The organism is Mesorhizobium sp. NFR06, assembly GCF_900115245.1.
In the GTDB taxonomy this organism is placed as follows: domain Bacteria; phylum Pseudomonadota; class Alphaproteobacteria; order Rhizobiales; family Rhizobiaceae; genus Mesorhizobium.
The window spans coordinates 122,251-177,654 of the sequence record NZ_FOVT01000002.1; the positions used below are offsets into that span (position 1 = coordinate 122,251).

Genomic DNA, 55,404 nt, shown 5'->3' on the forward strand with positions numbered 1-55,404 from the left:
CCCGCTTCTGAGATCACGGCCGGCCACGCAGTGTTAGAAACAGTGATCGGCTTCATGGGCATTGCCTGGAACGAGAAGGGCCTGATCCGGCTCTGCCTGCCCGAGCGCAGCCGCGAAGCGGTCGAACGTCGGCTGTTCCGCCACCCGGGTGTTTCGACCTCGACCGATCAGCCGCAATGGGTGGTCGAGTTGATTGCCTCGATCAAGGCCTATGCGGCCGGCGAGGATGTCGACTTCTCCAATGTGCCGGTCGACCTTGACGGCGTCGATGACTTCCGCCTCGCCGTCTACGACGCGGCGCGCAAGCTCGGCTTCGGGGAGACCACCACCTATGGCGAATTGGCCAAGCGCGCCGGCCATGCTGGCCTTGCCCGCGAGACGGGCGCAGCACTTGGCGCCAATCCGGTGCCGCTGGTCATTCCTTGCCACCGTGTCGTGGCCGCCGGCGGCAAGATCGGCGGCTTCTCCGCCCCGGGCGGCTCGACCACCAAGGAAAAGATGCTGGCCATGGAAGGCGTTCGCGTCGGCCCGCCGCCCGCCGCGCAGGCCTCGTTCGGGTTCTGAGGACACAAAGCACTTCCAGGAACAGTGCGGAGCGGTTTTCCGTTCGGGATGCGCCGGGAGGTGGAGCAATTCCAGGCAACCGCTCCATCGATGTCATATCAGTCTTGCAGGAACCGGCGGCGGAAGCGCCGCTCGAAATCCGGGCGCTTGCAGACATAGACCGCGCAGGATCTGGTGTCGGCGCTCGGCACGTAGGCGCGCGACCTCACCTCGCCCGCGTTGCAGAAGCGCTCGTCGCGCACGTAGCGATCGTAGAGCGGCAGCCCCGGCACGCGCGTCGACTGATAGCGCAGGATGACGGCGCCCTGGCCGGCGATCGTCGCCTGCACCCGGTCGCAGCTCATGCGTGTCGGATCGTAGCGCGAGACCGCCTGCGCCTCGGCGGCCACCAGCAGGAAGCAGGCGGCAAGCAGAATGGTCTTCATGGTTCCTCTCCTTGGAATCTCATCCCTCCACAACGCGTGGCCGCTGTCAAAACTTCCACGTGCCGTTTCCATGCGCAGACCTCCGGCGGCGCGCCGCCAGCGACCCGTCTTGTTTTCTCACGCAAACTATCCTATATCCACGACATTGAATTTGGCCGATCGATCGGGCCGCGATCTTCGCGTTTGCTGACGTCTATCTCCAAAATTTCGATACCGCCGGCCGGACGTTGGTCCGGTCAAACAAAAGCAAATGTGAAGGGCATTCTATATGGCAACTGGTACGGTCAAGTGGTTCAACGCCACCAAGGGCTACGGCTTCATCCAGCCTGACAATGGCGGCGCGGACGTTTTCGTCCACATCTCCGCTGTTGAGCGCGCTGGCATGACAAGCCTGGCTGAAGGCCAGAAGATCAACTTCGAGATCGAGCAGGACCGCCGCACCGGCAAGTCCGCCGCTGGGTCTCTGAGCAAGGCAGCCTGATTTGGCTTAAGCATTTTTGCAGCCGGGTGTACCGCCTGGCTCCGCAAAAATGCAATCAAGCAAAGGCGCGCGCCGGACGAAGGTTCGGGGCGCGCGGCAAGTCACGGATGTACTGACGGTCGCGCGATAAGCGCGCAGGAGCGAAAAGACCCGACAAGCTGGAACAGCAGATAGCTGCCAGCCCGGACCGGACGCTCCCGATCAGGCTACCGGCAGAGGAAGGCGGGCATTGCCCGCCTTTTTTGTTGCCTGGATTTGGGCGAAGCTGCTTCCTTCTCTCCGTTTACGGGGAGAAGGAAGCTGTCGCCGACGCTTTCGCCAATGTTGTGCCTTAAGGCACCCACCCAATCGGCACGTGCCCCTTGTCCGCCTCGACGCGTTTCAGCCATTCCACCACCGCCGGATAGGCGTGGAGTTGGAAACCGCCCATCTCGGCGGTGTGGGTATAGGCATATAAAGCGATGTCGGCGACGCTATACGAATCGCCGGCGAAAAAGACGTTCTGCTCCAGGTGCCTGTTCATCACGCCGAGCGCCTTGTTGCCGCGCTCCAGCGTTTGCGCCAACCGCTCCGGCGTCGCGTCCTTCGCCCGTTCCGGAAAGGTGAGCAGCGCCTTGCGCACCGCGATATAGGGCTCGTGGCTGTACTGCTCGAAGAACAGCCACTGATAGGCAAGCGCCCGCTCGTATTTGTCGGCCGGCAGGAAGCGCGTGCCTTCGGCAAGATAGAGCAGGATGGCGTTGCTCTCGGCGATGCGCCGGCCATCGTCGAGCTCCAGTAGCGGCACCATCGCGTTCGGGTTCTTGGCGATGTAGTCGGGTCTGCGCGTCTCGCCGGTGTGCGAGCTGACCTCGATCCGGGTGAAGGGAATGCCGAGCTTGGCCATCAACAGCCGGGGCTTGTAGCAATTGCCGCTGTCGCTCATGTCGTAAAGGATCATGCCTCTTACCTTCTCGCGTCTACTGAGAAGCTCCCTAACGCGCGCGGCCAGGCACCATCCAGTGATTTGTTTTTGGATAAAAACATCAATGCTGCTGATGCGTTTTTGGGATCGAGCCTCAGCGGCGCTGATGCAGGGGCACGACCTTGTTGTCGACGCCGAGCAGAGTGTCGATGGAAAGCGGCTCTTGCTTGAAGATCGTGCCGGCAAGCGCCGGGCGGGCAAGATGGAAACCCTGGAACAGGTCGACGCCGCCCTCGAGCGCGACGCGCAAATGCTGGGCGTGCTCTATGCCTTCGACCAGAACTTTGGCGCCGCGCTCGTGCAGCATCGCGACCAATGGCCGGAAGAAGCGCTCGGCGGCGGCATGGCGGCAGAGCTCGGCGAACCAGGCGCCGTCGATCTTGACGATGTCGGGCGCAAGCAGATCGATGCGCGCCTCGGTCGAATGTCCCGTGCCGAAATCGTCGATGGCGATGCGGATGCCATCGCGCCGCATTTCGCGCACCAGGGCGGCAAGAACGTGATCGTCGCCCGCCTGTTCGGTGATTTCGCAGACCAGCAGGCCGGGCTCCAATTCGAAATCGCCGAGATGCCTGGTCATCAGCCGGATCTCGGCCAGGGCTCGTCCGAGATGGTCATTGATCGTCGGATTGTAGTTGAAGAACAGCGTAAGTCCCTCGACGCCGATGTTGCGATAATTGCGGAGATGCAGCATCCGGCACATCGTCTCGACAAACAACCGGTCGGACGCGGGAACGCCGTCGAAGAAGATCGACGGGGCCACCGGCTGAGCGACGTGACGCGGTTCGATCAGGCCCTCGACCGCAACCGCCCTGAGTGCCCTGCCCTCCGGCGCGAAGATCGGCTGGTAGGCGCTCCACAGCCGGAATTCGCCGTAGATGCCGAATTGCAGCCCGATCTCGTCGGCGAAGATCGCCTTGGCGACGTCGCGCCGCCTTTCGGGCTTTCCGCTCATGGTGCGACCTTGCGCCCGAACGCCTTTGCCGACCGCGCCTGCGGGGCCGGGACCGCGGCCGATGCCGTGCTCATTTCGGCCGGAGGCTGCTGGACGCTCTTGCCGAACATGCGAAAGCTGGTGGGGGCAAGTTCGGGCCGGGCAAGCACATAGCCTTGCACCATGGAGGCACCGGATTTCTCGGCCAGCTCCAGCTGCCAGCCTTCCTCGATGCCTTCGAAGACGGTGCGGATGCCCTGGTTTTCGAAGCTCTGCACCATCGCCGTCAGCAACGCGAAGCCGGCGCCGGACTCCATCAGCTGGGTGATCCACTGGGCATCGAATTTGACGATGTCGGGCTTGAGTTCCTTGATCCGGTTGATGTCTGAATCGTCGGCGCCATAGTCGTCCACCGCGATGCGGAAGCCATTGGCCCTCAGCGCCTCGACGAAAGCGTAGAGCGTTTCCTGCGAAGCCGACCTCTGCTCGGTGACTTCGCAGACGATGCGGCGCGGATCGATGCCGGCTTCGTGCAGCACCAGCCGCATGTCGCGCAGCGCCTTGTCGGCGATGCTGCGATCGGTGAAGACCGACGGGTCGAAATTGACGAAGATGGACGCCTCTTCCGGCAGGCAGGCGCCGGCGTTCAAAAGATGCAGCGTGCGCGTCAGCGCCTCGATATGCAGCCGGTCGCCAGCCGGGCAAGTGCCGAAAAATGCCGCCGGCGACTGCGGCTCGCCATCGCGAAACGGCCGGATCAGCCCCTCGAACGCGGTGATCGAGAGCTTGCCTTCCTTGAAGGCGAAGATCGGCTGGAACGCGCTCTGCAGCGTATAGATGCCCCAGACACCCGTCGAGGTGCCGTCATCATGACGGATGATGTGGGCAAGCCCGATGCTGCGCGACAAGTTTCTCGCTCCGCGAATTTGGCGCAATCCGACCTGCGATCCTGCCAGCCAAGGGTTTACCGGTCGTTGATGAATTTAGCGTTGCCGCTCACGCCTCCTTGACCTCTGGCTCATGCGACAATGCTTGCGCTTCGCCCGATGTTGCGACATGAGATGCGCCGCGGCCGCTCCTGGCCGCTTCCTAGGAGACACTCTGTCATGGCCTTTCTTGCCGACGCCCTTTCCCGCGTTAAGCCTTCCGCGACCATCGCGGTGACGCAGAAAGCGCGCGAGCTGAAAAATGCCGGCCGTGACGTGATCGGCCTCGGCGCCGGCGAGCCGGACTTCGACACGCCCGACAACATCAAGAACGCGGCGATCGACGCGATCCGCCGGGGCGAGACCAAATATCCTCCGGTTTCCGGCATCGTGCCGCTGCGCGAGGCGATCGCCAGGAAGTTTAAGCGCGAGAACAATCTCGACTACCGGCCGGAGCAGACCATCGTCGGCACCGGCGGCAAGCAGATCCTGTTCAACGCTTTCATGGCGACGCTGAACCCCGGCGACGAGGTCATCATTCCGCGCCCCTACTGGGTGAGCTATCCCGAAATGGTGGCGATCTGCGGCGGCACGTCGGTGTTTACCGACACCTCGATCGACAACGGCTTCAAACTGACGGCCGAGGTGCTGGAAAAGGCGATCACGCCGAAGACGAAGTGGCTTCTCATGAACTCGCCGTCCAACCCGTCAGGCGCGGCCTACACGGAGGCCGAGCTTCGGGCGCTGGCCGACGTGCTGCTCGAGCATCCGCATGTCTGGACGCTGACCGACGACATGTATGAGCACCTGACCTATGGCGACTTCGTCTTCAAGACCATCGCCGAAGTCGAGCCGAGCCTTTACGAGCGGACGCTGACCATGAACGGCGTGTCGAAGGCCTATGCCATGACCGGCTGGCGAATCGGCTACGCTGCCGGCCCGGTGGCGCTCATCAAGGCGATGGACATGATCCAGGGCCAGCAGACCTCGGGCGCTTGCACCATCGCGCAATGGGCTTCCGTCGAGGCGCTCAACGGGCCCCAGGATTTCATCGCCAAGAACAAGGCGATCTTCCAGGGCAGGCGCGATCTCGTCGTGTCGATGCTCAACCAGGCGCGCGGCATCTCTTGCCCCTCGCCCGAAGGCGCCTTCTACGTCTACCCGTCCTGCGCGCAGCTGATCGGCAAGAAGACCAAGACGGGCAAGGTGATCGACAATGACGAGGCCTTCTGCTCGGAACTGCTGGAGGCGGAAGGTGTCGCGGTGGTGTTCGGCTCGGCCTTCGGTCTCGGACCCAACTTCCGCATCTCCTACGCCACGTCGGAGCCTTTGCTGGAGGAAGCCTGCACGCGCATCCAGCGCTTCACCGCGTCGCTGACCTGATCGGCACGCGGCGAGTGAAGGAGAAAAACCCGGCCTCAGGTCGGGTTTTTTGTTGGCTGGCGTTCAGCCGCCATATTGCCCGTCGGAAACTTGCTCCAGCCAGTCGGCGTGGACGCCGTCCAGCGCCTCCTGCATGGCGATATGGGTCATGGCGGTTTTCGATCCGGCGCCGTGCCAATGCTTCTCGCCCGGCGCGAAGGAAATGACGTCCCCTGCTCTGATCGTCCGGATCGGCTCGCCCCAGCTCTGGGCGAGTCCGGCGCCTGCGGTGACATAGAGCGTCTGTCCAAGCGGATGCGTGTGCCAATGGGTGCGCGCGCCGGGTTCGAAACTGACCAATGTCGCTCTGAGCCGCGCCGGCGCTTCCTTCTCGACGATCGGCGTTTGCAGCACTCGCCCTGTAAAATAAGTCTCCGGCGCGATGATCGTCGGCACGCTGCCGCACGCAATGATCTTCATCTTTCAATCCTCGAATTCGTTGGTCGAAAAAAAGGCCGCGCGCGGCGTCTGGTGGAGCAGTTTCATCCTGTGGAGCGGCCGTTGCAATCGACTTCAGAGCGCGTCGCCTGAAACGGATTGAGGCGACGCCTGTTAAGCCTTGTTTGATGCATTTCGTTGTCCCAGAGCCGCTCCACACGTCTGGGCGACACGCATTGTCGGCGAGCGACAGCGCCGCTTTGTGCTCGCGCGTCGAGCGGGCGGCTCCATTAGGCTGTCTAAATACTGTCATAAACCGTTGTTTTTTAACCATAAAAACGGAGCCTTCATGCGATCGTTCAAGAAAGGGATGAGGCAACAGCCGCACTCAGTGTTTCTTAACGGCTGAGGTCCTAGCCATGTCGCGTGCTGTGGGGGCGCGGACATGAGTATCTTGGCGACAATCAAGGATCACAGCGGCCGTGTCTATCGCGGCATTCAGGCCTTGCTGGTGATGAGCGTCGCCGCTATCGGGCTCGCGGCTTTCGCTCTGGGGCAGGACGCTTCCCGCACTGGTGCGCTGGCCGTGTCGGCGACTTCGACCTGCCTGGCGCTCCTGGTGTTGATGTACATGCGCTCGAGTATCGTCCAACGCCTGCAATCGGCGGCGGACGCCGAGGCCGAGAAGCACAGCTTTCTCACGGTCGATGCCATGACCGGCGCCATGACCCGGCGCTATTTCATCGAAGCGCTGCGCGACGGGCTTGGCGGCTTGCGCAGCCGTCGCCAGACGAGCCTGCTTTTGATCGACCTCGATCATTTCAAGCAGCTCAACGACACGTTCGGCCATCAGTTCGGCGATCTGGCGCTGGCGCATCTGGTCGCGGAAGCGCAGCGCATCTTCCAAGACGGTGTCATCGGCCGGCTCGGCGGCGACGAGTTCGGCATCATGGTTCCGCACGGAGACGTCGCCCTTATCAACAAGGAGGTGCGCCGGTTGCTGGACGCGATGCGGGCCGGCAAGAGACATGAAGGCAAGATCATTCCGCTGTCGATCTCGGTGGGTGTCGCGTTTGCGCCGCTGCACGCTTCGAACGGCACCGAACTGATGCTGCTGGCCGACCTCGCCCTCTACGAAAGCAAGGCAAGCGGCCGCGGCCGCGTCACCGTTTTCGACGAGGAGATGCTGTCTGACAAACGTTATCGCCGGCTGGTGGAACGCGAGTTGCGCGCCGCCATCTACCTCGGCGAGTTGGAACTGCACTACCAGCCGATCGTCGATGCCGACGGTTCGGTCGAGGCACTGGAGGGATTGATCCGCTGGCGCCATCCAGTGCGCAGTCTGATCTCGCCCGCTGAATTCATCCCGATCGCCGAGCGCTCGACCCTGATCGACATGATCGGCGAATGGGTTTTCAAGCGCGCCTGTGCCGATGTCGGCCATTTTTCTGGACGGCGCATCTCGATCAACGTCTCCGGCGAGCAGCTGAAGCGCGACGAAATCGTCACGATGTGCGACCGCGTCCTGCGCGAAACCGGCCGGTCCGCGTCGCAGTTCATCATCGAAATCACCGAGACGGTGGCGACGGCCGCGACGCCCGAGGTCCTGAGGCGCCTGGAGGCGCTGCGCGGCCTCGGCTTCCACATCGCGCTTGACGATTTCGGCACCGGCCATTGCGGTTTCAACTATCTGAAGTCGCTGCCCATCGACAGCGTCAAGATCGACCGCTCCTACATCCGCAGCCTGGCGCATGACCAGGTGGCGCAGATTTTCGTTTCGGCGCTTGCCCAGATCGCGCGCATCCAGGAGATCGCCATCGTCGCGGAAGGGGTAGAAACCGCGGAGGAATTCACCCTCGCCAGGGCAGCCGGCTGCAGCCGCTTCCAGGGCTATTTTTTCGGCAAACCGGCGCCCCGCGACAAGGCGAGCGCGTTGTGCGCCGCCGCTCGCGAAACCCTCGCCCTCACAGCCTGACAAACAAGAAATGGCGGCCTGACGAACCCAAGCCGGCGAATGTCCTATTTTTCTTGCCCTCCCGGCAAACCCGTGTGACGATGACCTTGGGCAGGGGTGGATAAACCCCGCCCGCGACGGCCGAGCAGGCCGGCCGCCGCTCTGCACAGGGTGCGATCGGACGCAAAACCGGTTTCCACTTTTGCTGATCGCTCTCTTGGGAAACGCCTGAGTGGAGGTCAGCCATGGGTACTCGCGCCGGAGGACGACGCACGGGACCGAAATGCATTGCCATAGTCGGTCCCTTTGCAAGCGGTAAGACGACACTTCTCGAAGCAATCCTCGCCCGCACGGGCGCCATCCCCCGCCAGAATCCCGTCTCATCGGGCAACACCGTTTCCGATTATTCGCCAGAAGCCCGCGCCCACGGCATGAGCGTCGAGGCGACCTTCGCCAGTACGGAATTCATGGGGGAGCAGCTCACCTTCGTCGATTGCCCCGGCTCCATCGAATTCGCTTTCGAGGCCGAACCGGTGCTTGCCGCTTGCGACCTCGCCGTCGTCGTCGCCGAAGCCGACGAGAAGAAGATCCCGGCGCTGCAGCTCATCATGCGCAAGCTCGACGATCTCGCCGTCCCCCGCATCCTGTTCCTCAACAAGGTCGACAAGTCGATTGCAGGGGTGCGCGAGACGCTGAAAATGCTGCAGCCGGCAAGTTCGGTACCGCTGCTGCTGCGCCAGATCCCGGTGCGCAAGGACGGTGTCGTCATCGGCTCGATCGATCTGGCCCTGGAACGCGCCTACATCTACCGCGAATATGCCGAAAGCCAGGTCGCCGACATTGCCGACGACGACAAGGCGCGTGAACTGGAGGCGCGTTTCTCCATGCTGGAGACGCTCGCCGACCATGACGACCAACTGATGGAACAGCTTCTGGAGGAGATCGAGCCGCCGAAGGATGCGATCTTCGACGATCTCTCGGCCGACCTGCGTGCCGGCGCAGTGACACCGGTGCTGATCGGCACAGCCGAGAAGGGCAACGGCGTGCTGCGTCTGTTGAAAGCCATTCGCCACGACGCACCGGATGTCGAGGCAACGAGGAAGCGCCTTGGCGCGCCGGACGGCCAGACGGTGGTGCAGGTGATGAAAACCATCCACACCGCGCATGGCGGCAAGCTTTCAGTGTCGCGCGTGCTTTCCGGCCAGTTGGCCGACGCGGCCGAGCTTTTCCTTTCCAACGGCGATACGGCGAAGGTTTCCGGCATCTACAGGATGCTCGGCAAGGATCAGGCAAAGCTGACATCCGCCAAGGCGGGCGACACTGTCGCGCTCGGCAAGCTCGACAACGTCAAGACCGGCCAGACACTGAGCTCGGCCAAGGGCGGCATCCGGCCGCTGGTCACGCTGGAGCCGCCGCAGCCGGTCTTTGCCTTCGCGCTTCGTCCCAAGGAGCGCAAGGACGAGGTCAAGATGTCGGCGGCGATCCAGCGGCTTGCCGAGGAAGATCCTTCTCTCAATCTGCGGCACAACCAGGACTCCGCCGAAACCGTCCTGTCCGGTCACGGCGAAATGCATCTGCGCGTGGTGCGCGAGCGCCTCGAGGGCAAGAACCAGATTCCGATCGAAGGCCATGCGCCTGCGGTGCCCTACCGGGAAACCATTCGCAAATCGGCGCAGCAGCGTGGCCGCCACAAGAAGCAATCCGGCGGCCACGGCCAGTTCGGCGACGTGGTGATCGAGATCAAGCCGCTGCCGCGCGGCTCGGGCTTCCAGTTCACCGACACCATCACCGGCGGCGTCGTGCCCAAGACCTACATCCAGTCGGTGGAAACCGGCATTCGCGACTATCTGAAGACGGGTCCGCTCGGCTTCCCGGTGGTCGATCTCGCCGTCAACCTGTCGGACGGCTCCTACCACGCGGTCGACTCCTCCGACATGGCCTTCCAGATGGCGGCGAAGCTTGCGATGAAGGAAGGCATGACCGCTTGTTCGCCGGTCCTGCTCGAGCCGATCATGAAGGTCGAGATCGTCACGCCCTCCGATGCCACCTCGAAGATCATCGCACTGATCCCGCAGCGGCGCGGTCAGATCCTCGGTTATGACGCAAGACCCGACTGGCCCGGCTGGGACGTGGTCGAGGCGACCATGCCGCAGGCGGAAATCGGCGACCTGATCATCGAGCTGCGCTCTGCGACAGCCGGCGTTGCCAGTTATCGGGCGGTTTTCGACCATATGGCCGAGCTCACTGGCCGACTCGCCGACGAGGCGATGAACGCTAACGGCAAGGCTGCCTGACCGAAGCGGCCAGGCTGCCTGACCGTTCTTGTGCCGACGATACGAAAACGGCGCCCGGATGATCCGGACGCCGTTCCTATTGCGGGCCGTTTTCCTGGGAGGCAACGGCAGGTCCGCCGCATCCGCAAAAAATGGTTCGGACGCGGCAGCTGCCTGAGCCCGGTCATTCGAGCGATGCCCCCATCTCCCGAACCGACCAACCGCGTCCTATCGTCTAGTTAATCCATAGAGTGCGTCCGCGACATGTTACCCGATGTTACATGTCACTGTTACGTGGTGGATTCAGTCGTTTTTTTGCCGGCTCGATGGCGCGCGGGCAACAAAAAAGCCGGATCAATAAAGATCCGGCTGAGTTTGATTGGAAGTGCCGATTAAGGCTAACCTCCAGAGGGGAACACTCGAGGGCGCTAATGGGAGGAGAACGCGCCCCGGAGATGACACTATATATGTGCTCATCATGCCCAAGAAACAAGCATCTATTTTGCAACACACGCATGCAAAAAGACGCAGGCTGTGGTCCAACCTATCCCTGAGAGCCATAGACCAGCAAAATCGCCGATTTCGGGGCGATTCCGGGCCTGAAGCGACTGCTAAAATGCAAAAACCGAGCCGATTTGCTCGGAAATATGGGAGTCGGCAAAATGATGCCGATTTCGGCAAGCCGAGTTTATTTTTACGGCAGGAGTCCAATCATGCGGACTTTTTCAGCAATTGCCGGCAGCACGCTGTTCTTGGTGGCCGCGCCGGGCGTTGTCGCCTGGCTGCTGCCCTGGTTGCTGACCGACCATTATCATAGGCCGCTGTCGGCCGTGCCGGGCTTCGTGCCCGCGGGCGCGGTTCTGATGGTCGGAGCGGCCGCCATCCTGCTTCATGCCTTCGCCCGTTTTGCCCTGGAGGGCCTGGGCACGCCCGCTCCCGTGGCGCCAACCGAGAAACTGGTTGTCGGCGGCGTCTACCGCCATGTGCGCAATCCAATGTATGTCGCTGTGCTGGCGATCATCCTTGGCCAGGCACTGCTCTTTTCCAGCTGGCTCGTCATCGTCTACGGCTTGATTGCCGCAGCGGCGATGATCTCCTTCGTCAAATTCTATGAAGAGCCGACGCTCGCGAGCCGCTATGGCGCGGAATACGAAACCTACCGCCGGTCCGTTCCCGGCTGGCTGCCGCGCCTCACGCCGTGGCGTGGATGATCCGACCCCAGCGTGCGCCGAATTTCAGGTCAGGCCGAGTGGAGAACGATGGCTTCGAGAGGCACACGGGGAAACGCAGGAAGCCGCCATTCGCACGCCGGCCTCACCTGAATATTTCGCGCACCTGACCTGGCCTAGAAGGACCAGCTACGCGCCTTGGCGATGATGAAATCGCGGAAAACGTGCAGCTTCGCCTGGTTCTTCATCGCGTCGGGATAGGCGAAATAGGTGTCGAAGGACGGCACCTCTGTCTCCGGCAGCAGCTGCACAAGGTTAGTGTCCTTGCTGATCACGTAGTCCGGCAGCATGGCGATACCGGCGCCGCCTTGGACCGCCCGCTTGATCGACAGGATGTCGTTGATCTGCAGCGTCGGCACGCGCTGACCGCCCTCGAAATCGCCGACCGTCTCCAGCCAATTCAGCTCCGAGAGGTGCGACGGCACCGGCACGCCGAAGGTGACGATGCGATGGTTCTTGAGCTCGGCGATCGAGGCCGGCCTGCCGAACTTCGCGATATAGGACGGCGCCGCGTAGAGATGGAAATGCACCGTGAACAGCCGGCGCTGGATAAGATCCGGCTGCTGAGGCTGGCGCAGCCGGATGGCGCAATCGGCCTGGCGCATGGTGAGATCTAGCTCCTCATTGGCCAGGATCAGCTGCAGGCTGATCTCGGGATAGAGCTCGATGAATTCCTGCACGCGTTCGGTCAGCCAACCGGCCCCCAGGCCCACCGTGGTCGTCACCCGCAGCACACCCGACGGCCGATCCTTGGTCTCGGTCAGCCGCGTCTTGATGGTCTCAAGCTTCATCAGCACGTCATGTGCCGTGCGGAACAGCATCTCGCCCTGCTCGGTCAACACCAGGCCGCGCGCATGGCGATGGAACAGCGCTACGCCGACGTCATGCTCCAGCGCGCTGACCTGCCGCGAAATGGCCGATTGCGACAGGTGCAGCGTCTCGGCGGCATGGGTGAACGACCCTGCCTCCGCCGCTGCGTGAAATACGCGTAGCTTGTCCCAGTCCAGCGCCATGATTCCCCTCGCATTGCCCTTGGCGTCTGAATGAAAAATCAGGCTTTTAAACGGCCTTGTTCAGCCGATTTGTTATTCCGCCGCTTCGCGGTGAACCTCGATGCCCGCCAGATATTTTTCCGCCTCGAGCGCCGCCATGCAGCCAAGCCCGGCTGCCGTCACCGCCTGGCGATAGACGTCGTCGGTGACATCGCCGGCGGCGAACACGCCGGGCACGTCGGTGCGGGTCGAATCCGGAGCCGTCCATAGATAGCCGTTCGGCTTCTGCTTCAGCTTGCCGGCGAAAAGTTCCACCGCCGGCGCATGGCCGATCGCGACGAACACGCCGTCGACCGGCAGCTTCGATTCCTGGCCGGTCACGACATTGCGCAGCGTCAGGCCTTCCACCGAAGGCGGCAGCGGCGCCTTGCCCGGCCGTCCGGTGATCTCGTCGACGACCGTGTCCCAGATGACGCGGACATTGTCCTTCTTGAATAGCCGCTCGCGCAGGATCCGCTCGGCGCGGAAATCACTGCGCCGGTGGATGACGGTGACGCTCTTGGCGAGGTTCGACAGATAGAGCGCTTCCTCGACCGCGGAATTGCCGCCGCCGACCACAGCGACGTCCTTGCCGCGATAGAAGAAGCCGTCGCAAGTGGCGCAGGCCGAGACGCCGAAGCCCATGAAGGTCTGCTCCGACGGGATGCCCAGCCACTTGGCCTGGGCGCCGGTGGCGATGATCAGCGCATCGGCCGTGTAGATCGTGCCGGAATCGCCGGTGGCGCGGAACGGCCGCACATTGAGATCGACCTCGGTGATGATGTCGTTGACGATGTCGGTGCCGACATGCTCGGCTTGCTTCAGCATTTGCTCCATCAGCCAGGGGCCTTGGATCGGATCGGCGAAGCCGGGATAGTTTTCGACGTCGGTGGTGATCATCAGCTGACCGCCCTGCTGCAGGCCGGCGACGAGCATCGGCTTCAGCATGGCGCGGGCGGCATAGATCGCCGCCGTATAGCCGGCAGGACCGGAACCGATGATGAGTACAGGTGCATGCTTGATGTTCATGAAAGTCCCCTGCGGCGCAAAGCCGTGGTTTGTCGCGCGTAATGTAAGTGTTGGCCGCCAAGCCAGCAAGGCAACTTGGCCTTCGTCCCCGGAAAGCTGCGGCTCGTGCGGTTATTCGCACAACGGCTGTTTTCGTTACCGGGAAAAATCGCGCCGCCGAGGGCTGGCGCGGATACAAAAGTCGTTTAATTACAAAATTGCGAAAGATTCTTGCGCAAGCTGAGAACGCCATGCCCCTGAAAGCCGACCTCGACGCCATCGACTGGAAGATCCTGCGCGAGCTGCAGGGTGACGGTCGCATGACCAATGTCGAATTGTCGAGCCGTGTCGGAATCTCGGCGCCGCCTTGCCTGCGCCGCGTCAGGCGACTGGAGGAAGCCGGCATCATCCGTGGCTACCGCGCGCTGCTCAATGCGCCGGCGCTCGGCATGGACGTCGTGGCATTCTGCCTCATCGGCCTGCACCATCAGGCCGATGCCGAGCTGAAGTCCTTCGCCGAGCGCACGCGCGGCTGGCCGATCGTCCGCGACGCCTGGATGGTTTCGGGCGAATCCGATTTCCTGCTGCATTGCGTGGCAAGCGATCTCGGCACCTTCCAGAGCTTCGTCATCGAGGAACTGGCCTCGGCGCCGAACGTGGACACCGTGCGCACGGCCCTGACCATCCGCCGCGTCAAGGACGAGGGGCTGGTGGCGTTTCCGGCTCAAGGCAATTCCAGGGAAGACGTGCAACGGTAGGCTTGGCGGCTTCGCCAAAGCCTTCCTTGCGGATACGCCGGCTTGCAAAGCACCGTTTAAACAACAGCGGGCTGGCGCGCCCGGTTTTGAATCAACCTGCGATCAGAGCGATCGTATTGCGGTGAGCAGGTCCTCAGCATCCACCGCGTCGCGCAACGGCGAGACCGAAAGCCCACCTATCGTCGCGCCTTCGCCGTCGACGAGCCAGCCGCGCGCAAGACCGGCGCGCCGGCCGGCTTCCATATCGGCCGGCTTGTCGCCGACGATCAGCGATCGCTCCAGGTCGAGGCCGAGCCGGCGGCCCGCCTCCAGCAGCATGCCTGGGTTGGGTTTGCGCATCGGATGGTCGGCAATCGCCAGCGCTCCAGCACCGGCCTCGTGGTAGCCGCAGGCAAAGACCATGTCCACGAAGGCATTCTGTTCGCCCAACAGATCGAGCACGCGTCCGTTGACCCTAGCGAACGCATCCCACCCAAAATAGCCGCGCGCGATGCCGGACTGGTTGGTGACGACAGCCACCGGAATGCCGCGTTGGTTGGCGGCCTCGATGACCGGCGCGATGCCGTCGCGCAGCACCATCGCCGCCGGATCGTCGGGATAGCCCGTATCGACATTGATCGTGCCGTCACGGTCGAGAAACAGCGCCGGCCGGCCCGCCGGAAACGTCCTGTCGCCGAGCCGCTCTATCCACAGGCCAGGCTCGGCAAGCGGAAAGCCTGCGCTCTCAGCCATCGCTGAGACGCGCTTCGACCGCCTCGCACAGGTAGTGGTAGAGGCACAAGTGCCCCTGCTGGATGATCGGCGTCGAGGTCGAAGGCACATTCAGCAGGATGTCGGTGAGCGGCTTGAGCTTGCCGCCGGTCTCGCCGGTCAGGCTGATCACCGTCATGCCCATCGCCCGCGCCTGTTCGGCGGCGGCAAGGATGCTCGGCGAATTGCCGCTGGTCGAAATCGCCAGCAGCACCGCGCCTTCCGATCCATGCGCCTCGACCTGGCGCGAGAACACCGTGTCGAAGCCGTAGTCGTTGCCCCAGGCCGTCAGCACAGCGGCGTTGGCCGGCAGCGCAATGACGTTGTAGGCCTTGCGTTCCTTCAGGAAGCGGCCGACCAGCTCGCCGGCGATGTGGATGGCGTCGCTCGCCGAGCCGCCATTGCCGCAGATCAGCAGCGCCTTGCCTTGCGAAAGCGCGGCCACAACGGTGCTCACGGCGCGCTCCATCTCGTTGGTGAGGTCGCGCTCGACCATCGCCGAGATCGCCGCCGCGGAGCGGACCAGGTAGTCGTTCAAATCGGACATGAAACCCTCAGTTTGCGGCACGCAGCTTGCCGATCGTGCTGGTAGTGCTCTTGCCGGCGACGAGGTCGACCAAGACCACGCGCCCGCCCGCCTTCTGCACCACATCGGCGCCGACCACGGTCTCGATCGTATAGTCCGCGCCCTTGACGAGAATGTCGGGCAACAACACCTCGATCAGCTTGAGCGGTGTGTCCTCCTCGAAGACGACGACGGCATCGACCGAGGCAAGCGCGGCCAGCACGCAGGCGCGGTCATGCTGGTTGTTGACCGGGCGCCCCGGCCCCTTCAGCCGGTGCACCGAGGCGTCGCTGTTGAGGCCGAGCACCAGCCGGTCGCACTGGCTGCGCGCGGCATGCAGCAGGCTGACGTGGCCGGCGTGCAGGATATCGAAGCAGCCATTGGTGAAGCCTACGGCCAGCCCCTCTTCCTTCCAGGCGGCTACCATCCTGGCCGCGGCATTGGCGTCGAGAATGGCGTCGGTATGAGCCGTCGGCCCATGAGAGCGGAACAGCGCGCCGGTCAGTTCCTCGACGTTCAGGCGCGCCGTGCCGCGCTTGCCGACGACGACGCCGCCGGCCGCGTTCGCGATGACGGCCGCATGCACGCGGTCGGCCCCGGCGGCGAGCGACAGCGCGAAACTCGCGATGACCGTGTCCCCGGCGCCCGAAACGTCGAACACTTCGCGCGCCTGGGTCGAGATGTGGCGGGCATCCTCGGCGGAGACCACGCTCATGCCCTTTTCGCTGCGCGTGGCGACGATGAATTCGAAATCATGCGCGGCGATCAGGTCGCGCGCCGCAGCCATGATCTCATCGTCGGCGAACACCTTGCGTCCGACTGCCTCGCCAAGCTCCTTGCGGTTCGGCGTCACCGCCGTGGCGCCGGCATAGCGCGCATAGTCGCGACCCTTCGGATCGACCAGCACCGGCTTGCCGGCATCGCGGCAGATCGCGATCAGCTCGCCGGCGATTCCGTCGAGCAAGATACCCTTGCCGTAATCGGAGAGGATGACGATGTCGGCGCGGCCAAGGGCTGCCTGGAAATGATCGATGAGCGTCGCCCGCTCGGCGGAAGCGAGCGGCTTGATCTCTTCCTCATCGAAACGCAGCACCTGCTGGTTGAGCGCGCTGAAGCGGCTTTTCGAGGAGGTCATGCGGTCCTGGCGCTGCACGAGCCCGTCCGTGTCGACGCCGATCTCGCCGAGCATACGCATCAGGCTGTGGCCCGCCTGGTCGGCGCCGATCACCGAAACGGGAATGGCGGCCGCGCCGAGCGAGACGATGTTGGAGACGACATTGCCGGCCCCACCCATATTCAACGTCTCGCCCCTTCCGTGCAGCACCGGGATCGGGGCTTCCGGCGAGATGCGCTCGATCACGCCGCTGACGAAGCGGTCGAGAATGAAATCGCCCACCACCAGCACGGTGACGTCGCCGAACCGGGCGATGGTGCGATGCAAAGGCTCGGGGGAAGGCAGATGGTGCTTGATCATCTCACTGGCGCACGCGTGATGGCGGATTTTGAAAGGTTTGAAGCTCGGAATTTCCGGTGCTCGTCATATTCGCGATGCCGATATACCGCAATTCGGGCAAGCGCAACGGCAGGCCGGGGCGCCGTGGAAGCCGGCTGAGCAATCAGCTCCTCTACAAGGCAACGTGGACGCCCAGGCCAACCAGCACCGCGCCGCCCGCGCGCTGCATCAGCCGCTGCGCGCGTCCCGAACGCCGCAGCCGCGCGATCAGTGCGCCAGCAAGCAACACGCAAACGATATCGGCCGAGGAGAACATCAGATTGACGATCGTGCCCAGGACGACGAACTGCAGCCAGACCGGGAACGCCGCCGAGGCATCGATGAATTGCGGCAGGAACGCCAAGAAGAAGATCGCCGTCTTGGGATTGAGCACCTCGACGGTGACGCTTTCGACAAAGGCGCGCCGGGCCGATTTCCGCTCGATGGCAGGCAACGCCATATCCCCATCCATCCGTCTGCGGAACAGGGAAACGCCGAGCCAGATCAGATAGAGCGCGCCGACGAGCTTGACAGCAAGATAGAGCGGCGGCACCGCGTGAAACAGAACGGAAAGGCCAGCGGCGGCGGCCAAGACATGCACATAGCCGCCAAGATGGATGCCAAGCGCCGCCGTCAACCCCGACCAGCGGCCCCGCGCCATCGTCTGCGCGGCGGCGTAAAGCATGGCGGGGCCCGGGATGTAGGCGAAGATCGCCGTGGTGGCGAAGAATGCAATGAGCAATTCGGTCGACGGCATTTGTCCCTCATGAGTTGGAGACGACTGAAGCGGGAGGTTTGCGGCCTCACTGTGGCGCGCAGGACCGCCTGCTTTATCGACACTTCCGCACACCTCCCCTATAAGGGCCGGAATCTGCAACGGAGCAAGGCTGAAAAGCATGATCATCGTCACGGGCGGCGCCGGCATGATCGGCTCCAACATCGTCGCCGCGCTCAATGCCGAGGGGCATGACGACATCATCGTCGTCGACGACCTCACCGACGGCCACAAGATCGCCAACCTCGCCGACTTTCGCATCGCCGACTATCTCGACAAGGACGATTTTCTCGCCCGGCTCGAGAACGGCGGGCTCGGCCGTATCGAGGCCGTCTTCCATCAAGGCGCCTGCTCGACCACCACGGAATGGAACGGCAAGTTCATGATGGAGGTGAACTATGCCTATTCGAAACGGCTGCTGCATGCCTGCCTGGCGCTGCGCGTGCCTTTCCTCTATGCCTCTTCGGCTTCGGTCTACGGCGGCGGCAACGACTTCCGCGAGGAGCCGGAGTTCGAGCGTCCGCTCAACGTCTATGCCTATTCGAAGAAACTCTTCGACGATTACGTCCGCCGCAACGTTTTCGACACCGATCATTCGCAGGTTGCCGGCCTGCGCTATTTCAACGTCTACGGGCCGCGCGAGACGCATAAGGGCGCCATGGCCTCGGTCGCCTTCCATTTGTTCAACCAGGTCGAGCAAGGCCAGAACCCGAAACTGTTCGGCGCCTATGGCGGCTTCGGCCCGGGCGAGCAGAGCCGCGACTTCATCCATGTCGGCGACGTCGCGGAGGTCAATTTGTGGCTGTGGAAGCGCGGCTTGAGCGGCATCTTCAACTGCGGCACCGGCCGCGCCCAGCCGTTCCGCGCCATCGCCGAAACGGTGATCGACACGCTCGGCAAGGGCGAGATCGAGTTCATCCCCTTCCCCGATCATCTCAAGGGCAGCTACCAGAGTTTTACGCAGGCTGATATGTCCCGCTTGCGCGCGGCCGGCTACAATGGCCAGTTCCGCACAGTCGAAACCGGCGTCAGGGACTATGTCGAATGGCTGAAGGCCCAACGATCCTCGTGATCGGCCCACGCTGGGTGGGCGACATGGTCATGGCGCAGTGCCTGTTTGCGGCGCTGAAGGAGAAGCATCCGAACGCGGCCATCGACGTGCTGGCGCCGGCCTGGGCGGCGCCGCTGGTCAAGCGCATGCCCGAGATACGCAGCCAGATCGACTTTCCGCTGATACCGGGAGCGCTCGAATTCCGCAGCCGCAGGCGCTTCGGCCGCCTGCTGCGCGGCCGCTACGACATGGCCTATGTGCTGCCGGGAAGCTGGAAATCGGCGTTGATCCCGTTCTTTGCCCGCATCCCGCATCGTGTCGGCAATTTGCGCGAAATGCGCTACGGCCTGCTGACGGATATCGTGCCGTTGCCCGAAGCTCTGAAACGCCGTACGGCGCGCGCCTATTTTGGCCTCGCGCGCGGCGGCACGTTTCGCGCGCCGAGGCTGGCCGTCGACAAGGCCAACCAGGCCGATTTGCTGGCCCACTTCGGGCTGGCCGGCCGGAAATTCGTCGCCTTGATGCCCGGCGCTGAATTTGGCCCGGCTAAACGCTGGCCGAGCGACCACTATGCCGGGCTTGCCCGGGAAATCATGGCCAAGGGTCTCGGCGTCGCTCTGCTCGGCTCCAGGAACGACGCCGACGTGACCGGCGAGATAGCCGCCCTGGCGCCGGGCGCCATCGACCTTGCCGGCAAGACACGCCTCGAGGACGCCATCGACCTGATCGCAGCGGCGAAACTCGCGGTATCGAACGACAGCGGGCTGATGCATGTCGCGGCCGCCGTCGGCACGCCGATCGTGGCCGTCTATGGTTCGACCTCTCCGGAAAACACGCCGCCGCTCAGCGAGCGCTCGGAACTGATCTGGCTTCATCTGTCCTGCTCGCCCTGCCACAAGAAGGTCTGCCCGCTCGGCCACCTTAATTGCCTGAACACGCTCGATGTCGCGCGCGTCGCCGCCGCGGCCGACCGCTTGCTCAAAGTTGCGGCAGCCGCATGAAAGTGCTGATCGTCAAGACATCGTCGATGGGCGATGTCATCCACACTTTTCCCGCCGTTGAGGACGCAATACGCAATTCCCCCGGCATAAGCTTCGACTGGTGCGTAGAGGAGCCGTTTGCCGGGATCGTAGCGCTGCATCCAGCGATTGGAACCGTCCACAAGGTGGCGATCCGGCGCTGGCGCAAGAGGCTTTTCGACGGCCGCACGTGGCACGAGATGACCGGACTGCGCCGAGCGCTCCGCGCCTCCCGTTACGATCTGGTCATCGACGCGCAAGGCTTGTTGAAGTCGGCCCTTGTCGCCATCCAGGCCGGCGCGCCGGTTGCCGGCTTCGATCGGACCAGCGCGCGCGAGCCTTCGGCAACGCTGTTTTATCAGCGCAAATACGCCGTGCCGCGCGACCTGCACGCCATCGAGCGCACCAGGCGGCTGTTCGGGCTGGCGGTCGGCTACCAGCCTGATCTGTCGGCGCTGGAGTCCGGCATCGTGCCGCCGGCCGGCGACCTTTCCGGCATTGAAGGCAGAGCCGCCTTCCTGCTGCATGGCACCAGCCGAGCGGACAAGAAATGGCCGGTCGAGGACTGGATCGAAACCGCGCGCCAGCTAGCCGACCGGCAATTCACGCCGCTGGTCACCTGGTCGAACGAGGCGGAAAAATCTGTGGCGGAAGCCGTTGCCGGAGCCGTGCCAGGGACGGTGCTGATTCCGAAATCGCCGCTCGCGGACGTCGCCGCGATCCTCGGTCGCTCGGCGCTCGTCATCGGCGCCGACACCGGCCTCACCCATCTTGCCAGCGCTTTCGGTCTGCCGACCGTCGCCATCTTCCTGGCGACCGAACCAGGCCTGACCGGTCCGCGCGGAGCGTTTGCATCGACCTTGCTGGCGCCCGCCGGCGGCAAGATCACGCCGACTGAAGTGGTGACGGAGGTTGAGCGGTTGCTGGAGCGCAGCACTAGTCGTCAGGCAAAGCGGTGATAGAAATCCGCCAAACGGCCAGCTAAGTCTGCACTGGACCGAAATGCCGCCAGGGCGAAATTTCCGCCCCTCAGGCGCCTAGATAAATTGCACCTGGACGATCTCATACCCCCTGGCGCCGCCTGGAGCATTGACTTCGATGGCGTCGCCGACTTCCTTGCCGATGAGCGCACGCGCGATCGGAGAGGAGATCGAGATGCGGCCGGACTTCACGTCCGCTTCCTGGTCACCGACGATCTGATAGGTCTTCTTTTCCTCGGTGTCCTCGTCGACGAGCACGACGGTGGCGCCGAACTTCACCTTGTCGCCGCTGAGCTTCGAGACGTCGATGACCTCGGCGCGCGCGATCAGATCCTCGAGCTCGTGGATACGGCCCTCATTATGGCTCTGCGACTCCTTCGCCGCGTGATATTCGGCATTTTCGGACAGGTCGCCATGCGAGCGCGCTTCGGAAATCGCCTCGATGATACGAGGACGTTCCTGCTGCTGACGCCAACGGAGTTCTTCCTTCAATGACGCGAACCCCTCGCCTGTCATCGGGACCTTGATCATATGCCTGACCTTTCCTGCCGCCGCCCCCGTTTTCGGGAGCGACCTTGTCAACGGGTACAAAAAGAAAACGGTCCGGCAGCCTCGGGCTAACGGAACCGTTTCACCACAATTTCCCCGAATATAGCGATCTTCGCGCGATTTTCACGCCCAAAAATGAAGTTCGGCAAAATGATCACCGCTTTCGCGGGCGCTCGCCTGGCGGCGGCCAACAAAAACCGGCTGTGATTGCTCGCCAGCCGGTTCGGGGAGGGTTGAGCCCTGTTCAGCTCCTCAGGAAATGATCGATCTGCTCTGACAGCATGCCGTATTCGCGCGAGCCCGTGCCGGTCCGCTTTTCGATTTCCTTGAGCTGCTCCTGGGCGCCGGCAAGGTCGCCGATCTGCAGATGCGCCTCGCCGAGATATTCGCGCACCAGCGTATAATTCGGGTCGATCCTCAGCGCTTCCTCGTAATAGCCGAGGCCGACGGTGACGCGGCCCGAATGGCGATGCGAATAGCCGAGATAGTTGAGGATGCGCGGATCCTGCTTGTTGGCGGCGAGCGTCAGCACCGAGATCGCTTCGTCATAGCGTCCGGCCATCGCCAGATCGTGGCCCGCCTCATAGATGCTGTCGTCATCCAGCATGCCGTATTGCGGCACGACGCATTTCTTCTTCTTCTTGTCCCAGACCTCGCCCTTCTTGCACGTGGTCGTCGTCTGGGTACCACCGCCGCCGCCGCCTTCACCGGCGGCAAAAGCCGGGACAACGAACAGCGGCAGCGCCGCGACAGCCATGACCTGAACAAGCAAACGTCTGCGCATCGAAGCCTCCTTGAGGGCGTGAGAATGCCAGACTAACGCCGCTCCGGCATTCTTTCATCCCGAAAATACCGGCGGCTGCCCAAACTATTTTGGACGGGCTTACCTCCAGACGTGACGCGCGCAGCAAATCCGCTATCATCCGGCCAAGCGCATCACTTGGAGAAAGGGCCGTGCAGCCGCGCCTTGAGAAGGAATGGGAACTTTCGATCGATCCGGACACCGTGCGCCTGTTCATCCTCAAGGCCAAGGCGCTGAGCGCCGCCGTCAACGAGGATTATGCCGACGGCGCCGAGCACGAGGTCGAGTTCGACGGTGACACGCGTGACAGCCACCACCATGACGGCCTTTTCGAGGAAGCCTCGGAAGACCTCACGGAGGAAGAATTTCGCGAATTGATCAACGACCTCAACATTGACGAAGCGGCCGAATTGATCGCGCTCGCCTGGGTCGGGCGCGGCGACTATGACGCATCAGAATGGGCGGATGCGGTGGCTGCCGCCAGGGAACGTCCGCGAAAGCGCACGGCCAAATATCTGCTCGGCCTGCCGATGCTCGCCGACTGGCTGGAGGAAGGGCTTGAAACCATCGGCGCGTAACGCGCCGGTAACCCAATGTGATCGTGGCGGCAGGCCATGCAAGCAACTTCGCCATGCGATTGCCGTTTCCGGGCGATGGCAACGCTGAGCGTTTCACGACTTTGGAGACTGGCGCTGCCGCTGGCGGCTGCAGCCCTTCTGGCTACGCCGGCCATCGCCAAGCATCATCACAGGCATAAAAGACAGGTGCCGCCGGCCAGCCAAAGCGCCGCTCCGGCACCGCAAACACCTGTGGCGACACAGCTTCCAGGGTCGCGTCCCCAGGATATGGAGAACGGCACCGAAAAGTCCGAGCAAGGCAAAAGGCGCGCGGACAGCAATGACGACTTCCTCAATCAGGAGAAGTCGCATCCGAAATGGGATACCCATCCGCCGCGCTCGACCGGTGCCGGAGGCGAGCCCCGGACGCCGGCAGTCGTTCCAACGCCACCGGAAAAACCCGCCGAACTCGAACCGGAACCGCCTGAGACCGCGCCGCAGCCGCCGGAAATACCCGCACCGCCGAGCGAGGAAAAGATGCTTCCCGATCCGCGCTCGGCCGATTTGCCGGCCGACAAGATGCCAGCGGAAGAAACCGCATGCCGCGAGCGGCTGAAGGCGCTTGGTGCCGAATTTGAGGAGCACAAGGCCGAGCACGATGCCGAAATCGGCTGCTCTATTCCTTATCCGATCACGTTGAAATCGTTCGGCAGATCCATCGGCATCAGTTCTGGAACGGAGCTCAATTGCCAGATGGCCGAGGCGGCCGCGCGCTTCGTGACCGAAATTGTCCAACCGATAGCGAGGGCCAAATTCGGCGCTGATCTAAAATCGATCGGCCAGGCTTCGGCCTTTGTCTGCCGTCCGCGCCACGGCGCATCAAAACTGTCGGAACATGCCTTCGGCAATGCGCTCGATATCGCCAGCTTCACCCTATCGGACGGCCGCAAGATCGAGGTCGGCCCGGCGCCGCCGGAGAACGACGCGAAGTTCCTCGACGCGGTACGCAAGGCTGCCTGCGGACCGTTCAAAACGGTGCTCGGTCCGGGAAGTGATGCGGATCATGCGCTGCATTTCCATCTGGATCTGGAACCACGCCGTCACGGCGGCACGTTCTGCCAATAGGCAGATCTGGGAAGTCTTGGCTGGTTCAAGCCAAGAACAGCGCCGCAATTCCGCCTTATCGGTGAATGCCGGCGCTGATCTTTCCTTTACTGTTGACGATTAACCTTGTGCCATCGGGAGCATGATCCCAATAGGGATCAGCTCTTGGGGACAAGGATGCCTTTCAATGGCTCGAACACTTGGCGCCATGCTGGTGGCGGCGCGATGGAACAGGCGTGCGCGCATCACGATCGCCGGGCTGATCGCAAGCGTCGCCATCGCGACAATATCGGCCTGCACGACGGGTGACGTCTTCGCACTCCAGCCGGCCGTCGATGTCGGCAGCCAGACGGCAGCCGTGCCGGAGACGCCGCAATATGCCGGCATGCAGCGCCTTGTTCCGTCCAATCCCTACATGACCCAGGCCGCTTATCCGCGTATGGATGAGCCGATGTCGCCGCTCGAGCAGATGCCGGCGAGCGAAATCGACTGCCGCAACGAGTTGAAGCGCATGGGCGTCGTCTATCAGGACGTCCAGCCCATCCATGAAGGCCAGTGCGGCATTGATTTCCCGGTAAAAGTCTCGGCCATCGGCAGCGTCGCCATGAAGCCGGCGGCAACGCTGACCTGCAACATGGCCGCTACCTTTGCCGCCTGGACGAAGAACGAGCTGCAGCCGGCCGCCCGCTGGCGCTATTTCTCCGGCGTCAAGGCCATCCACCAGGGGTCCAGCTATTCCTGCCGCAACATCGCCGGCGAAGGCGTCCTGTCGGAGCACGGCAAGGGCAACGCGCTCGACGTCATGAGCATCGAGCTCAACAATGGCGACGACATCGACGTGCGCAAGCCAGGCCTCTTCGCCTTCCGCACCCGCGGCTTCCTCAACAATGTGCGCGCCGACGGCTGCGAATATTTCACCACGGTGCTCGGTCCCGGTTACAATTACGACCACCGCAACCACTTCCATTTCGACATCAAGAACCGCCAGAGCGGCTACCGCGCCTGCCGTTGAGGCGGCTCTGCCCAAATCAGCCGACGCCGCATAAGATGGTCGCGCGTGGATTTGGGAGCGGTCTGTCGTGGGTAAGCGAAGCCTGAGGCGGCGCGCGGCTATCTGGCTGGCGGCGTTCTGCGCCTTCTATGTGGCGCTCGCCTATGTCGTCGCGCCGGAATTTTGGACGTGGCGGGAGCGCGGCTTCCGCAGCCATGCCTTCGAGATGGTGACGCATACGCCGCAGGGCATTCCCGGCGACCCGATCAATGTCGGCCTGGTCGGCACAGAGAAAGAAGTCGTCCACGCTTTTGCCGTCGCCGGCTGGGATACGGCCGACGCCGTAACGCTGCGGACGGCCATCGACATCGGCGAAAGCGTCTTGTTCTCCCGCCCCTATCCCGACGCTCCGATGAGCCGCCTGCTGTTCGAAGGCCGCGCCCAGGACCTTGCCTTCGAAAAGCCCGTCGGCGACAGCGCCGACCGGCGCCATCACGTCCGCTTCTGGCAGACGGACACGGTCGGCGACGACGGCCGCCCGCTCTGGCTGGGCGCCGCCAGCTTCGATCGCGGCGTCGGCCTCAGCCACGACACCGGCGCCGTCACCCATCATATCGGTCCCGACATCGACCAGGAGCGTGATTTCCTTATCGGCGACCTCAACGCGGCCGGTCTGCTGGTGTCGACCAGCAAGATACCGGGGATCGGCGCCACCACGACCGGACGCAACGGCGGCGGCGATCCCTATTTCACCGACGGCATGGCTGTGATCGGCGTGTTGAAGACAGTGCGGTGACCGACGACCGTCACGCCATCGTGATGACGATCTTGCCGAATGGTCCTTCTTCGAGACGCCGGAGCGCCTGCGGCACGTCATCGAAGCCGTGGACCTTGTCGATGACCGGCTTGATGCCGAGCGCCTCGATCGCCTGGTTCATGCGTTCGAACGCACGTCGATGGCCGACGGAAATGCCCTGGACGACGATGCGGTTGCGCATGAACGGAATGATCGGAAAGCTGATTTCCATTGCGCCGAGCAAGCCGATGATCGATAGCCGGCCGTCGGCCGCAAGGGCGTTGAGCGACCGCCGCGCGTTGTCGCCGCCGACCATTTCCAGCACATGGTTCACGCCGAGCCCGTCCGTCAGGGCGCGGGCGGCCTCGTCCCAGGCCGGCTGGGTGCGGTAGTTGATCGTCTGCCAGGCGCCGAGATCCTTGACGCGCCTCAGCTTCTCGTCGCTGCTCGAAGTGACGATGGCGCGCAGGCCGAAGGCAGTGGCGAATTGCAGCGCAAACAGCGACACGCCGCCGGTGCCTTGGATGAGGATGGTCTGGCCGGGCACCGGCTTTGTCGCTTCCGCCATCGCGAACCACGCCGTTAGCGCGGCGATCGGTAACGTTGCGGCTTCGATGTCGCTGAGCGAGGCCGGCGCCGGCACCGCGGCGTCCTCACCGAAGACGACATGTTGGGACAGCATGCCCGAAAGCGAGGAGCCAAGCGTGTGTCGGTGGAGCACCGCCGGCGCGTCGCCGTCCGGCCAGTCGGCGATCACCTGCCCCAGCACCCGCTGTCCGACCTTGAAACGGGTGGCCGCGCTGCCCACCGCCACGATCTCGCCCACGGCGTCCGAAGTCGGCACGAATGGGAAGGAAAGATCCGGGATCAGCGCGCCGTCCACGATCATCTTGTCCTTGTAATTCAGCGAGACGGCTCTGGTCCGCACCAGAAGTTCGTGCGGGCCTGGCTTGGGTATCTCCGTAGTCGCCAGCGTCAGCTTGGAAAGGCCGAATCCGCTCATTTGCCAGGACCTGTTGCTGTCGATGATCATCTGTCGTGCTCCTTGATTGACGGCTGCGCGAAAGATTTATGCGATCCGACTATGGAAAATATTGCCGCAATGATGGATATTTGGCGACGAATTGAAGAACTGAAATCTACAATGAGGAATAGGATGGACCCGGCCGGCCTCCAAGGCGTCGTCGCATTCGTTACCGCCGTCGAGGCGGGCAGCTTCACCGGTGCCGGCGAGCGGCTGCATGTAACGAAGTCGGCGATCGGCAAGTCGGTCGCGCAACTGGAGCAGCGGCTGGGGGTGCGCCTGATCAATCGCACCACGCGCAGCCTCAGCCCGACCAGCGAGGGCATGAGCTACTACGAAGCCTGCGCGCGGGCGCTTGCCGAGATCGAGGCTGGGCAAGCGCTGCTGGCCTCGCGCCGGCAGGTCCCGTCGGGCAAGCTTCGGGTCGATGTGCCGCTCGCCTTCGGCCGCCGATGCGTCGCGCCGGTGCTGTTCGAGATCTCCAGCCGGTTTCCCGACCTGACCATCGAGATCTCCTTCAACGACCGGCGCGTCGACCTGATCGAGGAAGGCATCGACCTCGCCGTGCGCATGGGCGACCTCGACGATTCCTCGTCGCTCGCGGCACGGCGCATTTACACCCAGCGCTCGGCGATCTGCGCGTCTCCAGCCTATCTCGAACGGCATGGCCGGCCACAATCCGTCGACGACCTCGCCATGCACAGCGTCATTGGCTATGGGCGCGAAGGCGTCGTCCGACCCTGGGCCATCCGCGACAGCGCCGGTCACCGCACGACCTTCGTGCCCAAGGCGCGGCTTGTCCTGGGCCACGGCGAACCGATGCTGGACGCCGCGCTCGCCGGCTGCGGCATAGCCTTCCTGCCGACCTGGCTTGCCGGCCAGAGCCTGAGGCGCGGCGCCCTGGAAATGGTCCTGTCCGACTATCAGGTGGAGCACATCGTCGTGCATGCCGTGTGGCCCGTCACGCGCGCGCTGACGCCGAAGGTGCGCGTGGTCATCGACGCCCTTGTCGGGCATTTCTCGGCGCCGATTTGGGATGCGGCCTGAACAGTCGTCCTGCCATGTTCCAAAAATAACGGCCGGCTATTTTCGAATGCACTGCCGCAATGCTATTGACCGCCGATGCTATATGTTGAAATCGCCGTCGTGGCCGTCCTCATTCTGGTGAACGGCCTTTTGTCGATGTCGGAACTCGCCATCGTCTCGTCGCGGCCGGCGCGGCTGAAGGCGATGATCGACCGAAACGTCAAGGGCGCCGGCCGCGCGCTGGCGCTGGGCTCCAACCCCGGCAAGTTCCTGTCTTCGGTGCAGATCGGCATCACTCTGGTCGGCGTTCTTTCGGGCGCGTTTTCGGGCGCGACGCTCGGCGAACGGCTGGCGCGATATCTGGCGTCGACCGGCATCCGCGAAAACATCGCCGACGCTGTCGGCGTCGGCATCGTCGTTGCGCTTATCACCTACGCCTCGCTGATCGTCGGCGAGCTGGTGCCGAAGCAGATCGCGCTGCGCGATCCCGAGCGCGTCGCCGCCCGCGCCGCGCCGGCGATGACCGTCCTTGCCACCATCTCGGCCCCCCTCGTCTTCCTGCTCGACATTTCCGGCCGCGCCCTGCTGTGGCTGCTCGGCCACGCCGGCGAAGCGGAAGAGAAGGTCACCGACGAGGAGATCAAGATGCTGGTCGCCGAGGCGGAGCATCACGGCACCATCGAATCCGACGAGCGCCGCATGATTGCCGGCGTCATGCGCCTCGGCGACCGCGCCGTGCGGGCCGTGATGACGCCGCGCACCGAAGTCGACTGGCTGAACCTGCAATCCGACGAGACCGTGGTCCGAAAGCTCCTGATGGACACGCAGCATTCGCGGCTGCCCACCGGCGACGGCAATGTCGACGCCATGGTTGGCGTCATCCAGACGCGCGACGTGCTTGCCGCTCTTCTTGCCGGCAGGGTGCTGGATCCGCGCCAGCACGTGCGCGACGCCCCTATCGTCCATGACCAGGCCGACGCGCTCGATGTCCTGCAGAAGCTGCGGGAATCGGATGTGCCGATGGCGCTGGTTCACGACGAATACGGCCATTTCGAAGGCATCGTCACGCCGGCCGACATCCTTGAAGCCATCACCGGCGTGTTCCGCTCCGACCTCGAGGCCGGCGAGGAAGAGAACGCCGTCAAGCGCGATGACGGCTCATGGCTGCTCGCGGGCTACATGCAGGCCGACGAGATGGCCGAGGTGCTGGGCATCGACCTGCCCGAGAACCGCGACTACGAGACCGTCGCCGGCTATGTGCTGTCGCATCTCCACCATCTGCCGACCACCGGCGAATGCGTCGATGCGCAAGGCTGGCGCTTCGAGGTGGTCGACCTCGACGGCCGCCGCATCGACAAGCTGATCGCCACCCGCCTGCCCGACGGCCATCGCCCGGTGCTACGCTGAGCGTTCGGCCCGGTCGTCTTAGCGCCCCTCAACGCGCGTCCTTTGCGCCGCCTTCCGAACCCGAGATTGAGCTCGGGGCGGTGGCTAGAAAGGCGCAACCAGTCGCGGAGGAGCACGGGCTGGTCAGCCGCGAAATCTTCGCCGAAATCCCGGCGCGCGTCGATATTCCGCGACGCCGCTCGGCCTCAGCCTCGAGCCCATCCTTCTGGCGCTTTGCCACTGAGGACAACACCATGCCGAGGCGCTGGACGAACGGGCGGATCTTGCCGATTGCATCATCAGGCCGAGGCGGGACGAGCAATCCCTTGCCCGGAATTGAAAAAGGGCGGCGCAAGCGCCGCCCTTCGAGGGTCCGGGAGGATGATCTCTGCTCGATTACGCCGCCTGGGCTTCGCCGGCGATCGCGTCGGCCGCGCGGGCGGCCTTCAGCACCTTCGCCCACCAAGCAACGTCATTGACCAGCGCGGCGGCGGCCTGGTTCAGGTGCTCGATGTCCTCGAGCTTCTTCTCGCCCTGGCGGACCGCAAGGAAGTCGCCCCAGGCGATATGAACGGCCGACTTGACCGGCGCCATCTGCAGCTCGACGGCAATCAGGCGGAGCTGCTCAACCGCGCGCGCGCCGCCGACCGAGCCGTAGCCGACAAAGCCGGCCGGCTTCTTGTTCCATTCATTGGCGGCGTAGTCGATGGCGTTCTTCAGCACGGCGGTCGGGGCGTGATTGTATTCGGCGGCGGTGAAGATGAAGCCGTCGAACCCGGCGACCTTCTTCTGCCAGCGCTGAGCCACTTCGTTCTGCGACGGCGCCCAGGCGGAGGAAGCGACTTCGTCGAAGAAGGGCAGCGGCCAGTCACGCAGATCGACGACTTCGACGTCGATATCGGCATGGGTTTTGGCGATCTTGGCGATCCACTGCGTCGGCGCGTCGGCGAAGCGGGCGGCTCGCGTCGAACCGACGACGATGGCGATTTTGGGCTTGGACATAAGGGGGCTCTCCTTGCGGGAATTTCTGGTATCGTTTGGATACCGGCGCTATATGTGATACTGACAACTTGGCGCGCAAGGAGGCACGTTTTTGTTACTGAGGCACCCGCACAACACCGAGGACTGCCGGGCCGTCTCGGAAATCCTGCAACGGGTCGGCGACAAATGGACCGTGCTCGTGGTCGGCAAGCTCGGCGGCGGAGCGATGCGCTTCAACGAATTGCGCGCCGCCGTAGGTGGCATTTCACAGAAGATGCTCACCACCACCTTGCGCGGCCTGGAACGTGATGGGTTCGTGACGCGAAAAGTGTTCCCGACCATTCCGCCACGTGTCGATTACGAGCTGACCGAGCTCGGCCACGAGTTGCTCGTGCCGGTCGGCGCGCTCGGCGAATGGGCGCGCAGGAACACCAATCGGGTTCGCGAAGCGCGCGAGAAATTCGACGGCCGGCAGGGGGCCTGAAACCCTTGTAGTTCAAAGGTTTCTGAACCATTGGATGAACCGTGCAGCTCGGCGCCGGGCCTGTCGCACCTTCCGGCTTTGATCGGATCCGCTGCGGCCCCGCAGCCAGTCTCGCAGGCGTCCCCCCAACCGTCTCGACAAGGATGACTGTCCTTAGCCGGCCGCTGATCAGGCGCTTGGAGCGGTGCTGCCGCAGCACGCCGTCGGGCAGCTCTGCAATTGCGCCGCCTTCGTGCCGTCCACCATCGGGTCCCGCATGCAGGCAACGCGTGGAACGTCTTTCCTGACCTCCACATAGGCCGTTATGCCGAGCAGGCAGACCAGGGCGATAAGCGCTGCCACGAGCCAGCCGTTCAGCATGTGTTGACGCATTGTCTTTTCTCCAACGCCCGCAAGATGGGAGGTGAACGCAACCACTGGATGTCGCGAAGCGCGCCTCCCGCGCGGGCGTTGTTACAAAATCGCAAGCCAGGAGAATCGGGAGGCGTCAGCTCTCGGCCGGAACCGGCTTCGGCTTGCCTTCGCCGTCGAGCGCAACCATGATGAAATCGGCATGGGTGACCTTTTCCATCAGGTCGGAAAGGTAGCGCTGCGCCCAGGCCTCGACCTTGAGCACCATCGAGGTGCGGCCGACGCGCTCGACATGGGTGTAGATGCACAGCGTGTCGCCGATCTTCATCGGCTTGGCGAAGGACATCTCCTTCACAGCCGCCGTCACGACGCGGCCCTTGGCACGCTCGGCGGCACGGATGCCGCAGGCAAGGTCCATCTGCGCCATAACCCAGCCGCCGAAAATATCGCCGGCTGCATTGGCGTCGGAGGGCATGGCGAGCGTCCTCAAGGTGAGATCGCCAAGGGGTTTTCCGTCCGCATAGTGCACCATGGCGAAATCCTTAGAGGTCGGTTTCTGTTTGCGTATCAATGCGACTGCCATGTCGCAAGCTTTGATGAAAGCGAAATGCACGCCACTATGCCGGTCGCTTTTTTCACAAGCCATGCCGGAAGCCACGGCGACGCCGCGAGCCGGCAATGTCTAGGGTAAGCCCGACATCGCGGAGCCCGCCCTTCCATCATGCAGACCTATGATTTCATCGTTGTCGGCTCCGGCTCGGCCGGTTCGGTGGTTGCCGACAAGCTGTCGGCGTCGGGCCGTTTCTCGGTGCTGGTGCTGGAGGCCGGCGGCACCGATCGGCGCTTCTACGTCCAGATGCCGCTCGGCTACGGCAAGACCTTCTTCGACCCGGCCGTCAATTGGAACTACAAGGCCGAGCCGGATCCCGGCCTCGGCAACAATGCCGACCACTGGCCGCGCGGCAAGCTGCTCGGCGGCTCGAGCTCGATCAACGCCATGGTCTTCATCCGCGGCGCGCGCGAGGATTTCGATGCCTGGGCTGCCGCCGGCAATCCCGGCTGGGCCTATGACGACCTCCTGCCCTCTTTCAAGGCGATGGAAGACAACGCGGCGGGCGCCGACCAATGGCGCGGCGTCGGCGGCCCCTTGCGCATCACCGACTGCAAGAACGCGGTCCACCCGCTGACCAAGCGTTATCTTGCCGCCGCTGAGCAGGCGGGGCTGCCGCTCAATCCGGATTTCAACGGCGCCTCCCAGGAAGGCGTCGGCGTCTACCAGATCACGACGAAGAACGGCCGCCGCATGTCGGCCGCCCGCGCCTTCCTGCGGCCGGCGATGAAACGCTCCAACGTCCATGTCGAGACCAACGCGCTGGCGACGAAGATCCTGTTCGAGGGCAAGCGCGCCATCGGCGTCGAATATGAGCAGAACGGCGAGAAGAAGACGGCACGGGCCGGCCGCGAGGTGATCCTGTCGGGCGGCTCGGTCAACTCGCCGCAGCTGCTGCAACTGTCCGGCGTCGGCCCCGGCGCACTGCTCGGCAATCTCGGCATCCCGGTCGTCCACGCCAACGGCAATGTCGGCGCCAATCTGCAGGACCATGTCGGCATCAACTACACCTTCAAGGGCAAGCTGCCGACGCTGAACCAGATCCTGCGGCCCTGGTGGGGCAAGCTCCTGGTCGGCATGCAATACATCCTCTTGCGCTCCGGTCCGCTGTCGCTGTCGATGAACAATGCCGGCGGCTTCTTCCGCACCGACCCGTCGATGACGCGGCCGAACATGCAGCTCTATTTCCAGGCATTCTCGACCGTCATCCCGAAGAGCGGCGAACGCCCGATCCTGACGCCCGATCCCTGGCCCGGTTTCTCGATCGGCTTGTCCAACTGCCGGCCGTCCAGCCGCGGCGAGATCATGATCCGCTCGAAGAATCCCCGCGACTATCCGAGGATCACGGCCAACGCCTATTCGACCAATGCCGATGTCGACGAGATGCTGGCGGCGGTGAAGTTCGTGCGCAAGATCGCCGCGATGCCGGCCTTGGCCGAGATCATCGAGGAGGAGGTTCTGCCCGGACCGTCGATACAATCGGACGCCGACCTGATCCAGGATTTCAGGAAACGCTCGGGCACCGTCTATCACCCGGTCTCGACCTGCCGCATGGGGCCCGACCCCGCGCGCGCCGTCGTCGATCCGCGGCTGAAGGTGCACGGCCTTGACGCCTTGCGCGTCATCGACGCTTCGATTTTCCCCGACAACATCACGGGCAACACCAACGCCGCCTCGATCCTCACCGGATGGAAAGGCGCCGAATTGGTTCTGGAGGATCACAAATGAAAATCACCGACATAAAGACCTGGGTTGTCGGCAACCCGCCGCCCGGCATCGGCGGCAAGTATTTCATCTTCGTCAAGCTCACCACCGATGGCGGCGTGGTGGGTTATGGCGAGGCCTATAACGCCACCTTCTCGGCGCATGTCACCGCGAAAATGATCGAGGACATGGCCGAGCGCTATCTCGTCGATCGCGACCCGCACGACATCGAGAATTTCTTCCGCCGTGCCTATTCTTCCGGCTTCACCCAGCGCCCCGACGTCTCCGTCATGGGCTGCTTCTCGGCGCTGGAAATGGCCTGCTGGGACATCGTCGGCAAGGAAGCCGATAAGCCGGTCTACAAGCTGCTCGGCGGCCAGGTGCACGAGACGCTGCGCTCCTACACCTATCTTTATCCGCACACCGGCAGCGTCCATTCCGAGGATGCGCGCGGCAAGAACGTCTACAACGACCCCGACATGGCCGCCGCCTGCGCGCTCGAATATGTCGAGCAGGGGTTCAACGCCGTCAAGCTCGATCCCGCCGGCCCCTACACCGCCTATGACGGCCATCAGCCGCGCTTGATCGACATCGACCTGTCGGCGCGCATGATCAGGGCGATCCGCGAGGCGGTGGGCACGCGCGCCGACATCCTGTTCGGCACGCACGGCCAGTTCACCGCATCCGGCGCCCTGCGCATGGCGCGCGCCATCGAGCCCTACGATCCGCTCTGGTTCGAGGAACCGGTGCCGCCGGATATGCCCGAGGTCATGGCGCAAGTCGCCCGCGGCACTTCGATCCCGATCGCCACGGGCGAGCGGCTGACGACGAAATTCGAGTTCGCCCGCGTCATCGAAAACCGCGCCGCCACCATCCTGCAGCCGGATCTTGGCCGCTCCGGCGGCATTCTCGAAACAAAGAAGATCGCCGCCATGGCCGAGGCCTACCACATCCAGGTGGCGCCGCATTGCTATTGCGGCCCGATCGTCGGCGCCGCCAACATCCAGCTGGCCGTCACGCTGCCCAATTTCCTCATCCTGGAATCGTTGAAGCAGTGGGACGGTTTTCACGCAACGCTGCTGAAGAAGAAGATCGAATGGCAGGACGGCAACGTCATCCCGTCGAAGGAGCCCGGTCTCGGCGTCGAGCTCGACGAGGCGGTCTGCGATGCGCATCCCTACACCGGCAAGGACCTGCACCTGCAGATGATGCAGGCGCCGCTGATGCCGTGACCCTCGCTTACGCCTTCATCGGCCTCGGCCATCTCGGCGGCAACCTTGCCGCCAGCCTGCTGCGCAACGGCTTCGCCGTCACCGTCTTCGACCGCGACCCCGCCGCGGTCGAGCGCGTGGTCGAGCTCGGCGCCATCGCGGCGGCGAGCCCGGCCGACGCCGCTGCCCGTGCCGGCAATGCCATCACCTGCCTGCCCTCGCCGAAGGTCAGCGAAGCGGTGCTCGCCGGCCCTGACGGATTGCTTCAGGCCCTGCCCGCCGGCGGCACCTGGATCGAGATGTCGACCAATGGCCGCGACGAGATACTGCGGCTCGCAGCACTCGCTTCCGCAAAAGGTATCGAGACGCTGGAATGCCCGGTGACCGGCGGCGTGCATCTGGCGGCCGCAGGCAGGATCACCGCGCTCGTCGGCGGCGACGCCGCGCTCTACGAGCGGCATCGTCCCGCCATCGAGGCGATGTGCGCAAAGTCTTTCCTGATGGGACCGGTCGGCTCGGCGGCGGTGATCAAGGTGATTACCAATATGCTCGCCTTCATCCATCTCGTCGCCGCCGGCGAGGCGCTGATGCTCGCCAAGCGGGGCGGGCTCGACCTCGCCCAGGCCTATCACGCCATCGTCGCCTCTTCCGGCAACAGCTTCGTCCACGAGACCGAAAGCCAGCTGGTGCTCAACGGATCCTATGATATCGGCTTCACCATGGACCTGGCGCTGAAGGACCTCGGTTTCGCATTGGCCATGGGCCGGGATTTCGGCGCGCCGCTCGATCTGGCGACCCGCGTCAACGCGATCTTCGAAGAGGGCAAGCGCGCCTATGGCGGCGATGCCTGGTCGACGCAGATCGTCAAGCTGCTCGAGGATGCCGTCGGCGTGGAGCTGCGCGCGCCCGGCTTTCCGGCCAGGCTCGGACTGCAACCGGCAAAAGATTAGCCAGTTATTTCAGTCGCCTAACCGCAGCCGCTGAATCAACCCCTCAGCCAGTTGATTCAATCCCTCAACGTCAGCGCACCAGGCAGGATCTCGAAAGTCGCCGGAATCCGGCCCGGCGACTCGCCGTCTATGTCGACCAGCGCACCGTTCTTCTCGACATCGCCCAACGGCTCGACCAGCACCTTGCGCCCCCGCAGGATGGTGATCGCCGGATGGTTGCGGTGTCGGCCGCCGTAGAGCAGGCGGATGTCTCTTATTAGGCCGAGCTTGCCCGCGGCACGCAGGATGACGATGTCGAACTGGCCGTCGGCGAGCTCGGCGTCCGGCGCGATCATCATGCCGCCGCCGAAGAATTTTCCGTTGGCCACCGCCACCAGCGCCATGCGCGCCTCGATCGGCTCGCCGTCGTCGATGGTGATCCGGACGTCTTGGAAACGATAGCGGACGAACTCCAGCACCGTGCGCCAGAAGAACAGCGCCTTGGCCGAGACCCTGCCCTTGCGCTTGTCGGCATTGATGGCGCGATCCGTCGCGCCGGACAAGCCGAGGCTGGCGATGTTGATGAAATGGCGGCTGGCCAGCGCGCCGTGCTCGTCGATGTAGCAGACGCGGCCGGCGTCGATTTTCCGGCTCTTGGCGTCGGCGATCCGCTTCAGCGCGGCATCGATGCCGCGCGGCAAGCCAAGCCCGCGCGCGAAGTCGGTGCCGGCGCCGCAAGGCAGAAGCCCCAGCGCGCTTTCGAGGCCGGTCTCGTGCTGTGCCTGCAGCAGGCCGTCGGCGACCTCACTGGCGGTGCCGTCGCCGCCGGCCGCGATCACAAGGTCGCACCCGCCGGCGGCGAGGTCGATCGCCAGCCGCTCGGCGTCGCCGCCGGCCTCCGTCTCGCGCAGGTCGAAATCGCCGAAATTCCTGTTGAGCGACGCTGCCGCCTCCGCCCAATGCCGCTTGAGCTTGCCGCCTCCGGCAATCGGATTGAGAACCACCCCGACCTTCAAGCTGACCTCCCCCGAGGCAAGCCGCGCAAAAATGCGCGGCGGATTCGTGCTGGCGCGCCCAAGATCTTCTGCCGACCCGAAGCCTTTGCCGGCCTAAAGCCCTTTGCCGGCATTGAAACGCGGACCGGGCGGCGGGGCAAGGCTTCAGCATCCAAGGCCACAGATAAAGCGGGGCAGGCTGACTAAAGGGTTCGGTCGGTAAATTCCGGGGCTTTTGCCACTGGTCCCCGATAATCCCGCTATCCACAGGCTCACCGGCATTCCCCAAACCCCTTACCCGGCGTACATTCAACCCATCTCAGGCGGCTACCGACGCCCCAGCCGAAAGGCAAGAGCGCAAGGCGGATTTCCTGAGGCCCGTACGGCCCAGAACGAGAGCAGGCTCGCCTGTTGGAGGGACGGATGCCGAGACATACGGGTGCCGCGGAAAGCGTGCCAACGCCGACGGCGGACCGATGCTGCCATGAAGGCCGGTAAAAACCTTCGATGGCACGCTGGGCGAAGCCCGCAAGGGTGGAGATCGGCGTGGTCTGGAACGGGCGCTGCCCTCGGGTGGCGACTGGCAGGACCGTCAAAATCAAGGCTGGCCTGGCGCGATGACTTTAGGGACGTTGCTGCCATAACCGGTTTCTGATCTGACAGGGAGGCGCTGGGAGAAATCCCGGCGCCGACTGTCTTTTGGGCCTATCTGCCCCTGAGCGGCTTTGCGCTGCGCTCCCCCGGCGCCTGCCACTGATGCATTCGCGCCACAGTTGCAAGCCAAGCAATCTTCCGTAACGCGCCGTCATCCACATTTCACAATGGCGGCCAAATCCCGCCTTGTTCCCCGGCGATTGATCAGGCCGGGAACGAATGCGAAGGGACAAGACCGTGATCAAGACCGCCCTTGTCGCCATGACCATTGTCGGCTGCGACTGCGACGCCAAGCTGTGCGAATATATCGGCGAGACGCCTGCCAAATGGGCGACGATCGCCGACTGCGAAGCGGCGATGAAGAGCCAGATGCTGCATCAGCGCAATTTCAATTATCCGCTGGTTTCAGGCATTTGCCGCGTCAAGGGTTCGGCCTCTTCCGCCGAGCTTGCCGCAAAAGCCTCCAGGCCGGATCTGAAACCCAGGAACCGCGTCGTCGAAACCATCGCCCCGCTGCCGCCCGAACTCGACCGCCGTCCGAGCATTCCGGTCGGCCAAACGGTGAGCGCCAGCGAAACGGAAGCCGCGAAGCCTGTCGCCTTCGATGGGGCGGTCGATGGCGGACGCGCCGTGCTTTACCGCACCAAGGCCGGCTACGCCGTCGTCAAGACCGATCTCAGCCGTGCCGCCGGCGCGACGGTGGACGCGGCAAAGCGGTCGGCGAACTGGCTGGCCGGTCTGACAGGACTTTAAGCCTCGATGAATTCCTGACTTTGTCCGACGCGCCGAGGCCGGGAACCGGCAAGTTCAAGCTGAAGGTGATGGTCGTCGACGGCAATGTGACGGAGCATTTCTGGGTCATCCCTTTCAAGCGGACCGCCAGCGGCTTCGTCGGCGTATTGGCGAACGAGCCGGAGATGGTTCACAACGTCGTCTTCGGCCAGGACATCGAATTCACCAGGGATGATATTTCCGACTGGGGCTACTCCAGGAACGGCCATCAGGTCGGCAGCTTCACCGTCTGCGTCATGTTCAAGAAGATGTCGAAGGAAGAAGCCGACTACATGCGCGCCACCTACGGTTTCGACTGCTGAGCGTTATCCGGCGGCTTCGTCCCTCGCGCCGATCTTGCGCACCAACGCCGCCGTTGCCAGCATCGCACCGAGGTCCGAAATCATCGGCGCGACATGCGCCTGATAGTCGATCGGCTCCGAAATAACTGGGAGCTCGAAGAAGTTCTTCGACCGCGGCATCAACAGAAAACCGTCGCTGCCGCTGAGTGCCACCCGCGCCTGGTCGTAGGGCCATGTCTCGCCGAGCCAGGTCAGCGCCTGCGCCATCCGCCCGGTGACCAGCGGCCGAGCTGCTTCGACATTGTCGGTGCGGAACTCATACTTGGCGTCGAGTTCGTCCACGCCGGATGACAGCTCCTGCATCTTGCTGGCGAAGATACCGCGGAAGAAATGCACCACCTTGTTGGCCTTGCGCGCCGCCACCAGTGTTCCCGGGAACGGCTCGATGGTTTTGAAGGCGACGATCACGCCCTTGAATGCGGTCGTCTCGCTCTTGCCCGAGCCCTCCCAGAGCTTCGCCTCGTAAAGCTCGAAAGGAAAATCCTCGTAGCGTCCCGAAATGACGTCGTCGAAGCTCTGCCGGTTGAAGGCGCCGACCGTCTCGCGCGGCAGCCTGTCGAAGGAGTTCGGCCTGACGCCACGCTGGTAGCGCACGTCGCGCACGAAGCCGAAGATCATCGGCAGCAGCGTGTCGCGGAAGGATTGCTGCAGCCTTGTCGCCGGCCTCAACGCCTGGAAATAGAGGAATACCGCCACGAACAGGCCGCCAAGGTAGAGAAACACATGCGGCGTCGAGACCCATTGTTCGTGAGGATCGGCGGCGACGTTGAACAGCCAAGCAATGAGCGCGACGAAGACGACGACCAGGCCGACAAACACAGGCACCCGCCAGCGGACCTGTTTCTGGGCTGACGCCCGTTTTGCTTCATAGGCCTCGATGTCGCGCCTGATGCCCGCGATGACCGTTTCGCTCGGCATGAAATCCGCTGCTTCCATGGCCACCCCCGGCCGCCGCTGAGATACGGTTCATGATAGCGGCTTTTGCGCGAAAGTCGCCTGCGCTCACGGCGATCGGCGGCTAATGCATGTCGCCAGAAGTGTGCAGCGGTTCTGGGATGACGACATGCATCAAAACAAGACTTTAAAGCGCGTCGCCTGAATCCGTTTCAGCGCGACGCGCTTTAGTTCCCTGAGGTCGGAAAAATCGTTTCCAGCCGCGCCGTCGCCCGCCGCTTGAACGCGCCGTCCAGCGCTTCCACCCGCACCAGCCGCTCATGGCCGTTGGCGGCGAGGCGCGCGAAGAAATGCAGCTCGTACGCAGCGACCATGCCGCGCGTGGCGATATCGTCGCTGACGTCGATGATCAGGATCGACCCTATGCGGCATGGCCATGGCTGGCGCGCAAAGGCTGTGCCGAGGAAATCGCCAAGCCCATAGGCGATCACGGCATCGCCGACCCGCTCGACCGGCTGCACGACATGGGCGTGGTGCCCCACGATCAGCCGGGCGCCATGGTCTGCCAGCCGCCTCGCCAATTCCCGCGTCGCCGGCCTGGGAAAATGCCGGAACTCCCAGTCCCAATGCGCCACCGCGCAGAGCAGGTCGACGCCGGAAACAGCGCCGCGCGGCCATTCGGCGGCACGCATCGAGATCCGCTCTTCAAACGGCCCGGCGTCCGCGTTGCGCCAGCGTGTGAAAGCCGCAAAGCCGATCGTCAGCGATCCGGCTGCATGATGCTGGACAGGTCCGCCCGCAACCGTGCCGATGGTTCGGATCCCGAGCCGGCTCAGCGCTGCAAGCGTTTCCTCGAAACCGGCTATGCCCTGATCGAGCACATGATTGTTGGCCAGCGACAGAACGACCCTGTCGCGCGCTATGCCCGCACTTGCAAGCGCATCGGCCAGGAAACGCTCGCTCATGGCGTGATGTGTGCCGAGCCATGTGCCCATCGCGGCGCGTGGACGCTCGACGATCGGGCTTTCGCAATTGCCGACCACGAGATCGGCGGATGAGAGCAGCGCGGCGATCGCCGGATCGCATTCCGGCACATCGCGATTGGCCACGGCTGAAATGTCGCCGACGAAAGCCAGCCGCACCTTCCGCCTTGGCGGCGGATCGATCAACGCCGCCGCCGGTGCCGCGAAACCGCTTCTGCCGCCGCCGAGCGACGGCTTCAGGAAACGCGGCAGCCAAGACAGTTTGTAGGAAAGCGGATAGTTCGACACGGGCCCCGTCCATTTCTGCCCTGTGTAGACCGTCCGACGAGTTGGTAGAAGCCGGCCGCCGAATGATCCGACAACGGACATCAACATGGCTCGGTCGGATCAAAATACGTGTATGCTCCGCCAAGTCACGCAGTGGAGGACGATAATGTTGCTGAAGACTGTCTTTGCGGCCGCCCTGTCGGTGTTCCTGCCGGTGTCCCTCGCCTGGGCGGAGATGCCGGACGCGGCCAAGGCGATGTTCGAGGCGAAGAGCGTGACCGACCGGAACACGGCGCTGTCGACGCTGGAGGCGGCCGCGGCCAAGGACCCGGCATCGGCCTATGCCGCCGGCGCCGGCGAATTCTTCACCGCCCTGGAACTCCTCGCCGGCGGCCTGCATCGCCACGGTTTCGAGAGTCCGAAATCCTTCATGCTGCCGCTGATGCAGTTGCCCGTGCCGGACAATCCCAACCCGGAACCGCTGACCTACGAAGAATTCCGCGCCATCCTGGTCGCCTTCCGTGACCGGCTCGAAAAATCCGCCGCCACGCTCGGCTCCGTCCCTGCAGGCGCCGACATCGGCATGATCGTCGACCTCACCCATGTTGGCATCGACCTCAACGAAGATGGCAAGCTCACGCCGGACGAAAGCGTCGCAGCCATCATGGCCTCGCTCTCGCGCGGCAGCATCGACACCAGCGACGCCGCGCCTTCGCTGGCTTTCCGTTTCGACCGCGCCGACGGGTTCTGGCTGCAGGGCTACGCCGAATTCCTGATGGCGCAGGCCGATTTCTGGCTGGCGCATGATTTCCGCAACGCCTTCGACGGCTCGTTTCACATGCTGTTCCCGCGCGCGAAACTGCCGCTGCAGGATGCGCTGGTGCCACTGGACGGCGGCATGAGCGGCAACATCTTCACCTCGGAATGGCGCTTCGCCGACTTCATCTCTCTCGTGCATCTCGTCAACTGGCCGGTGGTCGAGCCGGAGCGCCGGCAGGCCGCGCGCCGCCATCTTTTGGAGATGATCCGGTTGTCGCGCGAGGACTGGAAGGCGATCCTGGCCGAGACCGACAACGACCGCGAGTGGCTGCCCGGACCGCAGCAGAAGGGCGTCAGCCCGCTGACCGGCCTCGAGGTCGGCCAGGAACAAGTGCAGGCCTGGCTCGCCACGCTGACGGTGGCCGAGGATCTTCTCGAAGGCCGCGTGCTGCTGCCGCATTTCCGCATCGCCGGCAAAGGCATCAGCATGAAGCGGTTCTTCGACGAGCCGAAGCCTTTTGATCTCGTGCTGTCGATCACCGGCCCCGGCATCGCGCCCTATCTCGAAACCGGTAAGATCCTCAGCAGCGACGATTTCGACCAGATCCAGCGCGAGTTCGGCGGCGCCGGCTTCTTGACTTTCGCGCTGTGGTTCAACTGAACCAGTTCCGCGCCTAAAGAATAGCGCCTTGATAGAGCACCGCTTCGGCCTCTTGCGGCGCGAAGCGCCGCGCCAGGGTGCGAAAGGCGCTGTGGACGCCGTCGCGGTCGAGGTTGCAGCTTCTGAGATGCCGCACCGCCAGCGTCGGGTCGAAGGCGGTGCGCCCGTGCATGACCCGCTGATTGTCGAAGACCAGGACCTCGCCGGGCTGCAGCTGGTGTTGGAACTGGTTGGCCGGGTCGCAGATCAGCCGCGTCAGTTCGGCGAGCGCCTCGATCAGGCCGTCGATCTCCTCGATCGAACCGGCCTGTGGCGCCAGGCAGCGGTCGTTGTAGCGTATGCCGGTGACGGCGCCGCTCGCATCCAGGCTGATGACATGCGCCTCGGCGCTGAAGAACACTTCGCCGGCGTGCTCACGATGGAACGTCACGCCATGCCGCGCGAGCACGTCGAACAGCGCCGGTGTGTTGGCGCGCATCCGCTCGGCGACTTGAAAGCCATCGACCATCAACGAGGTGCCGCCGCTGCCGGCGCCGGTCCTGATGGCATGGAAGAAGATGAAACCCGGCGGTGAATAGCGGAACGGCTCATCCGTGTGCGGGATCTGCGCGCGCGCCGTCTCTCCGGCCACCCGGGCGTCCGGTCGTGAGATGAGATCAAACACCTTGCCGTAGCTGGTCTCGCGCACGGGTCCGTAGCGGCCGGCGACACGCAGCGTTGCCTCGGGCTCGGCTGGGACGCCGGTCAGCATCGCGATGCCGTGGTCGCGCAAGGCGCGCAGCGATTGGAAAAGCGCCTCGTCGTCCTCGACCACCGCGTCGAAAGCGAAGCGGCCGAGCCGAGCCGCGAGATCGCTGCTCCACAGCGCCGGCCGGAATCGTGCCGCGCCCTGGTCGTCTGCCTGCCCGGCATGAGCGGCCAGAAAGCCCGTCGCGAAGCGCGAGACATGGCCGTCCTGCCAGACCACGTCCATTTTTTCGCCCGACGAGATTTCGATCGAGGCTGCGCGGGTATCGGCAGGAACGTCGGCGGGCGTCAGCCAGCGCTTTCCGGAAGCGGTGTCGCCGCATATCTCGCATTCGCAGGCAAGCCGCAGCCACTGCATCGACAGCCTGCCGGCGCTGCCATCATCGAATTCGACAGCGACGCGCATCCCTTCGTTGCGCATCGACCGCAAGGAGCGCGGCGGCGCGAGAGCCTGATCGACGGGAACGGACTGTGTTTGCATATCCAGCATGGCGATGACCTTCCTGAGTTGAGCTGACTTCAACAACGCTAGGTCTGCAATCTCCTTTCGTGCAAACGAGTTTGCTTTTACAAGTTTTGAGATAAACTCAATCCATGACGCTGCTTCGCGAACTTCCGCTGTCGGCTTTGCGAGCGCTGGCCGCCGCCGCGCGCACCGGCAGCCTGACGCGCCGCCGACGAGCTCGGTGTCACGCCGGGCGCCGTCGGCCATCAATTGCGGCAGCTGGAGCAGCGGCTTGGCGTCAAGCTGGTCAGGCGCCAGGGCAATGGTATCGTGCTCACGCGAATTGCCGAAGCGGCACTGCCCGACATTGACCGCGGCTTCGACGCGCTGGCCGCTGGGCTGCGGCGGCTGCGGTTCGAGCGCCGCGCCGATACCTTCACTATCTCGGCCGATCCTTCCTTCGCCTCGCTTTGGCTGGCGCCGCGCCTCGGCAATGTCCGTGCTGCCCTCGGCAAGCTGGACGTGCGCATTGTCGTGTCGATCGCGTTGGACTCGATGCTGGAGGAAGGCGTCGACCTTGCCATCAGCTACCGGAACAGCTCGGCGAAGTATCTCGCATCGGCCGACCTCTTCACTGAAAGGGTGATCCCGGCCTGCGCCCCGGTCTTGCTGCGAAACCGCTTCGGTCAGGATGGCGCAGCGGTGCTCGACCGCCTGCCTCTGCTGCATATCGACCCGACAATGGGCGACGACGTCTATCCCACGTGGCGGGACTGGTTCACCGCTGCCGGTCTGCAGCGGAAAGACCTCGACCACGGGCCGCGGTTCCCCTTGACCGTCCTGGCAGCGCAGGCCGCGATCTCCGGCATGGGCGCGCTGCTTGCCAGCGAACTGGTGCTCGGGCAGCATCTTGTCTCCAACCATCTCGTCGAGATCGCGCGCGATGTTCCGGCATTGACGATCAGACGCCGTCTGGTCTGGCCCGTGGACGGGCCGAAGGCCCGCCGCGCTGCCGCAGTCGCCGCGGCGCTTGCAGCGGTTGCGACTGCGGACGGTCTCCGGCTGAACGGATCATGACGCATCTCCTGACAGCCTCCTGTCAGCAGCGTCCGCGAGCGGCCGGCGCCTTTCACTCCGCTCTTTCCATTTTGGCCGAGTCCTCCCATATTCGGGCCATGGCCAAACACCCTGACAAGAAGACGCCTTCGCCGGCGCGAGATGACGCGCCGAAGCGGCGCAGTCCGCTGACGGAATTCCTCGATGCCGCCGAGCCGCTGCAGCCGGGTGGTTTTTCCGAGGCGCCGCAGGCTGACTTTGCCGGCGCGCCGCTGTCTGGCTCGATCGCGGATTGGGCCGGACAGATCGAGCGCGAGGCGGAAAAGCAGCCGAAGGCAAAGGCCCCGAAGAAGATCCCCGAGCGCTCGTCAGCGCCCGGGCGCACGGCGCGCGGCACCTCGATGGGCGGTGCGGCCTCGGCGAAGGAACGCGCGGCCGCCGGCCTCAACCCGGTGGCCGGCCTCGACATCAGCCTGGAGGATGCCGAGTCGGTTTCCTCGAGCGGCGTCACGGCGACGGTGGCCGCGCTGTCGGCGCTGATCGAATCCGGCAATCCGCTGCACAAGGACGGCCAGCTGTGGACGCCGCACCGTCCGGCCCGCCCGGAAAAGTCGGAAGGCGGCATCGCCATCAAGATGGTGTCGGATTTCGAGCCCGCGGGCGATCAGCCGACCGCGATCAAGGACCTCGTCGAAGGCGTCGACCGGAACGACCGCACCCAGGTGCTGCTCGGCGTCACCGGTTCGGGCAAGACCTTCACCATGGCCAAGGTGATCGAGGAGACGCAGCGGCCTGCTTTGATCCTGGCGCCCAACAAGACGCTGGCCGCGCAGCTCTATGCCGAGTTCAAGAAATTCTTCCCCGAAAACGCGGTCGAGTATTTCGTCTCCTATTACGACTATTACCAGCCGGAAGCCTACGTCCCGCGCACCGACACCTATATCGAGAAGGAATCCTCGATCAACGAGCAGATCGACCGCATGCGCCATTCGGCGACGCGTTCGCTGCTCGAGCGCGACGACGTCATCATCGTCGCCTCCGTCTCCTGCATCTACGGTATCGGCTCGGTCGAGACCTATACGGCAATGACCTTCCAGATGCAGGTCGGCGACCGGCTCGACCAGCGCTCCCTGTTGGCCGACCTCGTCGCCCAGCAATACAAACGCCAGGACATCAACTTCGTGCGCGGCTCGTTTCGCGTGCGCGGCGACACGATCGAAATCTTCCCCGCCCACCTAGAGGACCGCGCCTGGCGCATCTCGATGTTTGGCGACGAGATCGAGGCGATCACCGAATTCGACCCGCTCACCGGACAGAAGACCGGCGAGCTGAAGAGCGTCAAGATCTACGCCAACTCGCACTATGTGACACCGCGCCCGACCTTGAATCAGGCCATCAAGTCGATCAAGGAGGAGCTGCAGCACCGCCTGCAAGAGCTTGAAAAGGCTGGCCGTCTGCTGGAGGCGCAGCGGCTGGAGCAGCGCACGCGCTTCGATCTGGAGATGCTCGAGGCGACCGGCTCCTGCGCCGGCATCGAGAACTATTCGCGCTACCTCACCGGCCGCCAGCCGGGCGATCCGCCGCCGACCCTGTTCGAATATGTGCCCGACAACGCGCTGATCTTCATCGACGAGAGCCACGTCACCGTGCCGCAGATCGGCGGCATGTATCGCGGCGACTTCCGCCGCAAGGCGACGCTGGCCGAATACGGTTTCCGCCTGCCGTCCTGCATGGACAACCGGCCGCTGCGTTTCGAGGAGTGGGACGCCATGCGCCCGCTCTCGGTCGCGGTTTCGGCAACGCCCGGCGGCTGGGAACTCGAGCAGTCCGGCGGCGTCTTCGCTGAGCAAGTCATCCGCCCGACCGGTCTGATCGACCCGCCGGTCGAGGTGCATCCGGCCAAGACCCAGGTCGACGACGTCGTCGGCGAGATCCGTGAAACGACCAGGGCCGGCTACCGCACATTGGTCACGGTGCTGACCAAGCGCATGGCCGAGGATCTGACCGAATATCTGCATGAGAACGGCATCCGCGTCCGCTACATGCACTCCGACATCGACACGCTGGAGCGTATCGAGATCCTGCGCGACCTGCGCCTCGGCGCCTTCGACGTGCTGGTCGGTATCAACCTGTTGCGCGAGGGCCTCGATATTCCCGAATGCGGCTTCGTCGCCATCCTCGACGCCGACAAGGAAGGTTTTCTGCGCTCGGAAACTTCGCTGATCCAGACTATCGGCCGCGCCGCCCGCAACGTCGACGGCAAGGTCATCCTCTATGCCGACCAGATCACCGGCTCGATGGAACGGGCGATGGCGGAGACCAACCGCCGCCGCGAGAAGCAGATGGAATGGAACGCCGCCAACGGCATCACGCCGGAATCGGTCAAGTCGCGCATCGCCGACATCCTCGATTCCGTCTACGAGAAAGACCATGTCCGCGCCGACATTTCGCAGTTCACCGACGACGCCGGTGCGATGATCGGCAACAATCTCAAGACCCATCTCGAGGCGCTGGACAGGCAGATGCGCGATGCAGCCGCCAATCTCGATTTCGAGAAGGCGGCTCGCATTCGCGACGAGATCAAGCGGCTGCGCGAGATGGAACTTGCCATCTCCGACGACCCGCTGGCGCGCGAGGTGGAAGCCCAAAGTCCCGCCTCGGGCCGCGAGAAGGGCAAGCACAACAAAGGCGTGGCCAAGCATCGCGCGGTCGAGGAACAGGAGCGGTTCCGCGAGCTCGACGAGGCACGCGCCGCCGAAGAGGCGGCCAAGGCCGCCAAGCCCAACCTCTTCCGCAAGCCGCATCTCGACGAAATGGGCGCCGATGGCGCCGTGCCGATGAAGAAGCCGCTTTTCGCCAAGCCGTCGATCGACGACATGGGGCCAGGCACCGACATGCCGACACCGGCCGGCGCGGTGTCCCGCTCGCTGTTCAAGAAGCAGTCGGCGCAGGAAGCGCATGGCTCCGACTTCGGCATTCCCGGCGATCGCACCAAGCCGTTGTTCAAGAAGAACTCGCTCGACGAAATGACGGTGCGGCGGACGGAAAAACCAGTCGAAGGAAAAGTACCGGCGAAGCCAAAGCCTATCTCCCCCCAAGCGGGGGAGATGTCCGGCAGGACAGAGGGGGGCGCGAAGGAACGCGACGATTCCTCTAAACCAATCGTCCGCCAGCGCGCCGGCATCGGCTCCTACGAGGACGCGGCCGACGAGCGTCGCCAGAAGCGCCGGCCGGGCAAGACCGGCCGGCCGGGGCACTAGCGCAATTCCAGGAAAGCGTGACACCGTCTTCCGTCAGGAATTGCGTCAAAACAAAGAGATGGAGCTTTCGCCGTTTCCGTGAACGGTGAATGGATCCCGAGACATCCATTCCCACATAAGCCGCAAGGAAGCCTGGCCCATCAGGCTCTGCTTGCCATGGGCGCGCGCAAACGCTAGGCGACGGCTTCCCGCATCGCTCCCAATCCTCCTCGCCATCCACCATGAAACCCAAAGACATCGCGTCCTATGTCTTCCTGGCCCTCACCTGGGGCCTTTCCTTCCTCGTCCTGCTGAAGACAGTCCAGGCCTTCGGTTGGATCGGCGCTGTGACCTTGCGTGCCTTGATCGCCGGCGGCGCGCTGTTCATGCTGGCGATCGCCTCGCGCCGGCGGCTCGACTTCAGCGCCGGCTGGCGTCACTTTGCGGCGGTCGGCGCCACGACGGTCGCCGCCCAGCTGATCGGGCTTTCCTTCGCCACGCCGCGCATCGGCACCGCGACGGCCGCCATCCTCGTCGCCGCCATTCCACTCTTTTCGATGATCCTCGGCCAGCTTTGGGGCCTGGAGCGCATAACGCTGCGCGGGCTGTCGGGGCTGTTGATCGGCACCGCCGGCATCTTGCTCCTGGTCGGCTTTCCTGCGGTGCCGGTGACATCTTCCTTCCTCATCGGCTGCGGCGCCTCGCTTCTCAGCTCGTTCTCGGCCGCTTTCGGCAGCAATTATGCCAGCCGCCATCTTCGTGGTGTCGGTTCGCTCGAAGTGACCAGCGCCGCTTTCCTCTTCGGCGGGCTGATGACGCTGCCCTTGCTGCTCTTCGTCCCGGTACCGGCTATGCCGCGCGCCGTCGATTTCCTTTACCTCGTCGTTCTGAGCTGTGTGATGAGCGCGCTTACCTATGTCGTCTATTTCCGCCTGGTGGCAAGCATCGGCGCCACGAAGACGATCAGCGTCGAATTCGCGGTGACCGTGGTCGCTGTTCTGGTCGGCACCATGCTGCTCAAGGAGCCGCTCTCGGCCATCCAGGGCTTTGGCGCGGCGGCGATCGTTGTCGGCTGCGTGCTCGTGCTCGACCCCTTTCCGCGCCGTGCCAAATCGCTGCCGCAGGCCGTGCCCTTGCCATCGGCCACGCCAGTGGTGTAACCGGTGTCCATACTCGAACGTCCAGGAAAGGAGGGCTGCGTGTTTATCGATCACCATCGTCAGCGTGGCCCGATTTGTGCCCTGCGAGCTTGCTTGCAGGGCTGACCAGGACGGTCCGGGTTTTCCCGTTTCGATTTTTTGGTCTGCCCTTCGTGGTGCCGCTGAACCTGGCCTGATGGCCGGCCGGCGCACCGTCAAAGTGCATTGAGCCGGACTCCGGCAAACGACCAGAGAAATCGACCATGGCCCTGATCAGCCTCAAATCCCTCGGCGTCACCATGAGTGCGCCGCTTTTTTCCAATCTCGACCTCACCATCGGCGCCGGCGACCGGCTCGGCATCGTCGCGGCCAACGGCCGTGGCAAGTCCACCTTGCTCAAATGCCTGGCCGGCGAATTCGAACCCACCGCTGGCGACGTCACCCGGTCGCGCGGCCTGCGTGTCGGCCATGTCGAGCAATCCGTCGCCGATGCACTGCTCGACCGCAGCTTCCATCAGGCGGTCGCCGATGCCTTGCCATCCGAACAGCACGAGAACGAACTCTGGCGCGTCGACGTGGTTCTGGACTCGCTCGACGTGCCCGAGGAATTGCGCACCCGGCCGATCCGCGCCTTGAGCGGCGGCTGGCAACGGCTGGCTCTGATCGCGCGCGCCTGGGTCACCGATCCCGACGTGCTTCTGCTCGACGAGCCGACCAACCATCTCGACCTCGCCAAGATCAGCCGGTTGGAAACATGGCTCAACGCGCTGCCGCGCGAAGTGCCGGTGATCATCGCCAGCCACGATCGCGCCTTCCTCGACGCCAGTAGCAACCGCACGCTGTTCCTGCGCCCGGAAGAATCGCCGGTGTTCGCGCTGCCCTATTCGCGCGCCAGGCAGGCGCTCGACGAACTGGATGCCTCGACCGCGCGCAAGTTCGAGCGCGGCATGAAGATCGCGCAGCAGCTGCGCAAGCAGGCCGCCAAGCTCAACAACATCGGCATCAATTCCGGCAGCGACCTTTTGACGGTGAAAACCAAGCAGCTCAAGGAACGGGCCGAGAAGCTCGAAGATGCAGCGGTGGCCGCGCATCGCGAGCGCTCGGCCGGCGCGATCCGGCTCGCCAACCGCGGCACCCACGCAAAGGTGCTGATCACGCTGGAGGACGCGGCGGTTGAAACCCCCGACGGCACGCTGCTGTTCAGGACCGGCAAGCGCCACATCTGCCAGGACGATCGCATCGTGCTGCTCGGCCGCAACGGCGTCGGCAAGTCGCGCTTCATGGCGATGATCCGCAACGCCATCGCCGAGCCGGGGTCGGTTGCGAACGTCAAAGTGACGCCGTCGACCGTGCTTGGCTACAGCGACCAGGCGCTGTCGGGCATTGGTGGCGACGACACGCCGCTGGCGATGGTCTCGCGCCGATTCGAGGTCGGCGAGCAGCGCGCCCGTTCGCTGCTCGCCGGCGCCGGCGTCGCCATCGAGATGCAGGAGAAGAAGATCGGCATGCTGTCCGGCGGACAGAAGTCGAGGCTGATGATGCTGGTGCTCAGGCTCATCCATCCCAACTTCTACCTGCTCGATGAGCCGACCAACCATCTCGACATCGACGGCCAGGAAGCGCTGGAGGAAGAGTTGCTGAAGCATCAGGCAAGCTGCCTGCTCGCCTCCCATGACCGCTCCTTCATCCGCGCCGTCGGCAATCGCTTCTGGCTGATCGAGAAGCGGCGGCTGAGCGATGTCGACGATCCGGAAGAGTTCTTCCGCGCGGTCGCCGAAATGCCCACCTGAGAGAACGGCACGTTCGCCGGGCCGACATTCGAAGTGCAGCGGCCCGGCGGCCAGTTGTTGCCAGGTCGCAATACTTTTCCACCTACTAAAAAAGGAGCATGTTGCGTTGCTTAGCCATGGAGGGAACGGCCATGCGTGCAGTGGAAATCGTCAGCAATCTCTACAAAGCCTATGCGGACCGCGACATCGAGGGCGCCTTGGCGCAGTGCGCCGACGACGTCGTATTCCGCTGGATTGCCGATCCTCGGCAATCGCGTCATGCCGGCACCGCGCACGGCAAGCAGGAATTCCTGGCCAGGCTCTTGGCGCTCGACGACGACTTCGAGTACCGGCACTTTGTCCCGGTCGAGATCATCGACGCTGGCGACAAGGTCGCGGCGCAGGTCGAGATTCACATGACACGCCGCGCCACCGGTGAGGAGTTCGTGATGCGCACCGCCAATTTTTGGACGGTCCGCGACAACCGGATCATCGAGATGGTGGAATATTACGACACCGCGCTGGCCGCGTCGGTGTTCTAAAAAAATCGCGGCGATCTGTCGGTTTGCCAATTCGCGCCTCGTCCTTGGGTTGCCGACACGATGATGCCGGCATCAACCAGGGAGAAACTGCCATGTCGGTCCTGTCATCCATCGGCCGTCTTGCCAACCGTTATGCCACGGCGCGCGCCCGTCATCGAAGCGAGCGCATCCTGCTTTCGCTGCCCAGCGAACTGCGCAAGGACATCGGCTTTCCGGAGATTTTCGAGACGCGGGAAAGCCGCCGCGCCGCCACCTTCTCGGCCAAGGTCATATAAAGTCGCGCTTCCAATGCGATTGTCTTCGAGCCGCGCGGCCGCCCGGACTGCCCGCGCCAGGCACTTCAAAAATCTTTCGCAGGCCATGTAGGATCGCCGCCGCTTCACCCGTCCTTCGGGCCGCAAGCCGGATCAACCCGTGAAGAGGAACACGAGAATGAACGATCAGACCCCGCCCCGCGCCAAGGTCCTTGGCGGATTGACCCCCTACCTGCAGGTCGACGGCGCCATCAAGGCCGCCGAATTCTACAAGAAGGCTTTCGGCGCGGAGGAAGTGTTTGCCTATCCGCCGGACGACAAGGGGCGCACCATGCATATCCACCTCTATGTCAACGGCTCGACGCTGATGCTGGGCGATGCCTATCCGGAACACGGTCATCCGCATCAGGCGGCGCAGGGCTACACGCTGCAGCTTCATCTCGGCAGCGACGACATCGATGCCTGGTGGCAGCGCGCGGTCGATGCCGGCTGCGAAGTCGTCACGCCACTGCAGGTGATGTTCTGGGGCGACCGCTGGGGCCAGGTGAAAGACCCCTTCGGCATCGCCTGGGCGATGAACGCGCCGGTGGCGTGAGCCCGTCCACCTCTCCCCCTATGGGAGAGGTCCAATTGCCCCGAATTGCCCTTCGCAATTCGGCTGGCAATCCGGGTGAGGGGTAGCTTGGCGCCAAGCTGGAACACCCCTCATCCGACCGAGTTTCGCTCGGCCACCTTCTCCCGCAGGGAAGCGAAGGGAGAGCCGCGCCCAACCAAGGAGTTCACCATGTCCTATGTCGATGGTTTCGTGCTTGCCGTGCCGAAGGCAAATCTAGATGCGTATAAGAAAATGGCTGAGACCGCCGGCGCCGTCTGGATGGAGCACGGCGCGCTCGCTTATGTCGAGTGCGTCGGCGACGACGTGCCCTACGGCGAACTGACCTCGTTCCCGCGTGCCGTGCAGGCGAAGGACGATGAGACCGTGGTCTTCGCCTGGGTCGTCTATGAGTCCAGACAGAGTCGCGATGCGGTCATGGCCAAGGTGATGGCCGATCCGCGCTTGAAACCCGATTGGGAGACCATGCCCTTCGACGGCAAGCGCATGATCTTCGGCGGCTTCCAGCCGTTCGTGGAGCTTTGAGGAACTGGCGCACGGCAGGATGGCAGATTGCAATCCTTTGCGATCGGCCGAAACGCTCGTGAGGTCGTCATCCTATAGCGGAGCAAGGAGCGAAGCGACGCGGCGCAGACCATAGGATCCATTCTGCTACCTATAAACGTCACGGCGGTGCAGAACGACCTCTGTTCTGCGCCGCCCTTCGCGCAAGGTCACGGAATGGACCTCGGGTCTTCGCGACGCCGCTTCGCGGCTGCTCCACCCGTGGATGACAAAGTTCGGGCGCTTTAGCCAACCGATGACCGATGCGCTAATTCAGCCGATCCAGCAGCGGCTTGAGCCTGTCGCCATAGCGCTTCCACAGATCGACCGAGCCCTGGTACATCGGCTGGCGCACCTGCGCCGCCGACGCCGTGCGCACCGGCCGGTCGGTCTCGTGGAAGGACAGCACCTTGTCGTCCCAGGGCAGGCCGAGATGCGCCATCAGCGCCCTGGTCTGCCCTTCCTGGTCGGCGACGAAATCCTCATAGCGCACATCGTGCACGACGCCTGGCAGCACCTTGCGCCAATGCGCCATGATGTCGGCATAGAGATTGTGGAAATCGGCGAGCTCGCCGAGATCGTAGCCGTAGCGATGGCTGTCGCCACGGAAATGCACCTTGAAGATCGACAGGCAGGTGGCCGCGGCGTCGCGCGCGCAGTGGATGATCTTGGCCTTCGGCAGCATCATGTGCAGGAAGCCGATCAGAAGAAAGTTGCCCGGCATCTTGTCGGTGACATGGCGGGAGCCGGGATAACGGGTGTGCACCATGTCGAGATAGGCCTGGCCCGCCTCGCCGAAAGCACGGTCGGCCATGTCGGCGATCCCGGCCGGGAAGCCGCCTGGCATGTTCATCGGAAACTGCTTGCCGACGACCGTCTTCAGGATGCTCAACTCGCCGGCGCCATAGACCTGCGGATGGCTGGCGATGATCTGCTCGACGAGCGTCGTGCCGGAGCGCGGCATGCCGACGACGAAGATCGGCGTGTCGTCGGAAATGTCGCTGGGCCTGTGCTTCTCGAAAAAGGCCTTGTCGAAGACCGCCTTCATCGCCGCGAACTCACCTTGCGTCCGCACCGGATCGTAGTCGATGCCCTGGCGGCGGATGGCGTTGCCTTCGGCGAAATAGTCGAAGGCGCGGCCGTAGTCCTTGAGGTCGTCATTGACCTTGCCGAGACCGAAGGAGAGCTGCATGCGCGCGAGACTGCCTTGCGGCGCCTTGGCATGCTCGGCCTCCATGCCGGAAAGCTCCTTGTCGCGTTCGGTCTGGCGCTTGACCTGACTGAGCAGCAACCACGCCTTCGCCATGTTCGGAGCGATTGCCACCGCCTGACGTGCCAGATCAGCGGCCTCGGCAAGCTTGCCCTTCTCCATCATGGCCACGCCGAGCCCGTAAAGCAGTTCCGCATCCTTGGGCCGGATCGACAATGACTCGCGAAACAGCGTGATCGCCTCATCCAGCCGCCCGGCCTCCTGCAGCGTCTCGGCAAGGCCGGTGCGGGCGCGGACGTGGAACGGGTTGCGGCCGATCGTTCCGCGATAGATCTCTTCGGCGCCCTCGAACTGGCCGAGCTGCTTCAGCGACGAGCCGAGATTGTCGCGCGCTGCCAGCTGGTCCGGCCGGATGTCCACCGCGCCGCGGAAGAAATCGACGGCGGCGGCGAGACGACCGAGGTCGCGCATGACCGTGCCCATATTGTTGAGGAAATCGGCGTTCCCGGGCTGCAGGGTCACCGACTGCTCGATGAGATCGAGCCCCTCCTCGCTGCGACCGGTCTGGTGCAGCAGCAGTCCGAGGAAGTGCAATGCGGCGGCATGGTTCGGTTGTTGGCCCAGCACCTGCCGGTAGAGCGCCTCGGCTTCCTGACGGCGGCCGCCCTGGTGCATCTGCAGCGCCCGCTGCACATAAGGATCGAGCGGGCTCGCCGACCCTGGCTTGCCGCCCGCGTTTGCCGCTCTTCTGTGATCTCTGTTAATGGGAAACCTGCCATATTTGTTGGTCCGCCGGACCTAAGCCATGCGGGCAAGAGATTCAAGGCTAACCACCACGCGCGTGCGGTGTCCATATGCGCCGGTGGAGACGGTCACCGCAATCTTCTCAGCACGGCCGGGCCGCGATGCTGCTAGCGATATCTTCGCCCTCCCCTGGCAAACGCACCCACCATTGGGCTGAAGGTGGGCGCTCGACAGCCTTCGCGCTGGCCCATGCTTGGCCCGTCTCTGGCCGATGACCGGTGACGAGACCGGGTCTAATCGAGGCCAGCGTTGGTCGCGCCGCGGGCCGTCCGCGACCGTCGTCTTGCAACCATCACGTTTCCGTGTAATAAAAATCACGTTCGGGCATTTGCGACCCGGAGAGCGGAACGTTTTGGACGACCTTTCCCCGATAAGTGTGAATCTCTGACAACCCCGTTTTTCGGCGGGGGGTTTGACCATGCGCGAATGCATGACCGCCGAAGCAACCACCGGGATTTGCCCAAGGCGCGAGGCAGCGGGCAAACCACACAAGACTGACACGGGTGAAGGAGTTTTCCCCAATGGCCCAGACCGGTACCGTAAAGTTCTTCAATGCCACCAAAGGCTTCGGCTTCATCACGCCGGATGGCGGCGCCAAGGATGTGTTCGTCCACATTTCCGCGATCGAGGCATCTGGCCTGCGCACGCTGGTCGACGGCCAGAAGGTCACCTTCGACGTCGAGCCGGACCGCATGGGCAAGGGCCCGAAGGCGGTCAACCTGCGCGCCGCCTGATCGTCCGAACCGCCCTGTCCTTGCGGATGCAATGATGCGGCAGGATCGCGAAGACGCTTGTGGAGAGGCTCGAAATTGCAAAGGCGCGACCGAACCGTCGCGCCTTTTTTGCGCGCAAATGCTTGGATCGGCAGGCGAAAACTTTCTCTTGCCGATAGCGCTAAAATAAAGGACAAATTTCCTCTCGGGCAGTTTGCCGGCCCGAGACTTGACTTGATGGGATCAAAGGAGTTTCCCATGCCGCAGACCGGCACCGTCAAATTCTTCAACCATGCCAAGGGCTTCGGCTTCATCACGCCCGATGATGGCGCGAAGGATGTCTTCGTTCACATTTCGGCTGTGCAGGCGTCGGGCCTTCCCGGTCTTGAGGATGGGCAGAAAGTGACATTCGACACCGAGCCGGACAAGCGCGGCAAGGGTCCGAAGGCCGTCAATCTGTCGATCGGCTGAGCCGGCTCGCGACGGATCCGACGGAGGCT

The 55,404-nt window shown here is 63.9% G+C and carries 55 protein-coding genes and 2 pseudogenes (1 of these 57 only partly in view); 35 read left to right on the forward strand and 22 right to left on the reverse strand.

The window, feature by feature from the left end:
- Positions 1–564, forward strand: the 3' portion of a protein-coding gene (locus F3H96_RS04725; protein WP_149790780.1) for a methylated-DNA--[protein]-cysteine S-methyltransferase. Its footprint begins 6 nt before the window's first position; 564 of the gene's 570 nt are visible here — the last part of the coding sequence; its start codon lies off the left edge, out of view; it ends in the stop codon at positions 562–564.
- Between the two features lie 98 nt (positions 565–662).
- Here the strand turns inward: F3H96_RS04725 and F3H96_RS04730 are convergent, their stop codons facing one another.
- Positions 663–989 (reverse strand): hypothetical protein, encoded by a 327-nt coding sequence (locus tag F3H96_RS04730; RefSeq protein WP_149790781.1) that lies wholly within the window; start codon positions 987–989, stop codon positions 663–665.
- 268 nt (positions 990–1,257) lie between these two features.
- Here F3H96_RS04730 and F3H96_RS04735 point away from each other — a divergent pair, with 268 nt between their 5' ends.
- On the forward strand, positions 1,258–1,470 hold the full coding sequence (locus F3H96_RS04735; protein WP_027168154.1) for a cold-shock protein: 213 nt from the start codon (positions 1,258–1,260) through the stop codon (positions 1,468–1,470).
- Positions 1,471–1,801: 331 nt separating this feature from the next.
- On the opposite strand, the gene F3H96_RS04740 is transcribed toward F3H96_RS04735, so the two are convergent.
- From F3H96_RS04740 to F3H96_RS04750, 3 genes are all read right to left on the reverse strand, one after another.
- Positions 1,802–2,410: a glutathione S-transferase family protein gene (locus F3H96_RS04740; protein WP_149790782.1), complete on the reverse strand. Its 609-nt coding sequence runs from the start codon at positions 2,408–2,410 to the stop codon at positions 1,802–1,804.
- Positions 2,411–2,528: 118 nt separating this feature from the next.
- A complete protein-coding gene (locus F3H96_RS04745) occupies positions 2,529–3,389 on the reverse strand; it encodes an EAL domain-containing protein (RefSeq protein WP_149790783.1) in 861 nt (286 codons plus the stop codon).
- On the reverse strand, positions 3,386–4,276 hold the full coding sequence (locus F3H96_RS04750) for an EAL domain-containing protein (RefSeq protein ID WP_149790784.1): 891 nt from the start codon (positions 4,274–4,276) through the stop codon (positions 3,386–3,388). Before F3H96_RS04750 ends, F3H96_RS04745 begins: the two co-directional genes overlap by 4 nt.
- Positions 4,277–4,474: 198 nt before the next feature.
- Here F3H96_RS04750 and F3H96_RS04755 point away from each other — a divergent pair, with 198 nt between their 5' ends.
- Positions 4,475–5,677 (forward strand): pyridoxal phosphate-dependent aminotransferase, encoded by a 1,203-nt coding sequence (locus tag F3H96_RS04755; protein WP_149790785.1) that lies wholly within the window; start codon positions 4,475–4,477, stop codon positions 5,675–5,677.
- Between the two features lie 63 nt (positions 5,678–5,740).
- Here the strand turns inward: F3H96_RS04755 and F3H96_RS04760 are convergent, their stop codons facing one another.
- A complete protein-coding gene (locus F3H96_RS04760; protein ID WP_149790786.1) occupies positions 5,741–6,136 on the reverse strand; it encodes a cupin domain-containing protein in 396 nt (131 codons plus the stop codon).
- Positions 6,137–6,539: 403 nt separating this feature from the next.
- Between F3H96_RS04760 and F3H96_RS04765 the strand changes: the two genes are divergently transcribed.
- The 3 genes from F3H96_RS04765 (at position 6,540) to F3H96_RS04775 (ending at position 11,532) form a co-directional block, all read left to right on the forward strand.
- Positions 6,540–8,069 carry a bifunctional diguanylate cyclase/phosphodiesterase gene (locus F3H96_RS04765; RefSeq protein WP_149790787.1) on the forward strand — a complete coding sequence of 510 codons (1,530 nt, stop codon included), beginning with the start codon at positions 6,540–6,542 and terminating at the stop codon, positions 8,067–8,069.
- Between the two features lie 224 nt (positions 8,070–8,293).
- Positions 8,294–10,342, forward strand: coding sequence for an elongation factor G (locus F3H96_RS04770; protein ID WP_149790788.1), 2,049 nt, complete (start codon positions 8,294–8,296; stop codon positions 10,340–10,342).
- Between the two features lie 692 nt (positions 10,343–11,034).
- Positions 11,035–11,532 (forward strand): isoprenylcysteine carboxylmethyltransferase family protein, encoded by a 498-nt coding sequence (locus F3H96_RS04775; protein WP_149790789.1) that lies wholly within the window; start codon positions 11,035–11,037, stop codon positions 11,530–11,532.
- Positions 11,533–11,666: 134 nt separating this feature from the next.
- Here F3H96_RS04775 and F3H96_RS04780 read toward each other — a convergent pair whose 3' ends face one another.
- Both F3H96_RS04780 and trxB read right to left on the reverse strand, forming a co-directional pair.
- On the reverse strand, positions 11,667–12,563 hold the full coding sequence (locus tag F3H96_RS04780) for a LysR family transcriptional regulator (RefSeq protein WP_149790790.1): 897 nt from the start codon (positions 12,561–12,563) through the stop codon (positions 11,667–11,669).
- A gap of 72 nt (positions 12,564–12,635) precedes the next feature.
- The gene (trxB, locus tag F3H96_RS04785; RefSeq protein WP_149790791.1) at positions 12,636–13,610 is read right to left on the reverse strand and encodes a thioredoxin-disulfide reductase; all 975 of its coding nucleotides are present in this window, start codon (positions 13,608–13,610) and stop codon (positions 12,636–12,638) included.
- 230 nt (positions 13,611–13,840) lie between these two features.
- Between trxB and F3H96_RS04790 the strand changes: the two genes are divergently transcribed.
- Positions 13,841–14,347, forward strand: coding sequence for an Lrp/AsnC family transcriptional regulator (locus F3H96_RS04790; RefSeq protein WP_149790792.1), 507 nt, complete (start codon positions 13,841–13,843; stop codon positions 14,345–14,347).
- A gap of 102 nt (positions 14,348–14,449) precedes the next feature.
- Here the strand turns inward: F3H96_RS04790 and F3H96_RS04795 are convergent, their stop codons facing one another.
- From F3H96_RS04795 to F3H96_RS04810, 4 genes are all read right to left on the reverse strand, one after another.
- The gene (locus F3H96_RS04795; protein WP_149790793.1) at positions 14,450–15,079 is read right to left on the reverse strand and encodes an HAD family hydrolase; all 630 of its coding nucleotides are present in this window, start codon (positions 15,077–15,079) and stop codon (positions 14,450–14,452) included.
- Positions 15,072–15,644, reverse strand: a complete 573-nt coding sequence (locus tag F3H96_RS04800) for an SIS domain-containing protein (protein WP_149790794.1) — start codon at positions 15,642–15,644, stop codon at positions 15,072–15,074. The genes F3H96_RS04795 and F3H96_RS04800 overlap by 8 nt, the downstream gene beginning before the upstream one ends.
- Positions 15,645–15,651: 7 nt before the next feature.
- Entirely contained in the window at positions 15,652–17,136 is a 1,485-nt protein-coding gene (gene rfaE1, locus F3H96_RS04805) for a D-glycero-beta-D-manno-heptose-7-phosphate kinase (RefSeq protein ID WP_149790795.1), read from the reverse strand.
- 151 nt (positions 17,137–17,287) lie between these two features.
- Positions 17,288–17,911, reverse strand: a complete 624-nt coding sequence (locus F3H96_RS04810; protein ID WP_149790796.1) for a LysE family translocator — start codon at positions 17,909–17,911, stop codon at positions 17,288–17,290.
- Between the two features lie 139 nt (positions 17,912–18,050).
- Between F3H96_RS04810 and rfaD the strand changes: the two genes are divergently transcribed.
- The 3 genes from rfaD to waaC are packed head-to-tail and all read left to right on the forward strand — an operon-like array spanning position 18,051 to position 20,958.
- Positions 18,051–19,001, forward strand: coding sequence for an ADP-glyceromanno-heptose 6-epimerase (gene rfaD, locus F3H96_RS04815; protein WP_149790797.1), 951 nt, complete (start codon positions 18,051–18,053; stop codon positions 18,999–19,001).
- Positions 18,974–19,981 carry a lipopolysaccharide heptosyltransferase II gene (gene waaF / locus F3H96_RS04820; RefSeq protein ID WP_149790798.1) on the forward strand — a complete coding sequence of 336 codons (1,008 nt, stop codon included), beginning with the start codon at positions 18,974–18,976 and terminating at the stop codon, positions 19,979–19,981. Before rfaD ends, waaF begins: the two co-directional genes overlap by 28 nt.
- A complete protein-coding gene (gene waaC, locus F3H96_RS04825; RefSeq protein ID WP_149790799.1) occupies positions 19,978–20,958 on the forward strand; it encodes a lipopolysaccharide heptosyltransferase I in 981 nt (326 codons plus the stop codon). The genes waaF and waaC overlap by 4 nt, the downstream gene beginning before the upstream one ends.
- Positions 20,959–21,036: 78 nt before the next feature.
- Here the strand turns inward: waaC and greA are convergent, their stop codons facing one another.
- Entirely contained in the window at positions 21,037–21,510 is a 474-nt protein-coding gene (gene greA / locus F3H96_RS04830) for a transcription elongation factor GreA (RefSeq protein ID WP_149790800.1), read from the reverse strand.
- Between the two features lie 262 nt (positions 21,511–21,772).
- Complete coding sequence (locus F3H96_RS04835) at positions 21,773–22,312, reverse strand: tetratricopeptide repeat protein (protein ID WP_149790801.1); 540 nt, start codon at positions 22,310–22,312, stop codon at positions 21,773–21,775.
- A gap of 170 nt (positions 22,313–22,482) precedes the next feature.
- Between F3H96_RS04835 and F3H96_RS04840 the strand changes: the two genes are divergently transcribed.
- The 4 genes from F3H96_RS04840 to F3H96_RS04855 all read left to right on the forward strand — a co-directional run bounded on the left by F3H96_RS04840 (position 22,483) and on the right by F3H96_RS04855 (position 25,778).
- Positions 22,483–22,908: a DUF3775 domain-containing protein gene (locus tag F3H96_RS04840; protein ID WP_149790802.1), complete on the forward strand. Its 426-nt coding sequence runs from the start codon at positions 22,483–22,485 to the stop codon at positions 22,906–22,908.
- Positions 22,909–22,983: 75 nt separating this feature from the next.
- Positions 22,984–24,012, forward strand: a complete 1,029-nt coding sequence (locus F3H96_RS04845; RefSeq protein WP_149791160.1) for an extensin family protein — start codon at positions 22,984–22,986, stop codon at positions 24,010–24,012.
- Positions 24,013–24,178: 166 nt separating this feature from the next.
- Entirely contained in the window at positions 24,179–25,003 is an 825-nt protein-coding gene (locus tag F3H96_RS04850; protein ID WP_149790803.1) for an extensin family protein, read from the forward strand.
- A gap of 67 nt (positions 25,004–25,070) precedes the next feature.
- Positions 25,071–25,778, forward strand: a complete 708-nt coding sequence (locus F3H96_RS04855) for an LssY C-terminal domain-containing protein (RefSeq protein WP_149790804.1) — start codon at positions 25,071–25,073, stop codon at positions 25,776–25,778.
- 10 nt (positions 25,779–25,788) lie between these two features.
- Here the strand turns inward: F3H96_RS04855 and F3H96_RS04860 are convergent, their stop codons facing one another.
- Complete coding sequence (locus tag F3H96_RS04860) at positions 25,789–26,811, reverse strand: NAD(P)-dependent alcohol dehydrogenase (RefSeq protein WP_149790805.1); 1,023 nt, start codon at positions 26,809–26,811, stop codon at positions 25,789–25,791.
- Between the two features lie 123 nt (positions 26,812–26,934).
- Between F3H96_RS04860 and F3H96_RS04865 the strand changes: the two genes are divergently transcribed.
- The 3 genes and pseudogenes from F3H96_RS04865 to F3H96_RS30965 form a co-directional block, all read left to right on the forward strand.
- The gene (locus F3H96_RS04865; protein WP_149790806.1) at positions 26,935–27,849 is read left to right on the forward strand and encodes a LysR family transcriptional regulator; all 915 of its coding nucleotides are present in this window, start codon (positions 26,935–26,937) and stop codon (positions 27,847–27,849) included.
- Between the two features lie 75 nt (positions 27,850–27,924).
- Positions 27,925–29,235, forward strand: a complete 1,311-nt coding sequence (locus F3H96_RS04870) for a hemolysin family protein (protein ID WP_149790807.1) — start codon at positions 27,925–27,927, stop codon at positions 29,233–29,235.
- Between the two features lie 80 nt (positions 29,236–29,315).
- Positions 29,316–29,554, forward strand: a pseudogene (locus F3H96_RS30965) (winged helix-turn-helix transcriptional regulator); the annotation flags it as partial.
- A gap of 56 nt (positions 29,555–29,610) precedes the next feature.
- On the opposite strand, the gene F3H96_RS04880 reads toward F3H96_RS30965, so the two are convergent.
- Positions 29,611–30,216: an NADPH-dependent FMN reductase gene (locus tag F3H96_RS04880; protein ID WP_149790808.1), complete on the reverse strand. Its 606-nt coding sequence runs from the start codon at positions 30,214–30,216 to the stop codon at positions 29,611–29,613.
- A 91-nt stretch (positions 30,217–30,307) separates the two neighbouring features.
- Between F3H96_RS04880 and F3H96_RS04885 the strand changes: the two genes are divergently transcribed.
- Positions 30,308–30,679, forward strand: a complete 372-nt coding sequence (locus tag F3H96_RS04885; protein ID WP_149790809.1) for a helix-turn-helix domain-containing protein — start codon at positions 30,308–30,310, stop codon at positions 30,677–30,679.
- Between the two features lie 168 nt (positions 30,680–30,847).
- On the opposite strand, the gene F3H96_RS04890 is transcribed toward F3H96_RS04885, so the two are convergent.
- Together F3H96_RS04890 and F3H96_RS04895 are read right to left on the reverse strand one after the other, a co-directional pair.
- The gene (locus F3H96_RS04890; protein ID WP_149790810.1) at positions 30,848–31,051 is read right to left on the reverse strand and encodes a hypothetical protein; all 204 of its coding nucleotides are present in this window, start codon (positions 31,049–31,051) and stop codon (positions 30,848–30,850) included.
- A 115-nt stretch (positions 31,052–31,166) separates the two neighbouring features.
- A complete protein-coding gene (locus F3H96_RS04895; protein WP_149790811.1) occupies positions 31,167–31,562 on the reverse strand; it encodes an acyl-CoA thioesterase in 396 nt (131 codons plus the stop codon).
- A 189-nt stretch (positions 31,563–31,751) separates the two neighbouring features.
- Here F3H96_RS04895 and F3H96_RS04900 point away from each other — a divergent pair, with 189 nt between their 5' ends.
- The 3 genes from F3H96_RS04900 to F3H96_RS04910 are packed head-to-tail and all read left to right on the forward strand — an operon-like array spanning position 31,752 to position 35,505.
- Positions 31,752–33,368 carry a GMC family oxidoreductase N-terminal domain-containing protein gene (locus tag F3H96_RS04900; protein ID WP_149790812.1) on the forward strand — a complete coding sequence of 539 codons (1,617 nt, stop codon included), beginning with the start codon at positions 31,752–31,754 and terminating at the stop codon, positions 33,366–33,368.
- Positions 33,365–34,576, forward strand: coding sequence for a mandelate racemase/muconate lactonizing enzyme family protein (locus F3H96_RS04905; protein WP_149790813.1), 1,212 nt, complete (start codon positions 33,365–33,367; stop codon positions 34,574–34,576). The genes F3H96_RS04900 and F3H96_RS04905 overlap by 4 nt, the downstream gene beginning before the upstream one ends.
- The gene (locus F3H96_RS04910) at positions 34,573–35,505 is read left to right on the forward strand and encodes an NAD(P)-dependent oxidoreductase (RefSeq protein WP_149790814.1); all 933 of its coding nucleotides are present in this window, start codon (positions 34,573–34,575) and stop codon (positions 35,503–35,505) included. The genes F3H96_RS04905 and F3H96_RS04910 overlap by 4 nt, the downstream gene beginning before the upstream one ends.
- A 56-nt stretch (positions 35,506–35,561) precedes the next feature.
- On the opposite strand, the gene F3H96_RS04915 is transcribed toward F3H96_RS04910, so the two are convergent.
- A complete protein-coding gene (locus F3H96_RS04915) occupies positions 35,562–36,500 on the reverse strand; it encodes a diacylglycerol kinase family protein (RefSeq protein ID WP_149790815.1) in 939 nt (312 codons plus the stop codon).
- 870 nt (positions 36,501–37,370) lie between these two features.
- Here F3H96_RS04915 and F3H96_RS30970 point away from each other — a divergent pair.
- Positions 37,371–37,886 (forward strand): hypothetical protein, encoded by a 516-nt coding sequence (locus tag F3H96_RS30970; protein ID WP_244619909.1) that lies wholly within the window; start codon positions 37,371–37,373, stop codon positions 37,884–37,886.
- A 20-nt stretch (positions 37,887–37,906) separates the two neighbouring features.
- Positions 37,907–38,227 carry a DUF2314 domain-containing protein gene (locus F3H96_RS30975; protein WP_244619910.1) on the forward strand — a complete coding sequence of 107 codons (321 nt, stop codon included), beginning with the start codon at positions 37,907–37,909 and terminating at the stop codon, positions 38,225–38,227.
- A 3-nt stretch (positions 38,228–38,230) separates the two neighbouring features.
- Here the strand turns inward: F3H96_RS30975 and F3H96_RS04925 are convergent, their stop codons facing one another.
- Positions 38,231–39,202: a DUF3137 domain-containing protein gene (locus F3H96_RS04925; RefSeq protein WP_149790817.1), complete on the reverse strand. Its 972-nt coding sequence runs from the start codon at positions 39,200–39,202 to the stop codon at positions 38,231–38,233.
- A 185-nt stretch (positions 39,203–39,387) separates the two neighbouring features.
- Complete coding sequence (locus F3H96_RS04930) at positions 39,388–40,431, reverse strand: CapA family protein (protein ID WP_149790818.1); 1,044 nt, start codon at positions 40,429–40,431, stop codon at positions 39,388–39,390.
- A 142-nt stretch (positions 40,432–40,573) separates the two neighbouring features.
- On the opposite strand from F3H96_RS04930, the gene F3H96_RS04935 reads away from it, so the two are divergent.
- On the forward strand, positions 40,574–41,830 hold the full coding sequence (locus F3H96_RS04935) for a hypothetical protein (RefSeq protein WP_188131305.1): 1,257 nt from the start codon (positions 40,574–40,576) through the stop codon (positions 41,828–41,830).
- A 13-nt stretch (positions 41,831–41,843) separates the two neighbouring features.
- On the opposite strand, the gene F3H96_RS04940 is transcribed toward F3H96_RS04935, so the two are convergent.
- On the reverse strand, positions 41,844–43,067 hold the full coding sequence (locus tag F3H96_RS04940) for a TauD/TfdA family dioxygenase (RefSeq protein ID WP_188131296.1): 1,224 nt from the start codon (positions 43,065–43,067) through the stop codon (positions 41,844–41,846).
- A gap of 189 nt (positions 43,068–43,256) precedes the next feature.
- On the opposite strand from F3H96_RS04940, the pseudogene F3H96_RS31485 reads away from it, so the two are divergent.
- The 9 genes and pseudogenes from F3H96_RS31485 to F3H96_RS04980 all read left to right on the forward strand — a co-directional run.
- Positions 43,257–43,358 (forward strand): annotated as a pseudogene (locus F3H96_RS31485) (LysR family transcriptional regulator); the annotation flags it as partial.
- A complete protein-coding gene (locus F3H96_RS04945) occupies positions 43,353–44,099 on the forward strand; it encodes a LysR substrate-binding domain-containing protein (RefSeq protein WP_280177770.1) in 747 nt (248 codons plus the stop codon). The pseudogene F3H96_RS31485 and the gene F3H96_RS04945, both read left to right, overlap by 6 nt.
- 98 nt (positions 44,100–44,197) lie before the next feature.
- Positions 44,198–47,338, forward strand: coding sequence for an excinuclease ABC subunit UvrB (uvrB, locus tag F3H96_RS04950; RefSeq protein WP_149790821.1), 3,141 nt, complete (start codon positions 44,198–44,200; stop codon positions 47,336–47,338).
- A 221-nt stretch (positions 47,339–47,559) separates the two neighbouring features.
- Positions 47,560–48,477: a DMT family transporter gene (locus F3H96_RS04955; RefSeq protein WP_149790822.1), complete on the forward strand. Its 918-nt coding sequence runs from the start codon at positions 47,560–47,562 to the stop codon at positions 48,475–48,477.
- Positions 48,478–48,719: 242 nt separating this feature from the next.
- On the forward strand, positions 48,720–50,246 hold the full coding sequence (locus F3H96_RS04960; protein WP_149790823.1) for an ABC-F family ATP-binding cassette domain-containing protein: 1,527 nt from the start codon (positions 48,720–48,722) through the stop codon (positions 50,244–50,246).
- A gap of 131 nt (positions 50,247–50,377) precedes the next feature.
- A complete protein-coding gene (locus tag F3H96_RS04965) occupies positions 50,378–50,767 on the forward strand; it encodes a nuclear transport factor 2 family protein (protein ID WP_149790824.1) in 390 nt (129 codons plus the stop codon).
- A 92-nt stretch (positions 50,768–50,859) separates the two neighbouring features.
- Entirely contained in the window at positions 50,860–51,042 is a 183-nt protein-coding gene (locus tag F3H96_RS04970; protein ID WP_149790825.1) for a hypothetical protein, read from the forward strand.
- Between the two features lie 157 nt (positions 51,043–51,199).
- Positions 51,200–51,616: a glyoxalase/bleomycin resistance/extradiol dioxygenase family protein gene (locus F3H96_RS04975; protein ID WP_149790826.1), complete on the forward strand. Its 417-nt coding sequence runs from the start codon at positions 51,200–51,202 to the stop codon at positions 51,614–51,616.
- Positions 51,617–51,805: 189 nt separating this feature from the next.
- On the forward strand, positions 51,806–52,159 hold the full coding sequence (locus F3H96_RS04980) for a DUF1428 family protein (protein ID WP_149790827.1): 354 nt from the start codon (positions 51,806–51,808) through the stop codon (positions 52,157–52,159).
- Between the two features lie 286 nt (positions 52,160–52,445).
- On the opposite strand, the gene F3H96_RS04985 is transcribed toward F3H96_RS04980, so the two are convergent.
- On the reverse strand, positions 52,446–54,080 hold the full coding sequence (locus F3H96_RS04985) for a tetratricopeptide repeat-containing sulfotransferase family protein (RefSeq protein WP_149790828.1): 1,635 nt from the start codon (positions 54,078–54,080) through the stop codon (positions 52,446–52,448).
- Positions 54,081–54,712: 632 nt separating this feature from the next.
- On the opposite strand from F3H96_RS04985, the gene F3H96_RS04990 reads away from it, so the two are divergent.
- Positions 54,713–54,925, forward strand: a complete 213-nt coding sequence (locus F3H96_RS04990) for a cold-shock protein (protein WP_006202520.1) — start codon at positions 54,713–54,715, stop codon at positions 54,923–54,925.
- A 237-nt stretch (positions 54,926–55,162) separates the two neighbouring features.
- A complete protein-coding gene (locus F3H96_RS04995; RefSeq protein WP_006202521.1) occupies positions 55,163–55,375 on the forward strand; it encodes a cold-shock protein in 213 nt (70 codons plus the stop codon).
- Positions 55,376–55,404 lie beyond the last annotated feature (29 nt).

Excerpts from the sequence above, each read along its gene's own strand:
- F3H96_RS04730 (WP_149790781.1), bottom strand. The coding sequence starts at position 989 with ATGAAGACCATTCTGCTTGCCGCCTGCTTCCTGCTGGTGGCCGCCGAG.
- F3H96_RS04735 (WP_027168154.1), top strand. The coding sequence starts at position 1,258 with ATGGCAACTGGTACGGTCAAGTGGTTCAACGCCACCAAGGGCTACGGC.
- F3H96_RS04740 (WP_149790782.1), bottom strand. The coding sequence starts at position 2,410 with ATGATCCTTTACGACATGAGCGACAGCGGCAATTGCTACAAGCCCCGG.
- F3H96_RS04745 (WP_149790783.1), bottom strand. The coding sequence starts at position 3,389 with ATGAGCGGAAAGCCCGAAAGGCGGCGCGACGTCGCCAAGGCGATCTTC.
- F3H96_RS04755 (WP_149790785.1), top strand. The coding sequence starts at position 4,475 with ATGGCCTTTCTTGCCGACGCCCTTTCCCGCGTTAAGCCTTCCGCGACC.
- F3H96_RS04760 (WP_149790786.1), bottom strand. The coding sequence starts at position 6,136 with ATGAAGATCATTGCGTGCGGCAGCGTGCCGACGATCATCGCGCCGGAG.
- F3H96_RS04765 (WP_149790787.1), top strand. The coding sequence starts at position 6,540 with ATGAGTATCTTGGCGACAATCAAGGATCACAGCGGCCGTGTCTATCGC.
- F3H96_RS04770 (WP_149790788.1), top strand. The coding sequence starts at position 8,294 with ATGGGTACTCGCGCCGGAGGACGACGCACGGGACCGAAATGCATTGCC.
- F3H96_RS04775 (WP_149790789.1), top strand. The coding sequence starts at position 11,035 with ATGCGGACTTTTTCAGCAATTGCCGGCAGCACGCTGTTCTTGGTGGCC.
- F3H96_RS04780 (WP_149790790.1), bottom strand. The coding sequence starts at position 12,563 with ATGGCGCTGGACTGGGACAAGCTACGCGTATTTCACGCAGCGGCGGAG.
- trxB (WP_149790791.1), bottom strand. The coding sequence starts at position 13,610 with ATGAACATCAAGCATGCACCTGTACTCATCATCGGTTCCGGTCCTGCC.
- F3H96_RS04790 (WP_149790792.1), top strand. The coding sequence starts at position 13,841 with ATGCCCCTGAAAGCCGACCTCGACGCCATCGACTGGAAGATCCTGCGC.
- F3H96_RS04795 (WP_149790793.1), bottom strand. The coding sequence starts at position 15,079 with ATGGCTGAGAGCGCAGGCTTTCCGCTTGCCGAGCCTGGCCTGTGGATA.
- F3H96_RS04800 (WP_149790794.1), bottom strand. The coding sequence starts at position 15,644 with ATGTCCGATTTGAACGACTACCTGGTCCGCTCCGCGGCGGCGATCTCG.
- rfaE1 (WP_149790795.1), bottom strand. The coding sequence starts at position 17,136 with ATGATCAAGCACCATCTGCCTTCCCCCGAGCCTTTGCATCGCACCATC.
- F3H96_RS04810 (WP_149790796.1), bottom strand. The coding sequence starts at position 17,911 with ATGCCGTCGACCGAATTGCTCATTGCATTCTTCGCCACCACGGCGATC.
- rfaD (WP_149790797.1), top strand. The coding sequence starts at position 18,051 with ATGATCATCGTCACGGGCGGCGCCGGCATGATCGGCTCCAACATCGTC.
- waaF (WP_149790798.1), top strand. The coding sequence starts at position 18,974 with ATGGCTGAAGGCCCAACGATCCTCGTGATCGGCCCACGCTGGGTGGGC.
- waaC (WP_149790799.1), top strand. The coding sequence starts at position 19,978 with ATGAAAGTGCTGATCGTCAAGACATCGTCGATGGGCGATGTCATCCAC.
- greA (WP_149790800.1), bottom strand. The coding sequence starts at position 21,510 with ATGATCAAGGTCCCGATGACAGGCGAGGGGTTCGCGTCATTGAAGGAA.
- F3H96_RS04835 (WP_149790801.1), bottom strand. The coding sequence starts at position 22,312 with ATGCGCAGACGTTTGCTTGTTCAGGTCATGGCTGTCGCGGCGCTGCCG.
- F3H96_RS04845 (WP_149791160.1), top strand. The coding sequence starts at position 22,984 with ATGGCAACGCTGAGCGTTTCACGACTTTGGAGACTGGCGCTGCCGCTG.
- F3H96_RS04850 (WP_149790803.1), top strand. The coding sequence starts at position 24,179 with ATGGCTCGAACACTTGGCGCCATGCTGGTGGCGGCGCGATGGAACAGG.
- F3H96_RS04860 (WP_149790805.1), bottom strand. The coding sequence starts at position 26,811 with ATGATCATCGACAGCAACAGGTCCTGGCAAATGAGCGGATTCGGCCTT.
- F3H96_RS04865 (WP_149790806.1), top strand. The coding sequence starts at position 26,935 with ATGGACCCGGCCGGCCTCCAAGGCGTCGTCGCATTCGTTACCGCCGTC.
- F3H96_RS04870 (WP_149790807.1), top strand. The coding sequence starts at position 27,925 with ATGCTATATGTTGAAATCGCCGTCGTGGCCGTCCTCATTCTGGTGAAC.
- F3H96_RS04880 (WP_149790808.1), bottom strand. The coding sequence starts at position 30,216 with ATGTCCAAGCCCAAAATCGCCATCGTCGTCGGTTCGACGCGAGCCGCC.
- F3H96_RS04890 (WP_149790810.1), bottom strand. The coding sequence starts at position 31,051 with ATGCGTCAACACATGCTGAACGGCTGGCTCGTGGCAGCGCTTATCGCC.
- F3H96_RS04895 (WP_149790811.1), bottom strand. The coding sequence starts at position 31,562 with ATGGTGCACTATGCGGACGGAAAACCCCTTGGCGATCTCACCTTGAGG.
- F3H96_RS04900 (WP_149790812.1), top strand. The coding sequence starts at position 31,752 with ATGCAGACCTATGATTTCATCGTTGTCGGCTCCGGCTCGGCCGGTTCG.
- F3H96_RS04905 (WP_149790813.1), top strand. The coding sequence starts at position 33,365 with ATGAAAATCACCGACATAAAGACCTGGGTTGTCGGCAACCCGCCGCCC.
- F3H96_RS04925 (WP_149790817.1), bottom strand. The coding sequence starts at position 39,202 with ATGGAAGCAGCGGATTTCATGCCGAGCGAAACGGTCATCGCGGGCATC.
- F3H96_RS04940 (WP_188131296.1), bottom strand. The coding sequence starts at position 43,067 with ATGCTGGATATGCAAACACAGTCCGTTCCCGTCGATCAGGCTCTCGCG.
- uvrB (WP_149790821.1), top strand. The coding sequence starts at position 44,198 with ATGGCCAAACACCCTGACAAGAAGACGCCTTCGCCGGCGCGAGATGAC.
- F3H96_RS04955 (WP_149790822.1), top strand. The coding sequence starts at position 47,560 with ATGAAACCCAAAGACATCGCGTCCTATGTCTTCCTGGCCCTCACCTGG.
- F3H96_RS04960 (WP_149790823.1), top strand. The coding sequence starts at position 48,720 with ATGGCCCTGATCAGCCTCAAATCCCTCGGCGTCACCATGAGTGCGCCG.
- F3H96_RS04965 (WP_149790824.1), top strand. The coding sequence starts at position 50,378 with ATGCGTGCAGTGGAAATCGTCAGCAATCTCTACAAAGCCTATGCGGAC.
- F3H96_RS04970 (WP_149790825.1), top strand. The coding sequence starts at position 50,860 with ATGTCGGTCCTGTCATCCATCGGCCGTCTTGCCAACCGTTATGCCACG.
- F3H96_RS04975 (WP_149790826.1), top strand. The coding sequence starts at position 51,200 with ATGAACGATCAGACCCCGCCCCGCGCCAAGGTCCTTGGCGGATTGACC.
- F3H96_RS04980 (WP_149790827.1), top strand. The coding sequence starts at position 51,806 with ATGTCCTATGTCGATGGTTTCGTGCTTGCCGTGCCGAAGGCAAATCTA.
- F3H96_RS04990 (WP_006202520.1), top strand. The coding sequence starts at position 54,713 with ATGGCCCAGACCGGTACCGTAAAGTTCTTCAATGCCACCAAAGGCTTC.
- F3H96_RS04995 (WP_006202521.1), top strand. The coding sequence starts at position 55,163 with ATGCCGCAGACCGGCACCGTCAAATTCTTCAACCATGCCAAGGGCTTC.